Genomic DNA, 57,671 nt, shown 5'->3' on the forward strand with positions numbered 1-57,671 from the left:
ACACCGAGGTCGCGCCAATCAAGAAACAATCCTGAAACTCAGGAGGATCGAGCCATGACCAGCATCCTGGACAAATCGGCCGGGACGTCCGAAGCCCAGCCGCCGGTAACCGGAAACAAGGGTGCGGCCGAACGTGCCGGACACCCCCTGCTGAGCCTGCGTGACGAGATCGATCGCCTTTTCGACGATTTCTCGGCCGGCATGATGCGCAGTCCCTTCCGGACCCGCCTGATGGATTTCGAGCCTTTCCGCCGGTTCGAGACGGTGTTCTCGGGAGCGGTGCCCACCGCCGAGGTCGCCGAGAAGGAGAAGGAATACGTGGTCACGCTGGAACTCCCCGGCATCGACCAGAAGGACGTCGAGATCAGCGTCAGCGGCGGGATGCTGACCGTGAAGGGCGAGAAACGGGAGGAAAAGGAGAAAACCGAGAAGCAGCTCCACCTGTCCGAACGGCGCTACGGCTCGTTCCAGCGCTCCTTCCCCGTCCCGGAAACGGTCGATCAGGACAGGATCGCCGCCGCCATGAAGGACGGCGTGCTCACCGTCACGCTGCCCAAGACCGAGGAGGCCTCGCGGCCGGCGCGGAAGATCGAGGTTTCGGGCCCGTAGCCCGCTTCCCTCCAGTCCCGGCCATGAGCCAACCCTGAGGCGGATCAAATGCAGACACCACTCAAGATCACCTTCAAGAACCTGGATCCGTCGCCGGCGCTGGAAGCGCGCATCGGCGAGAAGGCCGCGAAGCTGGATCATTTCTGCGAGCATGTCGTTGGCTGCCACGTGGTCGTGGAGAGGCCCCACGGCAGCCGCCAGCAGGGTGATCTCTACCGGGTGACGGTCGACTTGACCGTTCCGGGCGGGGAACTGGTCGCCGACGGCGTCCACGAGGACGCCCACGCCGCGCTCCGCGCCGCCTTCGACGCGACGGTCCGGCGGCTGGAGGACCATGTCAGGCGCCGGCGGCTGGACGTGAAGCGGCACGATCCGATGCCCCATCCGACGGCGTGACGGGAGGCTCGCCCATGATCAGGAAGATCCTGGCGCCGCTGGACGGCCAGCCGTCCGACCGGACCTCGCTGGCGCTGGCGTTCGACATGGCCCGGCTGCTGGACGCCCATGTCGAGGGGGTCTTCCTGGCCACGGACCCGGCCGGGAGCATTCCGATCATGGGCGAGGCGGTTCCGCCCGAGTTCATCGACGAGATGATCCGGGAAAGGGAGGAAGCCGTGGCCGCCGCCGGACGCGAGGCCGAACGGTGCTTCGACCGGGTCCGGCAGGCGGCAGCCCTGCCGCTGGCCGAGGCGCCCGGCGCGGGCACCGGGGGGGCCAGCGCCTGGTTTCACATGAAACTTGGGAATGTCGAGCGGACCCTGGCGAGGATCGCCCGCTGCGCCGACCTGACCGTCCTGCCCCAGGGCGACCGTCCCTTCCCGGGGACCCTGGCCAGGGTCCGCGACGCGGTGCTGTTCGACGCGGGGCGACCGCTCCTGCTGGCTCCCGCCGTTCCGGTCGAGGGTTTGGGGCCGGTCGAAAACTTGGGAAAGGTCGTCGCGATCGCCTGGAACGACAGCGCGGAGGCGACGCACGCGATCATCGACGCGCTGCCGTTGCTGACCCGGGCATCCAAGGTCCTGATCCTGGTGCAGGAGGACTTCCGCCGCCAGATCGACGGCGCCGTGGACCTCGCCGCATATCTCGCGTGGCACGGCATCGACGCGGCCATAGACAGGTTGCCGAGGGTCGAGGAGGAGCCGATGGGACAGGTGCTGACCCAGCGCGCCCTCGACCTGGGCGCCGGCCTGCTGGTCATGGGCGCCTACGGACACAGCCGCTTCCGAGAGATGGTCCTGGGCGGCACGACCCGCCATGTGCTGGAAAACCCGGCCCGGATCCCCGTGCTGATGGCCCACTGACGGGACCGGGGCACCGGGACGCGCCAGACCGGCCGGGTTGACCCGTTCCAGACGGCCTGCCGTTCCATTTGACGCGATGCGTTGGGCCACGGCCCAACCTGCGGTTCGATGCAGGGCAAAGGTGATGCAAGCCGTCGATCGTAGGTTGGGCCGTGGCCCAACGCATCGGTCCGGTTGCCCCGGGCGGGTCAAAGCGATCGGGTACCGTTCTATCTTCTCACATGCTTGGGCTGGAAGCTTTTCACGTAGTTCTCGCTTTGCCGGACATGTTCGGAGTTGTTCGTCCAGAAGTCCGGGGCTTCCTGATCGATGACCTTCCAGAGCATCTTCAGGAGCCTGTAGTAGTTCTTCTGGTCCAGCAGCGGCTCGATTGCCTCGACGTCGAAACCGGCGGCGTGCCGGGGGCCTGCCTTCCGCAGATGCTCCTTCACGTTATGCCAGATTCTCAGGATGTCCCCGTGCTGTCCCTCCCGGGTGCTGCGGTGCTTGATGTAGGTTTCCTGGATCGCATAGTAGAACGTCTGGAGCGTGGTCAGCGCGCCCGGGTCCTTGATGGTCATCCGTTCCGGCAGGATATCGCACTGGTCGAGCAGCAATATCTCCGAACTGTCGACGAACTGCATCCGGACGCCTTCGATATACAGGACCTCACCTTTTTTGACGGAGTATCGAAGCGCCATTCTTCTTGCTCACTCGGTTCTGGAAACGGTGCGGATGGTCCGGCGGGCCCGGTGCCTCAGCCTGGTTTCCGGGCGACGAAGATCGTACCGAACACCGGCCGGCCGGCGTTGACGCGGAGCTGCTCGCGGGCGGCGGTCACCACCTCGAAGCCGGCGTCGGCCAGGGTTTTCTCGACATAGGACCGGCGGTGGGCGAAGCGGCCCGCCGTGGAAACCTCAAAGTCATCAAGGAAACACTCCTCGACCGAGAAGACGAACAGGCCGCCGGCTTCCAGGACGTCGGAGACCTTGGCGACGAACCCGTCGAGCCGGCCGATATAGCCGCACACGTCGGCGGCGACCGCGACCGAATAGGCGCGGTCGATCTCGCCCAGCGATTCCTGCAGGTTGACGGCCTCGATCTGGTCGTAGACGCGCTTCTCCAGCGCCTTGGCCAGCATGTTGCGGGAGATGTCGACGCCCTTCTGGAAGTCGGCGACGTCGCGCAGCATGAGGCCGGCCAGGCCGGTCCCGCAGCCGAGGTCGAGGACGGAAGCGAAGCGCGGCCGGCCGGGAGCGGCCTTCAGCAGGTAGCGGCGGACGAGGCCCGGCACGCGGTATCGCAGCTTCTCGATCAGGTCGGTTTCGAAGTGGCTGGCGTAATCGTCGAACAGCCCCGCCACGAACTCGGCCGGAACGGTGTCCATCGCCTCGTTCCGCAGCAATGCCAGCATGTGCCGCGACCGGGAGTTGGTCGGGTCCAGCTCGACGGCCCGCTCGAACGCCGCCGCGGCGTCGGCGCGGCGCCCGGGGCTGCGGTGCAGGGCATTGCCCATGTTGTGGTACAGCTCCGGCGCCTCGACGAAGGCCAGGGTACGCCGGCAGACCTCGATGCTGCGCCCGAAATCCTTCAGGTAATTCAGCGTGCTCGACAGGTTTACCGCCGCATCGACCATGTCGGGGTGGGCCGCCAGGACGGTTTCGAACAGCTCGACCGCGGCCTCGTGGTTGCCCTGCCCCCGCATCGCGAGGCCCAGGTTCACGTAGAGCTGGGGATGCTGTTCAGGTTCGGAATTGTTGATCGCCTTGACGTGGAAGACGACCGCCTCGTCGAACATTTGCAATTTCTGGAGATGGACGGCGAAGCCGTTGAGCAGTTCCCAGTCATGGGGCCTGGCCATCACGGCGGTCGCCAAGTCCTGGACCGCGTCGCCCAGCTCGCCCTGGCGGGCGCGGCAGGCTCCCCGCAACGCCAGCAGGTCGGCGTCTTCCGGCAGGGCGCCGAGCGCCGCATCCACCAGGGTCCGTGTCCCCTCCAGGTCGCCGCGCGCCAGAAGGATGGCTGCGCGCTGCTTCAACTCCGCCATGCCGGCGGGATCAAGCGGGTCTCGCAGGGTTATCTCGGCAAGCATCGATTCTCTCCAGTTCCAGGCCGAACCGTCCGGCGGCCATGGCGGCGCTCAGGCGAAAAGGTTGAGTTTCCACTGCTCCGGACCGGCCGACACGGACGTGTCGTCGGAAAGCATCAGGAAGCGCTTCGCCATCTTGTCGACGAATTTCGGATCGCCCAGGTCGGAGACCTTCAGGCGTTTCTCGATCGCGGCCGCCTGCGCCTCGACCGACTGGTTGGCGATTTCCAGGGGCAGGCCCAGCGCCGTGGTGACGACATGGCGCAGGCGCTGGTCGCCCAGGATGTCGTAGGCGTTCTTCACGCCGGCAGCATTGTCCTTCAGGTACAGGGCCAGGGGGACCGCCGAGTTCTGGGTGGACAGCCCGTCGTTGTACCTGCTCTTGACGTAGAGTTCGGCCAGGTCGTCCTTGGTGCTCTCCCGCTGGATCTGCCCCATCCCCTTCTCGCCGAACTGGAGCAGGCTGGCGGCGGCCTTGTAGCGCTTGTCGGTCAGCCTGTTCATCAGGGCGTCGGAATCCTCGGCCTTTTGGGTCAGGGCCTTCCTGATCAGACCCATCTTGTCCGTTTCCTTGCCGAGATCCACCGCATCCAGGACGAACTGCGTCAGGCGGCGGTCCTTGAACAGGTCCTCGACCGACTTGACGCCCTGGATCTTGTCGCGGAAGTAATCCACCTCGGCCTTGACGTCCTTCCGGGCGGCCATCTTCTCCAGCGCCGTGTCGCTCTGCTTGAGGGCGAGCTGATAGGCCGCCAGGGCCGGCATTTTGTAGAAGACGATGCTGTTGGACATGGCCGGGCCTCCCGAGGCGAGTGGAACGATCCCCTTACGCCCCGAGGCGCTGGTTCTGCGGAATGGTCGGCGCCGGAGTCACGGTCGCCTCGGGCAGGGCCGCGAGCCCCTCGATCATCTGCGTGTTGATATCGATCAGGAAATCGACGTCCAGCTTGCCGGTCGCGTTCTCGTCGATCTCGCGGATGACGGTCTGCCCGATGGAGATGATCTGGGCGCGGAGCGGTGCCGGCAGGCGGTTCTGGTCGTCCCGCAGCAGGCTGACGACGGTCTGCCAGAGCAGCCTGTTGTCCGACGCGGCCCTGACGAGACCCAGGCCATCCGGGTTCGCCTTGCCCTCGATCAGGCCGAAAGTGACGCGCTTGAAAAGGTTCGCTTCCTGCGAGCGATAATCCTTGTTCATCATCGCCGCCTGTTTATAGGCATTGAGCTTCGGGTTCATTGCCACTTCCGTTCAGCACCGCTTCCGGTGATGGTTTCGAGGAGTAGAGGAAAGTTCTTGAGTGCGCGGGGACTGGTTCGAAAGAGGCGCCCGCCCCCTCTCCTGACGGGGTTTCGGAGAAGGGGCGGGCATTGCCTTAACGGAACAGCCCCAGCAGGGACTGCGGCGACTGGTTGGCGATCGACAGCGCCTGGCTCGAAAGCTGCTGCTTTACCTGCAGGGACTGCAGGCGGGCACTTTCCTTGGCGAGGTCGGCGTCGACGATGGCGCCCAGGCCCGTGTTGGTCGCGTCCGCGATCGCGTTGTTGAACCCGATCTGGTTCGTGACCCGGCGGCTGTCCGCGGCCAGCTGGTTCATCGCCTTGCCCAGGTTGGACATGGCGTTGGCCATGCCGCCGGTCGTGGAGATGAGGGCAGCCGCCGCCGTCGCGTCGGCGGCCGCGCCGAGCTGGCTGTGGACCGTTTCCATGAAGTTTTCGGAGTTGACCGTGATGTTTCCACCGTCGACGTTCGAAATGATCTTCTGGTCGGTGGCGGTCGCACTGATCAGGCTGACGCCATTGTACTTGGCATCGGAGATGAAGTTTTCGATGTCCTTTTTGAGGGTGGCGTACTGCTCCGTATAGTTCGCGCGGTCGTCGCCGGTCAGCGCCTCGTCGGCGAGCTTGGTCAGGACGGCGCGGACATCCCCGAGCGACTTGGAGATGTTCTCGCCGGCCTTGACCGCGACGTCGATCATGCCCTTGCCCACCGCAAGACGCTCGTTCACCGCGCTGATCGCCTTGACGTCGCTGCGGATGCCTTCCGCCACGGCGTAGGAGGCGCCGTCGTCGTAGGCGTCCGCGACGTTCAAGCCGGTGCTGATGCGTTTCTGCGTCGCCGACAGCGAATCGCTGACGCTGTTCAGGTTCTTCAGGGCGACCATGGCCCCGATATTGGTATTGACTGAGTTGGCCATCCGAGCCTCGTGTTTTGGATTGAAACGGCTTTCTGCCGCCGAACTACATTGATCTCGACTCGTAAATAAAACGTGAATATCCGAGTATTATGACTTCTGTACTATAAAACAAATCACATATTTGGAGGCATTCACTATGCAGTTTTACTTAACCGCTCAAACAATGACGCTCCATTCTTGAGGCTTTTTCTCTTTTCAGGAGAGGTTTTTCAACACAGCGTACCTTCGAAAGAGGTGCGGGCCTCAGCCTGCAAGAAAGGAGTATGTTTCCTCGAGAAACAAGCCGGAATAGGACACTGTCAGAAGGAATTTTCTTTTTCAGGTTGTCATGCTCCGACCCGGATCCCTGCCGGGGCGCCGGTGACCTGCTTACAACCGGTTCCATGCCGGCATGCCGGGAACCGCCGCCGCATCGTAAGCCCGCGCAAGTTCCGCCACGCCGTCCCTGATATCCCGGGACAGGGGCTTGGCCGGGACGGGATCCCCGTCGAGCCGCATGGCGTCCATAGGATCGTCGCAGACGATGAAGGCAGGATCGATCACCTCGAGGACAGAGAGCAGGAAATCCCGGCTTCCTTCCCATGGTCCGGCAGGAATGGTGATGATGCACATGTCGGAGCGAGCCGCTCTCAACAGGCAAGCGATGCCGCCCAGAATCCTCAGCCCGAATCCTTCTCCCGAGCCGGTGCGGACAGGGTGGACCATGGCGGGGCCGTGCCTCGTCAGCGCCGGGGCGTGATATTCCAGCGTGATCGCCCCGGCGCCGCCATGATCCGGGTGCCGCACATCGGCATCGATCCGGCTGGCCGCCCTGCCGGACAAGGCCAACCGGGCGCAGATCGCTTTGCCGATCCTCGTCCCCGACAGCCTGTCGCCGCCGAGAACGGCGATCCGGCCGCCTTCAGGCGCCGCCGCCAGGAGTTCAAGCATCGGCCAGGGAGGCATGCACGGCCAGGATATCGGCGCGATCCTGCGACACGAAACACCTGAAGCCGTTGGCGTACAGTGTCGTCAGGCATTCCCGTTTCTCGTCCGCGGGAAGGTTGCAGATCTCTACGATCACCACCCGGGTTCCCAGGGCCTTGAAATCGACCTGACGCAGGATCGCCATATCCGATCCTTCGGTGTCGATGGCGACCAGATCGACCGTGTCGAACGAGTGCTTGGACAGGATTCGGGCAAGGGTGCTGCAGGCGACGGGCTCCGTGATCAGATGTTTCCTTATCGAAGCGAAGTCGTCGGCGGAAACCAGGTTGCCGCCTATCGCGTTCCTGTCGTCGTAGAGCGACGAGATGCCCATGGCCCAATGGGGAACCGACCCGTTCTCGACCGCCTCGACGGGAACGCGCCACATGTGGCGGGGCTGGTCATCCTGTGCGATCGCGCAATTCTCGAAGATCAGGCCGTCGCATCCCTCGTAGTTCCTCTTCAGCCTCCGGAACATATCCGGCAGGGGCTCGACGAGGATTCCATCCCATCCATACCCCTTGATGGCGTGATGAAGATGGTCGAACATCAATCCATCCATCGCGCCGACCTGGACGAAATTGACGAATCCAAGGGAGTTCAACTTCTTGAATGTGCTTTCCATGAATTTCTTCGTGAAAATCCCTTCGACCGCACAATCGTCTCCGATATCGAATTTCTCTGATCGTGACCCGCCTGCATTGCCATCGAATGTAAGATAGCTTTTCTTTAGAATTCCTGTCGTAGTCTCGACATAGAATGCATCTCTTTTCGTGTTATCAGCCAGCCCCATTATTCCTATTTCTTCATATGGAAGAAAGGGCTCGACGAATTTTCCTCTGGTTTCATCGAAGGCAGGCACCCGGCTGTTACACACCCAATGGCAATAGGCGGGGAGCAGATGCGTTCTCAACGGCGTGCCATGGACAAGAACATTCAGGGCGGTCTGCTCCACTTCCCTGAAGATGGCGGACCCCAGGCCCTTGGTGATCAGGAACTGCCATTGCGCCCAATGCGGCGCGGTGCTCCGGCCGCACAGCGCGCCCGCAGCCACCACCGGGAAACGATATAGTTTCTCGGCGATTTCCTCTCCGAATCCCTTTGAGTACCATTCACGCTGGAACTCCATCAGGTAGGAATCTCCGACCGCCGGCCCGTACGCCCTGTCCGCGGTCGGCACGACGGCAAAGCCGTCCTCCCGGGCACCCGCTTCGAACAAGTCCAAAACCTTCGCGTTCTGAAGCCAGCTATCGGCGTCAATCCAGAAAATGAACTCGAAGCCGGGAAAGTATCTTGGAAGGAACGGCCGGCAAACCATGGCCTTGAACCATTCGGGAAGGCCGGCGTTCTTCAATGGCTCCAAGGGCCACTCGGGCTGGACGATGATCGCGCCCTTCCTGTCCAGATAGGCTTTCTCAGACTCCGACAGACCAAGATCCAATATTCCCAAGGCACGGCTACGAAGCCCCTCGACCGCTTCAAGGGACTCTATCAGGCCGGCCAGCAAATCGAAATATGCCGAGTTGGCACCGGAAACAATCACTACGCTTGATCTTCCGGAATAATCCTGGAATAGCGCCACGATTTTTACTCCAAACTATATCGTGGTCGCAAAAATATTGGGATATGGTTAAATATATGTAAACCATGATATCCCGGTATTCGATCCATCATACGGGCGGGGCAAGACTCCGGAAGCTCCTCCCTTATCCAGTCCGGAAACTATCCCTCCGCCCGCCAACCCTGAAGCACGCGCATGTAGTTCGCCCGCTCGAAGGCCGCCGGGTCGGGGCAGCGCCGCAGGTTCATGCTGCCCTGCATCTGCTCCAGGGAAGCGTAGTCGCGCTCCTCCATCCAGCGGCGCAAGCCGTCTATCAACACGGTCAGATGCTCCGGGCCGTGGCGCAGCAGGGACGACACGGTCTGCACCGCGTGGGCTCCGGCCATCACCGCCTTGACCACGTCCTCCACCCGATGGACCCCGCCCGATGCCGCCAGCGCGGGCCTGATCCGGCCGGACAGGATCGCCAGCCAATGCAGGCGCAGCAGCAGTTCCGACGGGTCCGAAAGCTGGACCCGCGGCGTCACCTCCAGCGCCTCGATGTCGATGTCGGGCTGGTAGAAGCGGTTGAACAACACCACCCCGTCGATCCCGATATCCTCCAGCCGGCGGATGACCGCGGCGACGCTGGAGAAGAACGGCGACAGCTTCACCGCGACCGGGATCGAGACCGCGCGGCGGACGGCGACGGCGACGCCGACCAGCCGGTCCTCGACCACCTGCCCGGGTTCGTTGGGATCGGCCGCGACGGCATAGACGTTCAGTTCCAGCGCGTCGGAGCCGGCCTCCTCCATCAGCTTGGCGTAGCGGATCCAGCCCGACCGGCTGACGCCGTTCAGCGAGGCGATCACCGGCACGCCGACCGCGCCCTTGATGCGGCGGATCTGCTCCAGGTATCCGTCGGGACCGAGCGCGAAGCCGTCGAGCGGCGGCAGATAGCTCAGCGCCTCCGCGAAACTCTCGGCCGGACGCTCCGCGGCATGGACGGCCGCGAGCTGCTCGCCGGAGATCTGCTCCTCGAACAGGGAATGCATGACGATGGCGGAAGCCCCGGCATCCTCCAGCCGACGCACCATGTCCAGGTCGTCGACCAGGGGCGACGCACCCGGCATGATCGGATGGGGCAAGTCGAAACCGAGATAGCGCGTGCGCAGGTCCATGATCGCTCCCCTCCCCTCGATGAGTGGTCAGTCGGCCGCCGGCTCGACGAATCCCGCCATATGGCGGTAGAGGTCCAGGCGCAGCCTGTTCTCGGTCTCTGCCGCCTTGAGCAGCCGCCGGAACCGCTCGGGGTCGTCGCGCCGGACGACGCCGAAGCGGGTTTCGTTGGCCATGAAGTCGGCCAGCCGCGCCTTGGGCGGGCCGCTGTCCAGTTGGAGCGGCGGCTGCCCGGCCGCGAGCCGGCGCGGGTCGTAGCGGAACAGCGGCCAGTGTCCGCTGTCGACCGCCAGCTTCTGCTGGTCGAGCTGGTGGCACAGGTCGTAGCCGTGGGCGACGCAGGGGCTGTAGGCGATGACCAGCGACGGGCCGGGATAGGATTCGGCCTCCATGAAGGCCTTGACCGTCTGCGCGTCCTTGGCGCCGAACGCGACATGGGCGACATAGACGTGGCCGTAGGCCATCGCCAGCATGCCCAGGTCCTTCTTGCCGACCGCCCGGCCGGCCATGGCGAACTTGGCCGACGCGCCGAGCGGCGTCGCCTTCGACTGCTGGCCGCCGGTGTTGGAATAGACCTCCGTGTCCAGCACCAGCACGTTCACGTCCCGGTCGGAAGACAGCACGTGGTCCAGGCCGCCATAGCCGATGTCGTAGGCCCAGCCGTCGCCGCCGACGATCCAGACCGACTTGCGCGCGAGATAGTCGGCCAGAAGCTCCAGCCGCCGGGCGGCGGGGCCGGCGATCCCGGCCAGATGCCGGCGCAGTTCCAGGACAGCCTCCCGCCGGGCCTTGAGCGCGCCTTCCCCGGCGGGCCCTTCCGCCAGCAGGCCCTGCACGAGCCCCTCGGGAAGGTCAGGCCCCAGCCCGCGCAGCAGAGCCCTGGCCTGATCGGCCAGCTGGTCGATCCCGACCCGGATGCCGAAGCCGAACTCGGCATTGTCCTCGAACAGGGAGTTGGCCCAGGCCGGCCCGCGCCCGTCGGCGTTGGCCGCATAGGGCGTGGTCGGCAGGTTACCGCCGTAGATGGACGAGCAGCCGGTGGCGTTGGCGATGACGGCGCGGTCGCCGAAGAGCTGGGTCAGCAGCTTGACATAGGGCGTCTCGCCGCAGCCGGCGCAGGCGCCGGAGAACTCGAACAGCGGCTCGAACAGCTGCACCTGCTTGACGTTGTGGGGCACCCGCTCGCGTGGGGCTTCCGGCACCTGCCGGAAATAGTCCCAGAGCGGCCGGGCCGCCGGGCGCACCGCGTCGGCGGGCCGCATCTCCAGCGCCTTGCGGCGGGGATTGCCCTTGTCCTTGGCCGGGCAGACCTCGACGCACAGGGTGCAGCCGGTGCAGTCGTCGGGAGCCACCTGGAGCAGGTACTTCGCCCCCTGGAACTCGTCGCCGCGATAGTCGAGTATCACGAAACCTTCGGGAGCGTCCGCCAGGTCGGCGGGTGCGGCGGCCTTGACCCGGATCGCGGCGTGCGGGCAGACCATCGCGCACTTGTTGCACTGGATGCACAGCTCGGCGTTCCAGATCGGGATCTCGGTCGCGATCATGCGCTTCTCGTAGCGCGTGGTGCCCAGCGGCCAAGTCCCGTCCACCGGGAAGGCGCTGACCGGCAGCCGGTCGCCATGCCCGGCGAGCATCAGCGCCGTGACCCTTTGGACGAAGTCCGGCGCGTCGCCGGGAACCGCCGGCGGCCGGGGAAGGCCGGTGGGCCGGGCGGGAACCGGGACCGGCACCAGATGGGCCAGCGCCTCGTCCACGGCGGCATTGTTGCGCCGGACCATCTCCTCGCTGCGGCGGCCGTAGGTCTTTTCGATCGCGGCGCGGATCTCGGCGATCGCCTCGTCGCGCGGCATCACCTCGGACAGGGCGAAGAAGCAGGTCTGCATGATAGTGTTGATTCGGCGCCCCAGCCCGGCCTCCCGGGCGACCCGGCTGGCGTCGATCGCGTGGAGCCGCAAGGACCGTTCGATCGCCAGCTCCTGGACCTCGCGCGGCAGCCGGGCCCAGACTTCCTCCGGGGTGCCGGGAAGGTTCAGCAGCACCTGGGCGCCCGGAGCGGCCAGTTCCAGGACCTCCGCCCGCTCCAGCAGGGGAGCGTGGTGGCAGGCGACGAAGCCGGCCTTGCGGATCAGCCAGGGAGCGTTGACCGGGTGCCGGCCGAAACGCAGGTGGGAGACGGTGGTGGCGCCGGCCTTGCGGCTGTCATAGACGAAATAGCCCTGGGCATGGGCGCCGGTATGCTCCGCGATGATCTTCAGCGAATTCTTGTTGGCGCCGACCGTCCCGTCCGAGCCCAGGCCGAAGAACACCGCCCGCATGGTGTCGGGCGGCTCGATGTCGAGATCGGGGTCGAACGCCAGCGAGGAATGGCTCACGTCGTCGGTGATGCCGACGGTGAAGCGCCGTTTCGGCTGCGGCTTGGTCAGTTCCTCGAACACCGCCGCGGCCATGCCGGGCGTGAACTCCTTGGACGACAACCCGTAGCGCCCGCCGACCACCAGGGGACGGGCCGGGAACTCCTCCGGGGCGTCCGCCAGCGCCGCGACCACGTCGAGGAACAGGGGTTCGCCGACGGAGCCCGGCTCCTTGGTCCGGTCCAGCACCGCGATCGCCCGGACCGTCCTCGGCAGTGCCGCCAGGAAGCCGGCGGTGTCGAAGGGCCGGTAGAGCCGCACGGTCAGCGCGCCGACCTTGTGGCCGCGCGCCGCCAGCCAGAGCGCGGTTTCCCTCACCGTCCGGGCGCCCGACCCCATGGCGACCACGACCCGCTCGGCGTCCGGCGCGCCGTCATAGTCGAACGGGGCGTAGCGGCGGCCGGTCAGCGCCGCGAAGCGCTCCAGGACGCCGCGGACGATGCCGGGGCAGGCTTCGTAGTAAGGATTGCAGGCCTCGCGCGCCTGGAAGAAGACATCCGCGTTCTGTGCGGTGCCGCGGATCACGGGGTGGTCGGGGCTCAGCGCCCGCCGGCGCAGGGCGTCGATCCCCTCCCCGTCCAGCAGGCCCCGGATCTGGTCGTCGTCCAGCGGGGCCACCCGGTTCAGCTCGTGGGAGGTGCGGAACCCGTCGAAGAAATGGATGAAGGGGATACGGGACTCCAGGGTCGCGGCATGGGCGACCAGGGCCATGTCCTGCGCCTCCTGCACGGTGGAGGACGCCAGCATGGCGAAGCCGGTCTGGCGGCAGGCCATGACGTCGGAATGGTCGCCGAAGATCGACAGGGCATGGGTCGCCAGGGTGCGCGCCGCCACGTGGAGCACGAAGGGCGTCAGCTCGCCCGCGATCTTGTAGAGGTTGGGAATCATCAGCAGCAGGCCCTGGGACGCCGTGAAGCTGGTCGCCAGCGCGCCGGCCTGGAGCGCGCCGTGGATCGCCCCGGCGGCGCCGCCCTCCGACTGCATCTCGACCACCTTGGGAACCTGTCCCCACAGGTTGGGCCGCCCCTTGGCCGCCCACTCGTCCGCCAATTCGCCCATGGGCGAGGCGGGGGTTATGGGGTAGATCGCGATGACCTCGCTGGCCCGGTAGGCGACGGAGGCCGCGGCCTGGTTGCCGTCGATGATCTCGCCGGCCTGCGTCCGGCCCTCCCCAGAGCTGCGTGCGATGGCGACGGACCCGTCGTCGGGCATGGCATCCTCCCGCTATTTTCCGCCAGCATCGGCGGAAAGCGGGAGCGCCGCATTGATATCGGTCAAGAACAACATCGGTCAAGAAGGCAGGGGGATCGTCCTGGTAGGCTCCGGCCTGAGAAAGTCGAAGTCGCAGCCCTCGTCGGCCTGGAGCACGCTGTCCAGGTAAAGCTTGCGGTAGCCCCGCTCCGGCGGCGCATGGGGGATCGGCACGGGAGTGCGGGCGGCAAGCTCGGCCTCGTCCACCAGCAGGTCGATGCGGCGCGCCGGAACGTCCAGGCGGATGCGGTCGCCGGTGCGGACCAGGGCCAGCGGGCCGCCGGACGCGGATTCCGGCGTCACGTGCAGGACGATGGTGCCCGACGCGGTGCCGCTCATCCGCCCGTCGGAGATCCGCACCATGTCGGTGACGCCCTGGCGGGCCAGCTTGCGCGGGATCGGCAGGTACCCCGCTTCCGGCATGCCGGGGGCTCCCTTGGGGCCGATGTTCTGGAGCACCAGGATGTCGTCGGCGGTCACGTCCAGGTCGGGATCGTCGATCCGGGCGGCCAGGTCGGCGGCGCCGGCGAAGACGACGGCCCGCCCGGTGTGCCGCATCAGCCGGGGCGACGCCGCCGACTGCTTGACGATGGCTCCGCCCGGCGCCAGCGTGCCGCGCAGGAAGGCCATGCCGCCCTCGGGATGGATCGGGTTTTCCAGGGTGCGCACGACATCCTGCGGCCACGGGCCGGGCGCGGCGTCGATCGCCTCGCCCAGGGTCATGCCGGCGACCGTCGGGCAGTCCAGGTGAAGCAGCGGCCTCAGTTCCCGCAGGATCGCGGCGAGGCCGCCGGCATCGTGCAGGTCCTCCATGTAGTGGCGGCCAGACGGCTTGAGATCGACCAGGACCGGCGTCTCCCGGCCCATGCGGTCGAAGCCCTCCAGGTCGATGCGGATGCCCATGCGGCCGGCCATGGCGGTCAGGTGGATGATCCCGTTGGTCGATCCTCCCGTCGCCAGCAGCACCCGGAGCGCGTTCTCGAACGCCCGTTCCGTCATGATCCGGTCGGGTGTTATGCCGTCGCGGGCGAGGCGCACCGCGGCGGCGCCGGTCGCCTCGGCATGGCGCAGCCGTTCCGACAGGACCGCCGGGATCGCGGCGCCGCCGGGCAGCATCATGCCCAGCGCCTCGACCGCGAGCGCCATGGTGCTGGCCGTGCCCATGACCGAGCAGGTGCCGGCGCTGGGGGCCAGCCGGTCGTTGACCTCCGCGATCTCGGCGGCGTCGATCTCGTCCGCGCGGTAGCGCGCCCAGAAGCGGCGGCAGTCGGTGCAGGCGCCGACCCGCTCGCCCCGGTGGCTGCCGGTCAGCATCGGCCCGGTGACGAGCTGGATCGCCGGCACGCCGGCGCTGGCCGCGGCCATCAGCTGGGCCGGGACCGTCTTGTCGCAGCCGCCGATCAGCACCACGGCGTCCATCGGCTGCGCCCGGATCATCTCCTCCGTGTCCATGGCCATCAGGTTGCGGAGGAACATGCTGGTGGGATAGGCGAAGGATTCATGGAGCGACACGGTCGGGAAATCGACCGGCAGGGCGCCCGCCAGCATGACTCCGCGCTTCACCGCCTCGATCAGGTCGGGCACCGTGCGGTGGCAGGCGTTGTAGCCGCTGTAGGTGTTGACGACGCCGACGATCGGCCGTTCCAGCGCGTCGTCGGAATAGCCCATGGCCTTGATGAAGGCCTTGCGCAGGAACATGGAAAAGCCAGCGTCGCCGTAGCTGGTCAGCCCGCGCGCCATGCCGGTCTTCTTCGTCGTCATTCAGAGCCCCCTACCCTCCCGTGCGGTCCGGGGAGGCTAGGCAGATTGGACAGACCGGTCCAGCGTAATCACCATATAGGCCGCATCATCGCCGTAGGACGCCAGCTTGGCGGCCAGCGCCGCGTCGCCGGGATGATCCGAGAAGCCGCGCCGGCGCCAATAGGGCGCCGACCGGTTGACGGCGGTCAGGGCCAGCGCCGGCAGGCCCCGGCGCCGGGCGAGGTCGCGGAGGATATCGACCAGCGACTCCCCCAGTCCGAGTCCTCGTGCCTCCGGCAGCAGGGCCACGTCATGGAGGTAGAGGCAGTCGGCATCGGGGGGCAAACCGCCGAGCAGGCTGTCGAGCGCCGGCGGACGCCCCAGCGTGCCTGGATGGCTGACGGCGTAGCCGAGCACGCTGCCGTGTCCGTCCCGGGCGATCAGGCAGCCGGCGGGGAACAGGGCCAGACGCTCGGCCGGCACCTCGGGGGACTCCGGGTAACCGGGGTGGACGATCTCGGCGATCCGCTCGACCGTGGGAAGGTCCGCGGGACCCATGGGACGCCAGTGTGCCGACATGCTGGACCGATCCGCTCCCGGCCGGCGCCTCAGCCGGGCCGGAGATCGGGAAAGACGTCGGCGAGCGACCGGGCTTCCATCAGACGGTCCATATAGGCGTCGAGCTGGTCGATGGTCGCCGAGGCGATCAGGCGGTCCACATCGGCCGGCAGGTCGCCGAACCGGCGCTTGAGCTGGCGCGACAGCATCTCAGCCTTACCGGCGGCCATGCCCGCGGTCATACCCTCGGCCTTCAATTCGCGCTCCCAGATCTTGATCCGCTCCGACAGCATGTCCTGAACCTCCCCAAGTCCCGACGGGACCGCCACCGGCCCGTCCCCGCCAATCAGCGCCGCCATGGCCTGGGCCACCACCTCGCCGAAGGCCAGCTTCAGCGAGTCGTGATCCGATTGCCCCCGGAACCAGCCGATCACCTCGCCGACCAGTCCGGGCAGCTCGGCGGGCCGGGTGCAGGTCTCGATCCGGAAGAGCAGCGCCACCAGGCCGTCCCTCCGGGCGAGGTCCTCGGCGCCGAGCCTGCCCTCGTCGATGAGATGATAGCGGATGCCCGGCTGCCAAGGCCAGAGCGCCGCGTCCGGCGCCAGTCCCATCAGGCCGGCGGTGTCGAGCGGCGCGTTCCACGGGGCCTCGCCGTTGTAGAGCACCACCGGCAGCACCGGCGGCAGGGGCGAGCCGGGCGGCAGCTTCAGCTCCCGGATGAGCTGCTGCCACAGCAGGCCGACATAGACCATGACCCGGATCGCCATCCACCAGTCGGAGCGCGACTGGAACTCCAGCATCAGGTAGATATGGACGACCTCCCCCGACAGGGTCGGCACGCGCCAGATCAGGTCGCCCTCCCGCCGGCGGCCGTCGCGGGCATGGAACTTGGCGTTGACCCGCTCCATCCGGGTGAAGTCCAGCCCGGCGGCGACATCCTCCGGCACGAAGCCGCGGATCAGCTGCTCGACCATCAGCGGGTGGGAGAAGAGGCGGTGGTAGAGGCTGTCGGAGGCAGGCATCGGGGCGGGTATCCCGTGGGATGAAATCGCCCCTTCTCTGCATGCACCCGCAACCGTCGGCAAGCAGGGGACGCCGCCCGCGACCCTATGACCTATCCCCATCAGCGACTCCTCAGCCGCCGACCCTCACCACGGTACGGCCGCGGACCTGGCCCTTGAGGATATCCTCCGCCAGCCGGGGCAGGTCCTCCAGCGCGACCTCGGTGGTGACCGCGTCCAGCGTCTCCGGCGGCAGTTCGCGGGCGATGCGGGTCCAGGCCTCCTGGCGCCGCGGCTTCGGGCAATTGACCGAATCGATGCCGAGCAGCGACACGCCGCGCAGGATGAAGGGCATCACCGTGGTCGGCAGGTCGGCGCCCCCGGCCAGGCCGCAGGCGGCGGCGGCACCGCCATAGGCGACTCCCGCCAGAACGCTGGCGAGCGTGGTTCCGCCGACGGTATCGACGGCGCCGCCCCAGCGCTCGGAAGTCAGCGGCTTGGACGGCTGCGCCAGCTCGTTGCGATCCACGATCACCGAAGCGCCGAGGGACTTCAGATAGTCGGCCTGCTCCGGCCGGCCGGTCGAGGCCGCGACCGTGTAGCCGTTGGCGGCGAGCAGCCGGACGGCGACGCTGCCGACGCCGCCTGCCGCTCCCGTCACCAGGATCTCGCGGTTCCTGTCCAGGCCGTGCCGCTCCAGCGCCATCACGGCCAGCATCGCGGTGAACCCCGCCGTGCCGACCGCCATGGCGTGGCGGGCGGTCATGCCATCCGGCAAGGGGACCAGCCATTCCGGCTTGACCCGCGCCCGCTCGGCGAAGCCGCCGGACCAGGACTCGCCGACGCCCCAGCCGGTCAGGACCACCGCGTCGCCGGGCTTGCAGTCAGGCGAGTCGGACCGGATCACCGTGCCGGCGAAGTCGATGCCGGGCACCATGGGGAACTTGCGCAGGATGCGCCCCTTGCCGGTCAGCGCCAGCCCGTCCTTGTAGTTGAAGCTTGACCACGCGACGGCGACGGTGACCTCGGCCTCCGGCAGGTCGGCGTCCGTCCATCGCGTCAGGCCGACCCGCAGCTTGCCGTCGACCTGGTCGGCGACGAGCGCCTTGAAGGAGGCTTGGGAAGCGTTCTCGGTCATGGGCTGTTTCTCCCCTTGGTTGGTCATCGGGACGGGTGTCCCGGCCGGCATCTGGCCGTGAAGATCATGGCAGGCATTCGGGGCGGGATCGGAAGCCGCTTGCTTATCTGATTGACAAATATTGGCGTGTCAACCGAGCCTGAAGCCGACCAACGGCAGCGGACAGAACCGGCATGAGCAATCCCGGCGCCCGAGTCACAAGAAAAAGCATCGCCATCCGTCCCGCAGGGCGGACCCTCTCCCTCGCCCTGCTGCTGGTGGCCGAGGTGGCCGCCATGTCGGTCTGGTTCGCGACGACGGCCTCGCTCGCCGGGATCAAGGCGGAATGGGACCTGGGACCGTTCCGCGAGGCTCTGCTGACCAGCAGCGTCCAGGCCGGGTTCGTCGCCGGCACGCTCGGCAGCGCCCTGCTCAGCCTGGCCGACCGGATGGATCTGCGGCACCTGTTCCGCGCGTCGGCGCTGGTCGCCGCGGCCGCCAACGCCGCGATCCTCGCCCTCGACCCGACCGACGCGCTGCTGCCGGTGCTGCGGTTCGTGACCGGCATGTGCATGGCGGGCGTCTATCCCGTCGGAATGAAGCTCGCCACCACCTGGGCGAAGCAGGACCTGGGGCTGCTGATCGGGCTGCTGATCGCGGCGCTCACCCTGGGCTCCGCATCGCCCCATCTGCTGGCGGCGTTCGGCGGAGTGGACTGGCGGGTGCCCTACGTCGCGGCCTCCGCCGCGGCCCTGCTGGCGGGGGTGCTGATCACGTTCGTCCAGGTCGGGCCGAATGTCGCCAAGGCTCCGCCGCTGCGGCTCGGCAACGCGCTGGAGGCGTGGCGCGACCGGCCGCTGCGGCTGGCCAACCTGGGTTATCTGGGCCACATGTGGGAGCTTTACGCCATGTGGGCCTGGTTCGGCGCCTTTGTCCATGCCAGCTTCGCGCTGACGCTGGGCGAGGACTCCTCGACGTCGGCCAAGCTGGCGACCTTCGCCGTCGTCGGCTCCGGGGCTTTGGGAGCGCTGGCCGGCGGCTGGCTGGCCGACCGCTGGGGGCGCACCCTGGTCACCTCGGTCTCCATGGCGGTCAGCGGAACCTGCGCGCTCACCGTCGGCCTGCTGTTCGACGGCCCGCCGGCCCTGCTCGTCGCGGTCGGCATCGTCTGGGGCATCAGCATCATCGCCGACAGCGGCCAGTTCTCGGCGACCGTGGCCGAACTGAGCGACCGGTCGCTGGTCGGCACCATGCTGACGATCCAGACCTGCGCCGGCTTCCTGCTGACCCTCGCCAGCATCCACCTGCTGCCGTATGTGGTGGATGCGGTCGGGTGGACTTATGCCTTCGCGGTGCTCGCCGTCGGCCCGTTCCTCGGGATCGTGGCGATGCTGCACCTGCGGGCCGATCCCGCCGCCCGGAAGATCGCGGGGGGCAGGCGCTGATCCGTTTCAACAAACGCCGATTTGGGTCGAATATCTAAGTATTATTCAGCATTTTGTGACAAATGGGGCACGAACCGGCCGCGCGCTTGAAAAATCGATGTAGGTAATACAAATTCGCGAATAATAAGATCGATGGCAACAGCGAACTTGGCGCGAGGCTATTCATGGCGACACTTCCAGGCGGGTCCTACGACACACAGTACGGCACCGGCGATTCCGATTTTCTCATGGGTGGCGGCCGCCACGACCTTCTGATCGGCGGCGCCGGCGACGACATGCTGTTCGGCAATTGGGGCGAGGACGTGCTCGACGGCGGGTCCGGCGACGATTACCTGAGCGGCGGCGCGCGGTCCGACCTCCTGCTCGGCGGCAGCGGCGCCGACACCCTGCTGGGCGGCACCTCCGACGACATCATGGTCGGCGGCGCGGGCGACGACCTGATGAGCGGCGAGCACGGGCATGACCGGCTCGACGGCGGCAGCGGCAACGACATCCTGGACGGCGGCAGCGGCAAGGACGTGCTGAACGGCGGCGCCGGCGACGACACCATGCTGGGCGGCGGCCATGACGACGTCCTGAACGGCGGCTCCGGCAACGACTACATGCGGGGCGACAACGGCAACGACGTCATGCATGGCGGCAGCGGCGACGACGTGCTGGCCGGCGGCAACGGCGACGACGTCATGTTCGGCGACGCCGGCGACGACGTGCTGCGCGGCGGTTTCGGCAACGACGTCCTGACCGGCGGCGCCGGCACCGACACCTTCGCCTTCCGCGGCGGCGGCGGCCAGGACGTGGTGATGGACTTCCAGCAGGGCGTCGACATCCTGCTCGTCTCGCGCAACATCAATGGCCTCAGCGTGTCGAGCGCCGGCGACCTCGCGGCCCGCGTGACCGACGTCGGCGGCAACGCCGTGGTCGACCTGGGCAACGGCGACACCATCACCCTGATGAACGTGTCGGCGGACGACATCCAGCAGAACCCCAACGCCTTCTTCGCCATCGGCTAATGGAGAGGGGCTGAAGGCGAGGGGCGCCGCTCAGGTGCCGGAAGGGGCGATACCCGGCGGGTACCGCCCCTTCCGGCCCTCCTATTCCAGGCCCTGGAGATACGCCACCAGCGCGTCCCGGTCGGCCTTGTCGGCGATGCCGTCGAAGGGCATGCGGTTGCCCTTCACCTTGCCCTGCGGGTCGGCAAGGAACTCCGAGAGCGCGGCGGCGTCCCAGGTGATGCCGCTCCGCTTCATCGCCGGGGAATAGCGGAACCCGTCGGCGGACGCGGCCTTGCGACCGACGACGCCGGCCAGCGCCGGACCGCTGTCGGTCCCGACGCCCTTGTCGCCGTGGCAGGCGGCGCAGCTCTCGTAGACTTCCGCGCCGCGTGACTCATTCGCAACCGGGGCGGCCGCCGCCGGAGCGGCGGCCAGGAGGCAGGCCGCCGCGATCAGAACAGCTCTCATGTCCTCACGCCTTCATCAGGTGGGTGGGGTTCTTCAGGTATTTGCCGACCACGGCGTCGGCCGCCCAGTAGGCCAGCGCGCCGACCGCGCCGGTCGGGTTGTAGCCGGCGTTCTGCGGGAAGACCGAGGCGCCGAGGACGAACAGGTTGTGGGCATCCCAGGACTGGAGGTACCGGTTGACCGCGCTGGTCGAGGGATCGGTGCCCATCGGCGTGCCGCCGGTGTTGTGGCTGGACTGGTAGGGCACCACGTCGAAGTCGCCCTTGCGCGGGTTGGCCGCGATGTGGGTGGCGCCCATCGCCTTGGCGATGCCGGCGCCCTTCTCCGTCAGGAAGGCCGACATCTTCCGGTCGTTGTCGGTCAGGTTGTAGGTCATCCGGATCAGCGGCCGGCCCAGGACGTCCCTGTAGGTCGGGTCCAGGTCCAGGTAGTTGCCCCGGCTGGCATAGTTGGAGCCCTGGCAGTTCATGCTGGCGGCGCGCCGGTACCACTGCGCGGTCGCCTGCTTCCACTCCGATCCCCAGCGCGGCGTGCCCGGCGGCACCGGCCGGTTCAGGATCGGGCGGCCGTTGGTCGAGTTCAGCGCGATGTAGCCGCCGCCCAGGAAGTCCAGGTCCTTGTGGTCGAAATTGTCGCCGTTGAAGTCGTCGATCACCATGCCGAGCGAGCCGGCGCCCATGAAGGGGTTCAGCTCCTTGTCCTGGAAGAAGACGCCGACCGCGGACTGGATCTGGTGGCAGTAGTTGCGCCCGACCACGCCCTTGCCGGTACGGGGGTCGTAGGGCCGGCCGATGCCGGAATGCAGCATCATGTGGGTATTGCCGAACACCCAGGCCGACAGCACGACGATGCCGGCCGGCTGCTCGATCTCCTCGCCGGTGCGCAGGTCGACATAGACGACCGCGGTCACCTTCTTGCCCGACTTGTCGTAGACCAGACGGCTGGCGTAGCAGCGGTCGCGGATCTCGACCTTGGGCTCCTTGGCGAGCACGGGCAGCAGGGTGGTGTTGGGGCTCGACTTGGCGTTGGCCTCGCAGCCGAACCGCTCGCAGTGGCCGCAATACTGGCAGGCGCCGAGCCGGACGCCTTCCGGGTTCACGTAGGGCGCGCTCATGTTGCCGGCGGGCGCCGGGAACGGGTGGTAGCCCAGGCCGGACGCCGCCTCGCCGAACATCACGCCGGCCAGCGAGGGCTTGAGCGGCTTGTTGGGATATTCGGCGCTGCGCCAGCCCTCGTAGGGGTTGCCGCCGGGATGGATCTTGCCCCGGATGTTGCCGGCCTTGCCCGACAGGCCGCAAAGCTTCTCGAACCGGTCGTAATGGCCTTCCAGCTCGTCATAGGTGACGCCCCAGTCGGCGATCAGCATGTCGTCGGGGATCTTCTTCCTGCCGTAGCGCTCGGTCAGGTGGCTGCGCAGGGTGTGGTCGCTGGGCAGGAACCGGTAGGTCTGCGCGTTCCAGTGCGTGCCCATGCCGCCGACGCCGTCGCCCGGCAGGAAGGCGCCGAACCGGCGCATCGGCAGCGCCGCCTTGTCCGCGGAGTGCCGGAAAGTGACGGTTTCCTGCGCCGGATCCTGCATCAGCTCCTGGCGGACCGAGAAGCGCAGCTCGTCGCGGATGTTGGGCAGGGTGAAATCGTCGCCGGGAACGCGGTTGGCGCCGCGTTCGAGCGCCACGACGCTCAGCCCGGCCTTGCTCAATTCCCGGGCCATGATGCTCCCGGTCCAGCCCATGCCGACCAGGACGGCATCGACTTCCTTCAGTTTCTTGACCATGTCTTTTGTCTCTACCCTTGATTTACTTCGAGATCGCCGGCGCGTCTTACGAGAAGTCCGCGATCGACTGCGGCTCGGCCTCGTAGCGCTTGCCGCGATAGGTCTCGATCTTGTCGGCGTAGGTCGCGGGCAGGCCCGGGTAGCCGATCATCCGCCACGACGCCATGCCGCGATTGCCGCCGTACATCGGGTCGGAGAAGAAGCCCTCCATCACCATCTGGAGCAGCGCGTTGAAGAACGGCTTGGAGCCGATCGCGGCGAACTCGGCCTTGCCGGCGTCCATCGCCTTCAGCGCTTCCGCGACCTGGGGTCCGTCCAGGCCGTCGAGCTCCTTGCCGTAGGTCGTCTTGACCCAGGCGTTGGCGGCGGCGATGCCGGCCCGGAAGAACTCCAGCGGGACCAGGGGCGACTGGTTGCCGGTTCCCGGCTGCGGGGTGCTGAACGGGCCGGACCGGTACAGGCGGGCGCCGGCGCCGTAGGCCCCGGCGAGCTGCCGGTCGATATAGGTCACGACGCCGCACTCCGACCCCGACGGCGACAGGTCGTCGGCCGGGATGATGGCGTCGGCGGCGGCCCCGATGAAGGCCGCCTCGGCCGCGGTCAGGACCTGCATCGGCTCCGGGACGTATTCCGGAGCGGATGCCGCCGCCGGGGAGGCCGGGGCGGGAGCCTGGGGAGCGGCTTGCGGGGCGGCTTCGGGGGCCGCGATGGCCAGGTCGGAGGCCGCGAAGGCCCCCGCGGTGGTCACGGCGGCGGTTCCCGCCGCGGCGCCGATCAGGAACCGGCGGCGGGGTAGTGATTCGGTCATGTCTCTGCTGGTCCTCGATAGTGTACGCGTGACTGTCCCGGCGGGGCTCACGCGGCCCGGATGGTCGCCAGGAACTGGCTGGCCTCGGCGCTGAGCCGGGCGGACTGGGTGGCAAGCTCGTCGGCCGACGCGACGACTTTGGTGGCGGCGCTGCCGGTCTCGTTGGCGGCCGCTGTCACCGATCCGATGGTGGAGGAGACCTCCTGGGTGCCCTGGGCCGCCTGCTGGACGTTGCGGGCGATCTCCTGGGTGGCGGCGCCCTGCTCCTCGACGGCGCTGGAGACCGAGGCGGTGATGCCGCTCAGTTCCTGGATGCGGGCGGCGATGCCGCGGACCGCGGCGGCGGCCTTTTCCGTCTCGGACTGGATCTCCCCGACCTGGGCCTGGATGTCCTCGGTCGCCTTGGAGGTCTGGGTGGCAAGCTGCTTGACCTCCGACGCCACGACCGCGAAGCCCTTGCCGGCCTCCCCCGCCCGCGCCGCCTCGATGGTCGCGTTCAGCGCCAGCAGGTTGGTCTGGGAGGCGATCTGCTGGATCATCTGGACGATCTCGCCGATCCGCTGGGCGGAGCCGGTGAGGCCCGACACGATGGCGTCGGTCACCCGGCCCTCCTCGCTGGCCTTGAGCGCCACCTGGGAGGCGCTGGAGGTCTGCCGGGCGATCTCCCCGATCGAGGAGGACAGCTCCTCCGCCGCGGTGGCGACGGTCTGCACGTTGGCCGAGGTCTGCTCGGACGCGGAGCCGACCGCCATCGTCTGGCGCTGGGTCTCCTCCGCCGTGGCCGACATGGACTGTGCGGCGGCGCGCATGTCGCTGGCGGCGCCGGAGACGGCGTCGATGACGTGCCGGATGCTTTCCTCGAAGCTGTCGGCCAGCCGGTTCATGGCGCGCCGGCGCTCCTCCTCGGCGGCGGCGCGATCGGCTTCCTGGCGCCCGCGCAGGGTCTCGGCCTCGATCATGGAGTTCTTGAACACCTCGACCGCCTCGGCCATGGTGCCCAGCTCGTCGCGCCGGTCGCGGCCGGGGATCTCGGCGGCGGTGTCGCCCGCGGACAGGCGCCGCATCGCCTGGCGCAGACGCTCGATCGGACGGGTCAGGCCGCGGCCGACCATCAGCGCCACCAGGACGGCGGCGAGCAGCACGGCGCCGGTGGCGGTGCCGAGATACCAGCGGGTGCCGGTCTCGATCGCGACGAAGCCGGAGATGTTCTGGACCAGCTCGACGACGGCGACCGGCTCGCCCGCGAAATTCTTCAGCTGGCCGAGATAGAGCGCCACCGGATGGCCGTCCAGCCCGGTCCGGCGCAGCACGTCCGCGCCGTCGAGCGCCGCGGCCAGTTCCTCCGGGGTCGCCAGGGTCTTCCCGGCCAGGCTGCTGCCCAGCGTGGCGAAGGCGTCGCCCTGCTTGCGGTGGACCGCGAAATCGACGCCGAACCGGGACTTGATCCCCTCGACGAAGGCCGGGCCGAAGGTGATGCCGATGTCGATCGCGCCGACGAACCGGCCGTCGCGGGTGACGGGGCCGACGCTGTAGACGCCCAGATTGTCGCGGCCGGGCTCGATCCCGGTCACGCCGCGCCCGGTCCGGTTGACCAGTGCCACCGTGCGCCGGCGCTGCGAGACGTCGTCGCCGAAGCTCTTGGGATCGTGGACCCGGTAGGTCGTGATGCCCGGCGGCTTGGTGAAGGACCAGGGACCCACGCCGAGGGTCTTGGACGCCTTCTGCGCCTGGGCCAGCGCGGCGCCCAGGGCATCACGGTCGTCCGCGTCGAGGGCCGCCTGGACCTCGGGAAGGTTGCCGACCACGGCGGCCACAGCCGCGGCGGTGCGGCCCTCGTACTCGAAGGCGGCGACGACGCTCTCGTACTGAAGCCGCATCTCGCGTTCCAGGGCGAGGCTGGTGACCTCGGTCTGCTTCATCGTCGCGAAAACGCAAAGGACGCCGGAGGCGACGGCGGCGGTCGCCGAAATGGCGACGACCAGCCTCATGGCAATGGAGCGGATTTTAAACATGATCAATACTTCCGGATCGGGCACTGCACTGGACGGCCGGGAGGCGGCGGCGCAGTGGAACCAGCCGCGCGCCGCCCGTTTCGGAGTTCGTCAGGCCGGATCTTCAGCACGGATTTCTTGCTGAAATAATAATGATGCAAGTAATTTTATTATTAATTGCGAGTTCTTATTATTACCTAAGCGATACTTGCGGCTGGGATCTTCAATACCGGAGTGCCTGTCGACGGTATTTTCGTCCCTGCGAGCGGATCGAAAAAGAGGTTGGATGCACAGGAATTATGCATGAGGCATCCCATGTCGCCTCACGTTCAACGAATCCCTCGCCTGAAAGTCAGAGGCTCTCTTCAATGAATATTCCCGTAGGATTCTGGCGCAGCTTTACTTTCTGTTTACCTTAATATCTCAAATAAAGGGCAAGTTCAAGATTGACACCCGCGCCACCGTCCATCTAATCCGTTCGAAGGAAATCCAGAGAAGCTTTTCATTAGAAGGGTTCTGTCGCCGACCATGCCAAGCGTCTTCATCAGCTACGCGCGGGTCGACGACACCCTGCCTCCGAAGGGGGCGGACGGGGTCGGATGGATTTCCCATTTCCACGAGGCGCTGAGCTATGGTCTCAAGGCCTGGGGCCGCAGCGACCTGAAGATCTGGCGCGACGCGTACGAGATCGACGGTTCCCAGGACTTCAAGAAACGCATCGAGGAGGGAGTGGACGGCTGCGACATCTTCCTGGCGGTCCATTCCACGGACTATTACGGCCGCGATTGGTGCCGGATGGAGCTGGAGCGCTTCCATGCCCGGACCGACAACCCGCCGCCCAGCCGGGAATGCCTGATCAGGATCGGGATCCATGACGTTCCCAGGGACCGGTGGCCCGCCGAGTTCGGCGGGCGGGCCGGTTTCGACTTCTTCAGCGGGAACCTGCGATCCGGCGACTACCAGCCTTTCTACTGGTTCGGCAGAATATCCACGAACCACTATCTGGAGCGTATCCGGGAACTGGTCACCGCAATCAACCGGCTGGTGCCCCGGGCGCCTGCCATCGGGGAAACGGTGGGTGGGGAAACGGCGGGCGGGACCCCGACGAAAGCCACGAAGGCCGGCGGTCCCGTCGTCTTCGTGGCCTGGACGGCCGCCGACATGGCCGAGGCCCGGGCGCGGGTCGTGACCGAGCTGACGGCCCGGGGCTTCACGCCCCTGCCGCTGGAGCCGGAACCCCTGTCCGACCCCGCGGCGGCGAAGCTGCTGGCGCAGCAGACCATCGACCAGGCCGAAGCGCTGGTCCACCTGATCGGTGAGCAGAAACATATCGACGGCAGGGACGGCACGGTCCACAGGGACTTGGTCCGCCGCCAGCTGGAATGGTCGGGCTCCCGGGTCGACGAGGCGGCCCCGCCCGGGGCGCCCAGCCGGTTCCTCTGGCTGCCCGCCTTCCCGGGGCTGCGCGACGCCGAAGGGAAGCCGGTCCACCGCCCGGACGCGCTGGTGCTGCTGGAACGGTTCTGCGCGCCGAGGGACAGCGACGTGCCGGAGAACGGCGATCTGCTGACCTTCATCCAGGTCCTGACGGCGCGGCTGCGCCCGGCCGGCACGCCCGAACCGGGCACCGGCGGGGAAGAGGAGGACGAGCCCGGGCTGCTCGCCGTGTGGGCCGATCCGGCGGACGCGGCGGACGCGGTCGCGGTCGCCCGCAGCCTGAAGGCGGAGGGCCTGAAGCCCAGGATCCCCGATTTCGACGCCGCGGACCCTATGGACGTCCAGCTGGCCGGGATCCTGCCGCTGGTTTCGTCCGTCGTCATCTGCTGGCGCGACGGTCCCGCCGAGACGGTCCGCGCGCTGCTCAAGACCCTGCGCCGCCCGCGCCCGCCGGGAGCGAGGAGGCGCCCCGCCCCCGCGCTGTGGCTGGTGAAGATTCCCGGAAGCCCCGATGCCGAGGCGGCCAAGGCCCGGTTCTTCGACGGCGACCTGGAGGAGGCCGAGATCGACGATCCGCGCCGGGCGGCCGAAGCGCTGCGTCCCCTGGTGCGGCAGGTACGCGAAGGAGCGGCCCGATGAGCGGCCCCGGCCCCTGGTGCTCGGCGGAGCGCCCGTTTCCCGGCCTGCGGCCGTTCCAGAAGCAGGACGCCGACTGGTTCTTCGGCCGGGACGCCCAGAGCACGGCCTTGTACCGGCTGGTCCGCGAGTCCCGGTTCGTCGCCGTGGTCGGCGCGTCGGGAAGCGGCAAGTCGTCGCTGGTCAAGGCGGGCCTGCTGCCGCGGCTGGAGCGCGCCTCGTCCCTCTCCGGTTCACCCTGGCACCTGTTCGAGACCCGCCCCGGCAATGCCCCGATCCGCCGGCTGGCGGAGGTCCTGGCCGGCCTGGATCCGGAGGTCCGCGGCGCCCCGGCGGAGCCCGCCGGAGAGATCGACGCCCGGCGCATCGCCCGCTTCGCCGACCGGCAGGAGCGGCTGGGGCTTGCGCGCTGGGGAATCGCGCCGCTGCTGAACGGCATGTCGGACGGCCTCGCCCGGGCGGTGGACCTCGCCCCGGACGCGGCGGCGGCCGACCGCGTCCTGTTGGTGGTCGACCAGTTCGAGGAGCTGTTCCGGTTCGGCGAGGAAGCGGAGGGGGAGGAGCGCGCCGCCCGGCGCGAGGAGGCCCGCGCCTTCGTCGAGCTTCTGCTGCGCGGGGCGGGCGATCCCTCCGGCCGGCTGACGGTGCTGGTCACCATGCGCTCGGACTTCTTCGGCGACTGCGGCCGGTTCCATGGTCTGGCCGAGGCGGTCAGCGCATCCCAGTACCTGGTGCCCCAGCTCGACCGCGAATCGCTGGTCCCGATCATCCGCCGGCCGGTGGAGCAGGCGGGCGCCGGGATCGATCCGCTGCTGGTCCAGACCCTGCTGCTGGACCGGGAGGAGAGCGATCGCCTGCCGGTCCTCCAGCACGTCCTGATGCGGCTGTGGTCGATCGCCGGGGAGCGTCCGGGGGTCCGCCACCTCGCCCTGGAGGACTACCGCCGGATCGGCGGGCTGGAGGAGGCGCTGTCGCGCCACGCCGAGGAGGTCCGCAAGGAAATCGAGGATTGGACCGACGGCATTCCCGCCGGGGCGCTGGTCGAGCGCCTGTTCAAGGAACTGACCGACACCGACCGGCAGAACCGGGCGATCCGGCGCCGGCGCACCGTCGCCGAACTGGAGGCGGTCGCCGCCGCCGGCCCCGACGGCCGGATCGATCCGGCGCGGGCGGTCGCTCTGCACCGCGTCATCGACCGGTTCCGGGAGCCGGACTGCTCCTTCCTGGTGCCGTCGCCCGTCGAGGTCCCGGAGCTTACCGCCGAGCACCAGATCGATATCGGGCACGAGGCGCTGATCCGCCGCTGGCGGGCGATCGCCGGCGAGGCACCGAACGCGAACGACGGCGAGGCGGAGCAGTGGCGCCGGCTGGGCTGGCTGGAGCAGGAGCGCCGCGACGGCGACAGCTGGCGGCTGCTGCTCTCGGCGGCGCAGGAGTGGGACAGGACCCCGGCGGCGGGCAAGCCCGGCAAGCTTCTCCCGGAAACGGCGGAGAGGAAACGCTGGCGCGCCCGGGTCAGCGCGACGGCGGCCTGGGCGGACCGCCATGGCGGCGGGCTGGCGCTGGTGGACGCCTTCCTGGCGGCCTGCGAGAAGGCGCGGCTGCGCCGGCGGACCTGGGCCCGGCTCATGGCCGGCGCGCTGGTCGCGACGGTCTGCGTCATCGTGGCGGCGGGCTTCATGGCCTTCGAAAGGGTGTCGGAGGAGCGCAACCACGCGATGGAGCTGGCACTCCGCTATTCCGACCGGCTGGCCGACGACGCGCTCCGCGAATTGGGCACCGGGGAGACCGGGGCGGCGGCGAACCTGATCGCCGAGGCCTTTCCCGACTGGGTGGACGATCCGCTCCCCTGGCGGGACACCCTGCCCCACCGGGCGCTGGAGCAGATCCTCGCCAGTCGGCCGGCGGCGCGGGGGGAATGGCTCATCGAGACGGGCTACAACAACGCTGTCTTCGCGCTGTCGCCCGATGGGCGCCATGTGGCGGCCGGATCGCTGGATGGGGATTCGATTACGGTATGGGACACCGGGAACCGCGAACGCGTCTGGAAGACACCGCCGTCCGCCGAGGGGCGGTTCCAGTACCAGGGGCTTTCGTCCCCCGTGTTCAGTCCGGACGGCCGGCGGCTGGTAGCACGCTGGAGCGAAGGAAAAGTCAGGGTCTTCGATGCCGCGACCGGCGCCCTGGTCGCGGAGTTCGAGGGGCATGACGAGGATCTGAACGCGGTGGCGATGAACCCGGCGGGGGACCGGATCGCCAGCGTGGGGGACGACCGCACCCTCCGTCTGTGGCGGATCGGCTCCGCGGGCGCCGAGGCGGTGGTCCGGCACAATGCGCGGGTGACGGCGGTGGTGTGGTCACCCGACGGAAGCCGCCTCGCGACCGCGACCGAATACGGGCTCGTCACCCTTTTCGACGTGACGGGGGCGGAGCCGAGGGCCCTGGAGAAGTCCGCGCCCCGCTTGCGTTACATCACCGCCCTCCGGTTCTCGCCCGACGGCGGAACGCTCGCGGCCGGCGACGCCGCCGGACAGGTTCTCTTGGCGAGCTTCGGACCGGCCGGCACGATCGCGAAAACCATTACCATCGAGGCGCACACGCGGGTGGTCCGGGACCTCCTGTTCACGAACGACGGCAAGCTGCTGCTGACCGGCGGATGGACCGACGGGGTCGCCGCCTGGGACTCCGTCACCGGACAGGCGGTCGGAACCCTTCAAGCCGTCCCGGGTATAGACGTGATGGTCCAGCCGGCGGGAACCGGCGATCTCGCCATGGTCATGGACGACGGCACCATGGCGGTGAGGAAGCTGGACACCCTGGCTCCCCCGAAGAGCCGCTTTCGGATACCGGAATTGAGTGCTGTGGCGATCGCCGCGGGAAACTCGGGACCCGTTTCGCTCTGGTGGGACGGCCATTCCGGCCTGGAACAGCGGGTCGATTCCGCCGCCGGAATCACGCTGACCAAATTGCCGACCGGCGGCCGCATGCCAGCCCGCACGGCGCTGAGCGCCTCCGGCGAGGTCATGGCGCTCCAGTTCGCGGAAACGATCGAGGTCGGCACTCCCGAGGCGGAGCCCTGGGTCATCGACGTAGCCGACTGGGCACCCGACGGGATCCTCGTCAGCGACGACGGCCGGCGGGTCGTCGGGTGGGACCCGGAGCGGATCCGTGTCTGGGAGGCCGGATCGGGAGAAGCATCCGACGTCGCCCTTTCCGTGACCGGGATCGCGGCAGTCGCCATGGACGCGCCGGGGAGCAATCTGGCTTTCGGCACGGAGGCGGGGCTGGCCGGTCTCGTCGATCTCGACGCAAGGCGGGAACTCTGGTCTTACAATGTGTTCGAGGCGGAAGTCTCCGCCATCGCACTCTCCCCCGCGGACGGCCTGATCGCGGTCAGCACATACGGAGAGGTGCCGGAGCGGAACGCGACGGCGATCCTCGACCCGCGTCCCGGCCGCCCGCCGGTCACGATGGTCGGCGGCTTCGGCGACTTCGGCGGCATGAACACGCTGGCTTTCGTGAACGGTGGAGAAACCCTGGTCGGGTCCGATGGAAACACCGTCCTGGCGGCGCGGACATATGACGGCGTCATGGTCGCCAGGGGCGGCGGCTATGGCAGCCCGGATGTCGCGAGGCTCGTGAATGTCAGCGGGGAGGGTCCGATTCCGGCGCTGGGCAGTGACGGGGAAATTCTGATCCTCGACCCGAGGACATTTGAACCATTGGTGTCGGTCTCCGAAGAGAATCTGGACTTGCGGGATGCGTGGGCATCCGGCGACGCTTCCACCGTCAGCGCGATCACGACCGCAGGGCACGCGCATCATTGGAAAGGCGGCTCTCCCTGGCCGGCGGTATCCCGGAATTTCGCGCCCGGAGCCACGCTGATCCCTCTGCCGTCCGGATCTCTCCTGGTCACCCTTCCGCAGGGTGTCGGGATCTGGGACCCCGACCGGGATTCCGTGGAGCCCGTGCCGCGGACCGGGCCGGCGATGCCGCGCGCAGTGGCCCTGGCTCCGGACGCCGGAAGCATCGTCATGGTCCGGAGCGACGGGGCGGTGGACCACCTCTCGCTTCCCGACGGCCGCCTGCTGAGATCCCTGGGCCACGCCGGCGAGGAACCCGCGATGGTGCTGACCGACGGTACGACGGCGGTCCTCCACCAGTCCGACAGGATGCGGGGATGGCGTTTCTCGGACGGCACCGAGATCGCCTTCATCAGGCCGGAGCAGGGTCTCGCCCGGATGGGCATTTCAGTGCGCTTCAGGAGGCCGCGTCCCGTCATGGGTGGATCCGGGAACAGCCGCGTCCTCGTTGCGAACCGGACCGGCGCCCTTGAGGTCTGGATGCCCGGTCCGGACGCCGGATGGCAGTCGGAATGGTGGCGGGCCGCCCGGGCGGAGGACGTCATCCCGCTGCAATCCGGAAGCGCCCCCGATACGATCGTGAGTTCGAGCGCCACCCGCAACAGAAGCCGCTTCGGTGGAGACACGCGCGACAACGCCGTCAACCTGCTCCGCCTCTGGTCGCCGGGTCTGGACCGGGTGCTGGCCCATGCGGCGGTGGACGGCCAGCCGGTCTCCCTGCGGATCGGCGACGGCCGATGGCATGTCCTGGTCCAGCGCGCCGGCGCCCTCCGCGTGGAGACGGTGACGCCCCGCGATTCCGACCTCGCGTCCCTGCTGGGCGAGTTGCGCGCCCTGCGGGCCGAGGGGCTGCCGGAGTTCACGCCGGAGGAGCGCGCGCGGTACCGGGTCGATCCCTTGACTCCGCAGGCCCAACCGGACCGGCAGGAACAGGCCGCGCCGCCGCGGCCCGCGAACAGGGGCGGTCCCGCGGCGCAGTGACGCCGCCTCCTTCCCTCGACCCCGGCCCACGAGGCACCCCGATCGATCGGACAGGCAATTCCCGACCCGTTCCCCGAAAGCGTCGCCGCGGCTATCCGGTTATGGAAACCATTCCAATACTAGTTAGCCTGCTATCGAACCAGTGGTCCGGATCCGCAAACCCGCATGTTCCATATAATACATTTTTTCAGAACTTCCCTATACAGTTGAATATATTCACCGTAAAATTTTATTTGTGCCTTGACACCCGATGACCAAGTCTATGAATTTCGCAAATGAAACTAACAACAACGCAAGTAGCCGCTCACTAATCTGTCATCTATTCATCCTCTTTTTGGTCACAACCTGATCACAACTGTACCTGGAGCGAAGTAATTCTTCGTGCCGGCCAGCATGCCCGGATTTCCATCCGAGGCTAAGGAGACTTCCATGGCTTACTCTCCCCTGACATTCAGTTCCCTGGCCAGATCGGCCGTTCCCGACGTCGCCAAGGCCAAGCCGACCAACCTGCTGTGGGTCGACGACAACGCCTCGGGCGGCGGCAACGGCTCGTCGTCATCACCGTTCAAGACCATCCAGGCGGCGGTCGACAAGGCGACCCCCGGCACCGCCGTCATGGTCAAGTCCGGCACCTACCGGGAAAGCGTCTCGCTGGATGATGCGAGCGGCACCAAGGGCAAGCCGGTCTGGCTGGTCTCAGCCGACGGCGAGGGAGCGGCGAAGATCATCGCGTCCTCCGGCAAGCCGGGCATCTCCGCCTACGGCGAGGACTATATCGCGATCAAGGGCTTCACGATCCAGGGCGGGACCGAGGGCATCAAGCTGACCCAGAGCGGCAGCCACCTGAAGAACCTGACGACCAACATCGTGATCGAGGACAACCATATCAGCGGTTCCAGCATCGACGGCATCAAGCTGGCCCAGGCCCGATACGTCGCGGTGACCGGCAACACCGTCGAGAATTTCGGCCGGGAGGAGGGAATCGACAACGTCTATGTCCGGGACGCCGTGATCGCCTACAACGACATCAGCGACGGCAGCAAGAGCGGTAACCGGTCGGGCATCACCGTCAAGGCCGGCTCGGAAGACATCGAGATCCTCTACAACGACATCAGCGACGTGCTCGACGGCGTCCTCGTCGGCGGCTGGAGTTCCAAGCCCGGCGTGGTCTATCCCGGCGACATCGACTACCAGGCCAAGGACATCACGGTCCTGGGCAACCACATCTACGACCTCGCGAAACGCGCGGTCAACGTCCTGGGCGGCAACGACAGCGTCATATCGGACAACAAGTTCGACCCGAACAACAGCTATCTCTCGGTGGTCAACGTCGCCTCCGACAACCAGGGCAACCGGTCGGAGGACATCCGCCTCCTCGACAACATCGTGGATAAGTCGAAGTGGCTGACGGTCCAGTCCGGCAGCTCGTCGGGACTGGTCAATGACGGGAACACCCCGGGCGGGAGCTTCGACGGCGGCGGCGGGCTGACCCTGCTCGGCATCGGAGCGGACGGGCTGAACTATTAAAGGGAATTCGCGACGGGCGGGCCGGGGAAAATCCATCATCCCTGCCCGATTCGCATACCGAGGGAACTCCAACGGGCAGACCGTTCAGCGGGTCGTGAAGAACAAGGAACTGAGGATGACCCGCCTCTCCCTGGAACAGCCTCACGCGTCGTTGCTACACCCAGGACGGCGACGACGGGAAGCTCAGGCGGCTGCCGATGCTGGTCAGGGGCGAGGAGATGGCGGAATGACGCTTTCGGCCGACCACCATCCGACGGCTTGGCCGGCCGGGTGGGCGGCGGTGGTCAGAACAGGTCCGTCACCTTCTTCGCTTCGAGCAGCTTGGCGAGCGTCGTGTAGCGCGGGCCTTGCATGAATCCCTGGGGAGCATCCGCGAAGGGAATGGGCGTGATCGTCTGGGCCGGTCCGGCGAAGATCAACTGGTACTTGCCCTCCTCGCCATAGGGCTCGATGCTCTCGATCGGCGCGTAGTGGGTCACGGCGGACACCGGCCTCGTCTGGTACGCCGCGATATACTTGATCCGTTGCAGCTTGCCGCCCGCGATGCGTATGGCGCGCCAGCGGCTCTCCCCCAGGAAGACCTGCTTGAAGCCTTCCTCCTGGGCGGGAACCACCACCACGACCTCCGGCTCCGACTTGGCCGCGCCTTCCGGTTTTGGCGCGCTCGAAACCTGCGGAGTGGCGACCGGCTTCGGCTCCTCGAAGGCGCGCAATCCCATGATGGGAAGGGCTTGCAGGATCTCGCGCAGGAAAGCGCGGCTGTCGGCGCGCTCGGCTTCGCTCAAGGGGGGTTCCGACGGCATGGTCCCGTTGTCGAGATGGCTGCGGCCGGCCTTGGCGGCCTGCTGGATCAGCGCCTGCTCAAGCCAGCGGACATGGGCCTTGTTGAGCCCGCTGTTCGACGTGACGAAGGCGTAACCCTGCGTCCAGAAATCCTTCTTCTGGAAGTGGCTTTCGATGCGGTCCCGGACGACGTCGCCCTCGCCCACATAGAGGGTGGGCAGGTCCTCGTCACCTTCCTGGTAGCCGACCAGCACATAGACGCCGGTGCGCGCGAGTTCGATCCGCTGGCGCGCGGCGGGCCAGCGCTCCCTCGGGAACACGACGCCGACGCCTGTCCAGTTCATCCGGTCCACCAGACGTATCCCCTCGGGATCGCCGTCCGCGACAAAGATGCGGATGGTGAAAGGTTCTGCAGTAGTCATCACTGTTCCGGGCTCCGGGAAAGCGCTCTTCGGGAGTGGACCGCGATGGCGAGCGGACGCGGTCCCACGGTGTCGTCAATCGGTCGAGGCGCCCGCTGCACGGAAAAGAACGTCGGAATGAACGGCTTCGGCGTAAACGCGGCTTTCGATGCCCGTCCTGCGCGTGGCGGGCGAGGCGCAGGATACATGCTTCATTCAGGACCGTTTATCAAGGAGATCAAGGCGCCGAAGGCCGGTTCGCGACGAGGCGGCGGGCAGCGCTTTCAATCGACCGCCTTCTGACTTTCAATCGGTCGGTCGTTGACTTTCAATTGGTCGGGGCCGTACTTTCAATCGGTCGGAATTCTCCCTCGGCTCGGACGGTCATCAGGCATGTACCCGCGCTTCGTTCAGAACCGTGTCGAGGAAGCGTTGTCCGATACCCGCGTCGTGCTGCTGGCCGGTCCCCGCCAGTCCGGCAAGACCACCCTGGCCCGGAAGCTGGCGCGTGATGACAGGGCTTTCCTGACACTGGACAATGTAACGACGCTCGACGCGGCGCGGCAGGATCCGGCCGGGTTCGTACGAGGGCTCGACAAGGCCGTCATCGATGAGATCCAGCGCGCGCCGGAACTGCTGCTGGCGATCAAGGAGAGCGTGGACGCCGATCGAAGGCCCGGCCGGTTCCTCCTCACGGGGTCGGCGAACCTGATGACCCTGCCGCGCGTCACGGATTCGCTTGCCGGGCGCATGCAGATCGTTCGCCTGCTCCCCCTGGCGCGGAGCGAGATCCGGGGTGCGGCATCCGGCTTCCTCGATCAGGTCTTCAAGGGAGAGGTCCCGGCGGTCGGCGATCCGATCATGGGAGACGAATTGGTCGAAGCCGTGCTTGGGGGCGGCTATCCCGAGGCGTTGGGGCGGCGGTCATGGGCGCGCCGGCAGGACTGGTATCTTGATTACGTCGAGGCCATCGTCCAGCGCGACGTGCGCGATATCGCCCAGATCGAGCAGATCCGCCAGATGCCGCGCCTGCTGCGGGTCCTGGCGCAGTATTCGGGACAGCTTGTCAATTATTCCGGCATCGGTGGGCCGCTCGGCATGAACCATGTGACCACGCAGAAATATGCGGGCATCTTCGAAAGCCTGTTCCTGATCCGGACGCTGTCTCCGTGGTATACCAACGATTTGAAGCGGCTTACCAAGACTCCGAAGCTTCACTTCCTCGACTCCGGCCTGCTCGCCGCCCTTCGCGATATCTCGCCCGACCGCCTGGTCTCCGACCGAGGGCCGTTCGGGGCGCTGCTGAAGACATTCGTCCTTGCCGAACTCCTCAAACTTGCGAGCTGGGCGGATGACCGCCTGGAGTTCTCGCATTTCCGCGACAAGGACCAGAACGAAGTGGACATCGTCATCGAAAACCGGCGCGGCCATGTCGTCGGGGTGGAGGTGAAGGCTTCGGCGACCGTCACCGGCGCGGACTTCGGCGGGTTGCGGCGGCTGGCCGGGGCGTGCGGCGATCGCTTCGCCCTCGGTCTCGTCCTGTATGACCACGACAAGGTCGTGCCTTTCGGCGAACGCCTGTTCGCCGTGCCGATCTCAACGCTTTGGCGGTGAGGTGCCGGGTGCCCGCTTCGGTCGCTTGGGGGGAAGGATGGTGCCGGTTGTCAGATTTGAACTGACGACCTACCGCTTACGAAGCGGGTGCTCTACCACTGAGCTAAACCGGCGTCCGTGCCTTGAGCCCCGGTTCCTACCCGGTTCCGCCGCGGGGATCAAGCGTTTTTCGGCAAGAAGCGCATTCCGGGCGGCCTTAACATCTTCCTTACATCCCTTGATCTTGCGCTTACCATCGGCCCGGAAAACCGCATGGAGAATTAACGCGGGTCCTCGCTAGCCTGGTCTCCTGTTTATTCAGGGAGACTTGCAGACATGCTCGACCTCGTGTTCCTGGCCCTGGCGCTGGCGTTCTTCGCGGCGTCGGACCGGCTGGCCGGCGCGCTGGAACGGTTGTGAGCGCCGCCGTGTCGATCGACCTCATCCTCGGCGGCATCGTCGCGGCCGGGCTGCTGGCGTATCTGGGCTATGCCCTGCTGCGCCCGGAACGGTTCTGAGCGGAGGAACCGGACATGGACTCCGCCGGACTTCTCCAGATCGCCCTTTATCTCGTCATCCTCACCGCCGCGACGCCCATCCTGGGCGGCTACATGGCCCGCGTGTTCGGCGACGGCCCCGCCCCGTTCGACCGGGCGCTGGGTCCCGTCGAGCGGGGCTTGTACTGCCTGTGCGGCGTCGATCCCCGGGCGGAGCAGCACTGGACCGGCTATGCCGCGTCGCTGCTGGCGTTCAACCTGCTGGGGCTGCTGCTGCTCTACGCGCTGCTGCGCCTCCAGGACTGGCTGCCGCTGAACCCGCAGGGCATGGCCGGCATGGACCCGGACCTCGCCTTCAACACGGCGGTCAGCTTCACCACCAACACCAACTGGCAGGCCTATGGCGGCGAGGCGGCGCTCGGCTATCTCGCCCAAATGGCGGGGCTGACCGTGCAGAACTTCGTCTCCGCCGCGACCGGCATCGCCGTGCTGATGGCGCTGATCCGGGGATTTGCCCGGCGCGGCAGCCGGACGGTCGGCAATTTCTGGGCGGATCTGGTGCGCGGGACTCTGTACCTGCTGCTGCCCCTTTCCTTTGCCACGGCGCTGTTCCTGGTCTGGCAGGGCGTGCCGCAGAACCTGGACGCCTATGTCTCCGCCGAGACCCTGGAAGGCGGCCGCCAGCTGATCGCCCAGGGGCCGGCGGCGTCCCAGGTCGCGATCAAGCAGATCGGCTCCAACGGCGGCGGCTTCTTCGGCGTCAACTCGGCGCACCCTTACGAGAACCCGACGCCCGGCTCCAACCTCGTGCAGATGCTGTTCCTGCTGCTGGTCGCGGCCGGGCTGACCGACACCTTCGGCCGGATGGTCGGCGACCGCCGCCAGGGCCGGGCGATCTTCGCCGCCATGGCGATCATGCTGGTGGCCGGCATCGCCGTCGCCGCATGGTCCGAAGCGGGCAACATGGAAGGCAAGGAGGTCCGCTTCGGCATCGCCAACTCCGCCCTGTGGGCGGTCGCCACCACCGCCGCGTCCAACGGCTCGGTCAACGCCATGCATGACAGCTTCATGCCGCTGGGCGGCATGGTGCCGATGGTCAACATGATGCTGGGCGAGGTGGTGTTCGGCGGCGTCGGCGCCGGCCTGTACGGCATGATGATCTTCGTGCTGCTGGCGGTCTTCATCGCCGGGCTGATGGTCGGCCGCACGCCGGAATATCTCGGCAAGAAGATCGAGGCGCGGGAGATCAAGCTGGCCATGATCGGGGCGCTGGCCGTGCCGTTCGGGGTGCTGGGACTGTCGGCCCTGTCGCTGGTCGTGCCCGGTGCCGCCGCCTCGATCCAGGAGCCGGGGCCGCACGGCCTGTCGGAACTGCTCTACGCCTATGCGTCGGGCACCGGCAACAACGGCTCGGCCTTCGGCGGCTTCGGCGCCGACACCCTCTTCCACAACACGGCGATCGGGTTCGCCATGCTGTTCGGCCGCTTCCTGGTGATCCTGCCGGTGCTGGCGATCGCCGGGAGCCTGGCCGCCAAGAAGACGCTGCCGGCATCGGCCGGCACCTTCCCGACCCACGGGCCGCTGTTCGTCGGGCTGCTGGTCGGCACCGTCCTGATCATCGGCGGCCTGACCTTCTTCCCGGCGCTGTCGCTGGGGCCGGTCGCCGAACATCTGGCGCTCCCCCCGGGCGCCCCCTTCGCGGACATGAACCGATGAGCCACCGCACTTCCGAGATTTCCCTGTTCGACGCCGGCATCGCGGCGCAGGCGGCCGGTGCTGCCGTGCGCAAGCTCGACCCGCGCGAACTGGCCCGCAACCCCGTCCTGTTCGTGACCGCCGTGGTGGCGGTGCTGACCACCGTCCTGTTCGTCCGCGACCTCGTCATCGGCGGCGGGGGCGGCGGCGAGGGCGCCGCCGGCCTCGCCGTGGCCGGCCAGATCACGGCTTGGCTGTGGGTCACCGTGCTGTTCGCCAACTTCGCCGAGGCCGTCGCCGAGGGCCGGGGCAAGGCCCAGGCGGCCAGCCTGCGCCGCACCAAGACGGAGACCACCGCCCGCAGGCTGGCCGACCCGGCCGCGGCGGAGTGGCAGTCGGTCCCCGCCGCCAGCCTGCGGGCCGGCGACTTCGTGGTGGTGGAGGCGGGCGAGGTGATCCCCGGCGACGGCGACGTGGTCGCCGGCATCGCGACGGTGGACGAATCCGCCATCACCGGCGAGTCCGCCGCCGTCATCCGCGAGAGCGGCGGCGACCGCTCGGCGGTGACCGGCGGCACCCGCGTGGTGTCGGACCGGATCGTGGTCCGGATCACCGTAAATCCGGGCGAGAGCTTCCTGGACCGCATGATCACGCTGGTCGAGGGCGCCAAGCGCCAGAAGACCCCCAACGAGATCGCGCTGAACATCCTGCTGGCCGGCATGACCATCATCTTCCTGGTGGTCGTGGTGACGCTGGAAGCCTTCGCCCGCTACTCCGGAATCACCCTGCCCGTGGTGTTCCTGGTGGCCCTGCTGGTCACGCTGATCCCGACCACCATCGGCGGACTGCTGTCGGCGATCGGCATCGCCGGCATGGACCGGCTGGTGCGCTTCAACGTCATCGCCAAATCCGGCCGCGCGGTCGAGGCGGCGGGCGACATCGACACGCTGCTGCTGGACAAGACCGGGACCATCACCCTGGGCGCCCGGCAGGCGGCGGAGTTCGCCCCCGTCTCCGGCGTGGACGAGCGCGACCTGGCGGAGGCCGCCTTCCTCGCCTCGCTGGCCGACGACACGCCCGAGGGCAAGTCGATCGTGGCGCTGGCCGGGCGCAGGTTCGGCTTCCAGCGGGTGGAGACGGCGGACTTCGCCTTCGTCCCCTTCACCGCGCAGACCCGGATGAGCGGCGTGGACATGCCGTCCGGGTTCGGCGCCGAACCGGTCCGCATCCGTAAGGGCGCCGCCGACGCAGTCGCCCGCCATGTCGGGGAGGGCGGCGTGCCGCGCGACCTGCGCCAGGCGGTCGAGCGGATCGCCAAGGCCGGCGGCACGCCGCTGGTGGTGGCGAAGGGCGGCCGGGTGCTGGGCGCCATCCACCTGAAGGACATCGTCAAGCCGGCGATCCGGGAGCGTTTCGCGACGCTGCGCCGGATGGGCATCCGGACCGTCATGATCACCGGCGACAACCCGCTGACCGCCGCCGCGATCGCCGCCGAGGCCGGGGTGGACGATTTCCTGGCGGAGGCCACGCCCGAGCGCAAGCTGGAGCTGATCCGGCAGGAGCAGGCCGAGGGCAAGCTGGTCGCCATGTGCGGCGACGGTTCCAACGACGCGCCGGCGCTGGCCCAGGCCGACGTGGGCGTCGCCATGAACACAGGCACCCAGGCGGCCCGCGAGGCCGGCAACATGGTGGACCTGGAGAGCGACCCGACCAAGCTGATCGAGATCGTGATGATCGGCAAGCAGCTGCTGATGAGCCGCGGCGCGCTGACCACCTTCTCCATCGCCAACGACGTGGCGAAATACTTCGCCATCGTCCCGGCGCTGTTCGTGGCGGCCTATCCCCAGCTGGAGGCGCTGAACGTGATGGGCCTGGGCAACGCCTCCAGCGCGATCCTGTCGGCGATCATCTTCAACGCGCTGGTCATCGTCGCGCTGATCCCGCTGGCCCTGAAGGGCGTCCGCTACCAGCCGGCGGGAGCCGCCAGCCTGCTGCGGCGGAACCTGCTGGTCTATGGCCTGGGCGGCCTCGTCGTGCCGTTCATCGGCATCAAGCTGATCGACCTGGGCGTCAACGCCCTGGGCCTGGTCTAGGGAAAGAGAGAATGTTCAAGGAACTCAAGCCGGCGCTGAAGATGCTGGCCGTGCTGACCCTCATCACCGGCGTGCTCTACCCGGTGGCCGTCACCGGGGTCGCCGGCGTGCTGTTTCCGGTCCAGGCGCACGGCAGCCTGGTGCAGCGCGACGGCAAGATCATCGGCTCCGCGCTGATCGCCCAGCCCTTCGCCCGGCCGGAGCATTTCCAGCCCCGGCCCTCGGCGGTCGGGTACGAGGCCGCGGCCTCCGGCGCCTCCAACCTGGGGCCGTCCAGCGGGAAGCTGGCCGAAGAGGTCCGGGTCCGGACCGCCGCGCTGATCGCCGCCAACCCGGATGCCACCGCGCGCGGGCCGGTTCCGGTCGAACTGGTGGCGGCGTCGGCCAGCGGGCTCGACCCGCATCTTTCGCCGGAAGCAGCACTGTGGCAGGTACCGCGCATCGCGAAGGCGCGCGGAGTCCCCGAGGCCGACCTGCGGGCGCTGGTCGCCCGCCTGACGGAGGGCAGGACACTGGGCGTTTTCGGCGAGCCGCGCGTTAACGTGCTGATGCTCAACCTCGCTCTCGACGGGACCTGATGGCCGAAACCGACCGACCCTCGCCCGAAGCGCTGCTCGCGGAAGCCAACCGCGAGCGGCGTGGCCGCCTCAAGGTCTTCCTGGGCGCGGCACCCGGCGTGGGCAAGACCTACGCCATGCTGGAAGCGGCGCGCGACCAGCGGCTCGACGGGGTGGACGTGGTCGCCGGGATCGTCGAGACCCATGGAAGGCGCGACACCGAGGCCCTGCTCGCCGGGCTGGAGGCGGTGCCGCCCCGGCCGGTCGAATACCGCGACCTGACATTCCGCGAGATGGACCTGGACGCCATCCTGAAGCGCCGGCCGAGGCTGGTGCTAGTGGACGAGCTGGCGCACACCAACATCCCCGGCAGCCGGCACCTGAAGCGCTACCAGGACGTCGAGGAGATCCTGGCCGCCGGGATCGACGTCTATTCGACCCTCAACATCCAGCACCTGGAAAGCCTGAACGACGTCGTCGAGCGCATCGCCGGCATCCGGGTGCGCGAGACGGTGCCCGACGGCGTGCTCCAGACCGCCGACGAGATCGAGCTGATCGACCTGCCGCCCCAGACGCTGATCAAGCGGCTGGCGGAGGGCAAGGTCTATGTCCCCGACCAGGCGCGCCGCGCGGTCGACCATTTCTTCTCCGCCGGCACCCTGACCGCGCTGCGCGAGATGGCGCTGCGCGCCGCCGCCGAGCGGGTCGACGCGCAGATGGTCAACTATATGCGCGCCCACGCGATCCCGGGGCCGTGGCCGACCCGCGAGCGCATCCTGGCCTGCATCGGCGACGGCAGGGCGGTGATGCGGCTGGTCCGCACCGCCAAGCGGACGGCGGACCGCCGGCAGGCGCCGTGGATGGCGGTCCATGTGGAGACCTGGCGCCATGCCGGGTTGCCGGAGGAGGCCAAGAACCGCATCTCCGATGCCCTGCGGCTGGCCGGGCAGCTGGGCGCCGAGACCAGGGTGGTCCAGGGCGAGTCGGTGGCGGCCGAACTGCTGGACTTCGCCCGCGCCCGCAACGTCAGCCAGATCATCGCCGGCAGGCCGCGCCGCGGCAGGCTGCCGTTCCTGCGCCGGCGCAGCGTCACGGCGGAGCTGCTGTCCCGGGCCGACAGCTTCGACGTGACGGTGGTCGGCGGCGAGGACGAGGGGGAGGCCAAGCCGCCGCCGCCCGCCGCCCGCAGGAAGCGCCTGGACTGGACCGGCTACGCCGTCGCGGCCGTGGCGACCGCGGCGGCCTCGGCCTGCGGCTACGGCCTCAGCCTGTTCCTGGACCTGCCCAACATCTCGCTGATATACCTGATGGCGGTGCTGCTGGTCGCGATCCGCCACGGGCTGGGGCCGTCGATCGCCGTGTCGGTCGCCAGCTTCATGGCGTACAACTTCTTCTTCACCGACCCGCTGTTCACCTTCGACATCGCCGATACGCGGAACATCCTGACGGTGGTGTTCTTCCTGGTCACCGCCTTCATCACCAGCAACCTGGCGGCCCGTGTCCGGGCGCAGGTGGAGGCGACCCGGCTGAGCGCCCGGCGGACCGCCAACCTTTACGACTTCAGCAGTCGGATCGCGGCGGCGGCCGACCAGGACGACGTGCTGTGGGCGGTGGTCCACCACGTGGCCTCCACGCTGCGCGGCCGCTCGCTGGTGCTGCTGCCGGAGGACGGCCGGCTCGCCGTCCGGGCCGGCTTCCCGCCGGAAGACAGGTTGGACGACAAGGCGCGGGCGGCGGCCGACTGGGCGTGGGCCAACGCCCAGCCGGCCGGCCGGGGCTCCGCCACGCTGCCGACCTCGGACTGGCTATTCCTGCCGCTCAAGACCGGGCGCGGGCCGGTAGGCGTGCTGGGCGTCCAGATCGAGGCCGCAGGCCGCCTGCTCTCGCCTGAGGAAAGCCGCCTGCTCGACACCCTGGCCGACCAGGCCGCCCTGGCGATCGAGCGCACCAACCTGGTCGCCGACATCGAGCACGCGCGGCTGGCGACCGAGACCGAGCGCCTGCGCTCCGCCCTGCTCTCCTCCCTGTCGCACGACCTGCGCACGCCGCTGGTCTCGATCCTGGGGGCCGCCTCCAGCCTGGTCTCCTACGAGGGGACGCTGAACCCCGCCGACCGGCAGGAGCTGGCCCAGACCATCCAAGAGGAGGCCGAGCGGCTGAACCGCTTCGTGCAGAACCTGCTGGACATGACGCGGCTGGGGTCGGGCCAGCTCCGGCCGCGTACCGACTGGGTGGACCTGCACGACATCGTGGCGTCGGCCATCGAGCGGGCGAAGAAGCTTCTGCGCCGCCGCACGGTCAAGGTCGAGATCGACCCCTTGGTGCCGCTGCTGCGCCTGGACCCGATGCTGATGGAGCAGGTGGTCTTCAACCTGATCGACAATGCCTGCAAATACTCGCCGCCGGGAACGCCGGTCACCGTCTGGGCGGTCGCGCGCGGGGATCAGGCCATCGTCGAGGTGTGCGATCAGGGGCCGGGGATAGCCCCGGAGGACCGCGAACGGATCTTCGACATGTTATACCGGGTCGAGGACGGCGACAGCCGGACCGCCGGGACCGGCCTCGGCCTGGCGATCTGCCGCGGCATCGTCGAGGCCCACGGCGGCCGCATCTCCGCTCAGCCGGGCCTGAACGGCGCCGGCACCTGCATCGTCATGCGCCTGCCGACGGCGCCGCCGCCGGAGGTGGTCGAATGAGTTCGATTTTCTATTGTTGTCCACAGATGAACCCAGAGAGCGCCGGGAGACCGGCAAGGAGTAGCGGGTGAAAGTCCTGTACGGTGAAGGAGTAGCGCCCCACACCGGCCCCGAGTCATGCGGCGGCGGTCGTGAGGCTGTCGGCGAAGCGTTGACAGGGGAGCGCATAGGCCAGCCATTGAGCCGCGTAAGAATCTCGATCCCGGATGCCGACAGGGTTCTGTGCCTGGAAGGCGATACGGCGGGGTGCGTCATGCGAGCACCCCGGCGGTCCGGCGTGGTCAGAGACCCTGGCATGTGCGGACGCTCCTTGCGCGGGAACCGGGAGATCTTCGGCGTGACCAGAGGCCGATGGCCGTCTGGTCCGCACCGGGAAGGCGAGGAGCCGTAGCCGGTGACGCACGCGCCGAAGAGGTCAGACCCATCCATAGTACCTGTGAAGTCGGCGAACGCGGACGCGGAGCCGGTGGAGGGAAGGGGTGGGGCCGAGGGGAATGCGTCTCCGCCGCACACGGGCCGGGCTCAGGACCGGGCACCCGTGCTCTCGGGGCTGGAGCGCATACGTCAAGCGGCACGGGAGCGAAAGGAGGAGCGGTTCACCACCCTTCTGACGCACGTGGATACCGACCTGCTGCGCTTTGCCTATCGGGCATTGAAGCGGGACGCGGCTCCGGGTGTGGACGGAATGACGTGGCGGGAGTACGCGGAGGGGCTGGAGGAACGGCTGGCGGACCTGAAGGACCGCGTGCATTCCGGCCGCTACCGGGCGCACCCGTCACGCCGGCATTTCATTCCCAAGCCGGACGGCCGGATGCGGCCGCTCGGGATCGCGGCACTGGAGGACAAGATCGTCCAGCGGGCGCTGGTGGAGGTGCTGAACGCCATCTACGAGGAAGACTTCCTCGGCTTCTCCTACGGCTTCCGGCCGGGACGGGGGCAGCACGACGCGCTCGACGCGTTGGCGGTGGCGATCGGCGAGTGCCGGGTGAACTGGATCCTGGATGCGGACATCCGGGCGTTCTTCGACAGCATCGACCACATGTGGATCATGCGGTTCCTGGAACACCGGATCGGCGATGCCCGCGTCCTGCGGCTGATCCGCAAGTGGCTGACGGTAGGCGTGGTGGACGAGACGGGGAAACGGCAGCCGGCGACGGCCGGCAGCCCGCAAGGGGCGGTGGCATCGCCACTGCTGGCCAACGTCTATCTCCACTATGTCTACGACCTGTGGACCCGGCAGTGGCGCCATCGCCACGCGACCGGGACCATGGTCATGGTGCGCTACGCCGACGACACCGTCGTCGGGTTCGAGCACCGGTCGGACGCCGAGCGGTTCCTCGCGGACCTGCGGGAGCGCCTGGCGCGGTTCGCCCTGGAACTGAACGCCGACAAGACCCGCCTGATCGAGTTCGGCCGGCAGGCAACTGCCGACCGGGCCAAGCGCGGCGCGGGCAAACCGGAGACCTTCGACTTCCTGGGCTTCACCCACATCTGTGGGCGGTCCCGGCGTGGCGGCTTCCTGCTGCGACGCCAGACCCGGCGCCAGCGCAAGCAGGCCAAGCTCAAGGAAATCAAGGAGGAACTCCGGCGGCGCTGGCACCAGGGCATCCCGGAGCAAGGCCGGTGGTTGGGACAGGTGATGCGCGGCTTCTACGCCTACTTCGCCGTCCCGACCAACTACCGGGCCCTTGCCAACCTGCGCTACCATGTCGGCGTCCTGTGGATGAGGGCGCTGCGTCGGCGCAGCCAGAAGGACAAGACACCGTGGGACAAACTCACGCGCCTTGCCGACTGCTGGCTACCACGGCCGCGCATCATCCATCCCTGGCCCGGAAACCGCTTCCGCGTCAAACACCCAAGGTGGGAGCCGGATGCCTTAATCGGGCACGTCCGGTTCTGTGCGGGGGGCGCCCGGTAACGGGCGTCCCTACCGCGATTGGACACAGATAAGAGGACCGCCGAGGGATTCGCTCCTGCCTCAGGCAGGGAGTGCATCTCAAGGATATCCGTATTCATTGGCACGGCTGTCCGGCACAGTTGCTGCCTAATGCTCAAAAAGCTGAACCATGGGCAGAAACGCCCCCTTTTCGTCATACCCGGACTTGATCCGGGTATCTCCCCGCACGGCGGCGCTGATGGAGTCTGCAAGCGATGACCGGGTCAAGCCCGGTCATGACGGTGAAGGGAGGAATGCTATACCAGGAAAGCCCTCTCTGGTTGAAACAACAATCACTGTACCGGACAGATGTGAATCATTACGTGCATCTGTGGATGACTAGAAACGGGCCGTGCGCATGCTGACGATCCTGGTGATCGACGACGAACCGCAGATCCGCAGGTTCCTGCGGATCAGCCTGACCGCGTCGGGCTATCGCGTGGTTGAGGCGGAGACCGGCGCCGCGGGGATCGAGGTCGCCGCGGCGGAGCGGCCCGACCTGGTGATCCTGGACCTGGGCCTGCCGGACATCGACGGGCAGGAGGTGATCACGGCGATCCGCGAGGGCGGCCCCGTCCCGATCATCGTGCTGTCGGTGCGGTCCGACGAGACGGACAAGGTCGAGGCGCTGGACCGCGGCGCCGACGACTATATGGTCAAGCCGTTCGGGATCGGCGAGCTGATGGCCCGCATCCGGGCGGCATCACGCCCGCGCGGCGGCGCCGAGGCCGATCCGGACAGGCTGGTGGTCGGCGGGCTGACGATCGACCTGGCCCGGCGCCTCGCCGTCCGCGACGGAACCGAACAGCGCCTGTCGCCCAAGGAGCACGCGCTGCTCAGCCTGCTGGTCCGCAACCGCGACAAGATCCTCACCCACGGCCAGATCCTGAAGGAGGTCTGGGGACCCGCCCATGCCCACGACACCGTCTATCTCCGCGTCTATGTCAACCAGCTCCGCCAGAAGCTGGAAGCCGACCCCGGCCGGCCGGCGCTGATCATCACCGAGCCGGGCGTCGGCTACCGGCTCAGGACGGGCAGTCCCACGGGTTGACCGACAAGCACTGGCCTCAATGCCGCGAGATGCCGCCGGAAACCAGGTTGCGGGCCTTGCCGGTGTCCCTGACCACGGTGGTGGTGATGCGGCTGTAGGTCATCATGGATGTCCGCATGTCCCGGATAATCGCGGACATGCCCATGTCGATGTCCTCGAAATAGATGATGGTCGTGGGATGGAGGTTCAGGTTGCAGCAGCCGTGGATGAACTTCTCCTGCTTCAGCCTGAACAGGAACAGTCCGGTCACCTCGCAGGGGACGCCGAACAGGCTTTCGCCGACCAGCCTCAGCGTCGTCTTGAGCAGCGGGCTCTTTTCCTTCTTGCCCAGCGCCATGAAGCTGCGATGGCACGCGACCTCGTCGAAGAAGATCCGGTAGACGCGGCCGAAATCCTCGTCGGTCACCAGGACCTTCTTCATTTCCTCGAGCTTGAGCTTATGGTCCGCCATGTCCGTCTCCCCCCGGCCGACTATTGGATCGTGCCGGGGCCGGAGGCGACGGGGCCGGGTTCCAACCCCTCCCGTCCCTCCAGCAGCGAGATGCGGGCATAGGTCATGGCGCCGGTGCTGAAGTCGGTTGAGACCGCGATCAGGCCCACGTCCACGTCCTCGAAATAGAGGACCGTGGCCAGGCAGCCGTCCATCATGCAGCCGCCATGGACGAACTTGTCAGCCTCCATCCTGAACAGGGCGAACCCCTGGACGGTGCAATTCGGGCCGAGCACCCGGCGGCCGACCTGCTCGAACGCGGCCTTCAGCAGGGGGACATCGACGGCCTGGCCCGCGGCGACGAAGTCGGGACTCATGCCCAGGTCGTCGAAGAACTTTTCCTGCACCCGGGCGAAGCTGTCCGCCGTCAGGAGGGTGTTCTTCAGGTCTTCGAGCTTGCTGGCGTAATCGGCCATGGCGGCATCCGATGCGAAGGTGACGGCCGGCCCCGGCTTTGTCCGGTCCGGCACGCCATCGTACACATGCCGGAGGGGACCGAAACGCGCGTTTGGCCGCACCCCGCGGGGCGACGCTAACTATGCTGGCGGACCACGTCCAGGAAGGCGTCGCCGTAGCGCTCCAGCTTGCTGGCGCCGATGCCGGCGATCCGTCCCATGCTCCCGGCGTCGCGCGGCTTCTGGCGGACGATCTCCAGCAGGGTGCTGTCGTGGAAGATGACGTAGGGCGGCACGCCCTGGGCGCGCGCCAGTTCCAGCCGGCAAGCCTTGAGCTTGTGCCACAGGTCGTCGTCGGCCGGGCCGAGCACGGCGGGGGCGCTGCTGCCGCCGCGGCTGCCGCGCTGGGCGCGGAGCGACTTCTTGACCGCCGCCTGGTTGTCGCGGCGCAGCCGGATGCCCTGCTGTCCCTTCAGCACCGGGGCCGCCGACCGGGTCAGGTGGAGCGCGCCGTAGCCCTCGTGGTCGACCTTGAGGTAGCCGGCGGCGACCAGCTGGCGGTAGACCGAGCCCCACTCCTGCTTGCTCATATCGGCGCCCACGCCGAAGGTCTTGATCCGGTCGTGGCCGAACTTGGCGACCTTCTCCGTCACGGTGCCGCGCAGCACGTCGATCAGGTGGCCGGTGCCGAACATCTGGCCGGTCCGGTAGACGGCGGCCAGCGCCTTCTGCGCCGCGATGCTGCCGTCGAAGGTCTCGACCGGCTCCAGGCAGGTGTCGCAGTTGCCGCAGGGCTTCGGCAGCACCTCGCCGAAATAGTTCAGCAGCACCTGCCGGCGGCAGGCGGCGGTCTCGCAGAAGCCAATCAGGGCTTCGAGCTTGTGGCGCTCGATCCGCTTGATCTCGACCGGGGCCTCGCTGGATTCCAGCATCTGGCGCATCGCGACCACGTCGGACAGCCCGTAGGCCATCCAGGCGTCGGCCGGCAGCCCGTCGCGGCCGGCGCGCCCGGTCTCCTGGTAATAGGCCTCCATGCTCTTGGGCAGGTCCAGGTGGGCGACGAAGCGCACGTTGGGCTTGTCGATGCCCATGCCGAAGGCGACCGTGGCGACCACGATCACGCCCTCGCCCTTGATGAAGCGGTCCTGGTTGGCCTCCCGCGTCTGGGCGTCCAGGCCGGCATGGTAGGGCACCACCTCGCGGCCCTGGGCCGCCAGCCAGGCCGCCGTCTCGTCCACCTTGGCGCGGCTGAGGCAATAGACGATGCCGGCGTCCTCGGCATGATGGGTCTGGATGAAGGACCAGAGCTGGCGCCTCGGCTCCTGCTTGGGCACCACGCGGTAGGTGATGTTGGGCCGGTCGAAGCTGTCGATGAAGACCTTGGCGTCGCCCAGGTTGAGGCGCGCCTGGATGTCCGCCCGGGTCTGCTCGTCGGCGGTCGCGGTCAACGCCACGCGCGGCACCGTGGGGAACCGCTCGTGCAGGATCGACAGCTGAAGGTATTCCGGCCGGAAATCGTGCCCCCACTGGGACACGCAGTGCGCCTCGTCCAGCGCGAACAGGCAGACCCGGCTGCGCTCCAGCAGGTCGAGGAAGCGGGGCGTGACCAGCCGCTCCGGCGCCACGTAGATCAGGTCCAGCTCGCCCTGCGCCACCTGCCGCTCGACCTCCGCGGCGTCGCGCCAGTCGAGCGAGGAGTTGAGGTAGGCGGCGTTGACGCCAACCTGCCGCAGGGCGTCCACCTGGTCGCGCATCAAGGCGATCAGCGGCGAGACGACGACCGCGATGCCGGGACGCACCAGGGCCGGGATCTGGAAGCACAAAGACTTTCCGCCGCCGGTCGGCATCAGCACCAGGGCGTCGCCGCCGGCGATCACATGGTCGATGATCCGCGCCTGCTGGCCGCGGAAGGCGTCATAGCCGTAGACCCGCTGAAGCGTTTCCAGCGCCGCGTCCCGGCCTGGGGCGGGCCGGCCAGGGGTCGGGCGGCCACCGGCGGGCCCACCATTGATCGATAGGGCTTGGCTCAAAATCTTGAGAGGTTTCCGGGTTCGGTACGCAAGCCCTATGCATTGCACAGAAGGACCCCCGATGTGAACCGGATAATATTCCGGCTCACTCGTCGGGGTAAACCGTTCGGTACATCTCCAGGTAGCGCCGGGCGGAGGCCGCCCAGGAGAAGTCCTTGCGCATCGCGGCCCGCTGGACCGAACGCCAGCGCGCCGGGTCGCGGTACAGGGCGATGGCCCGGCGGCAGGCCCATGCCAGGTCCTCCACCGTGGCGTGGTCGAACACGAAGCCGGTCGCCTCGCCCCGGTCGATCGCCCAGTCCTGGGCGTCGGCCACGGTGTCGGCCAGGCCCCCGACCCGGCGGACCAGCGGCAGCGTGCCGTAGCGCAGGCCGTAGAGCTGGATCAGCCCGCACGGCTCCGACCGGGACGGCAGCATGATCACATCAGCCCCCGCCTGGACCCGGTGCGACAGCGGCTCGTCGTAGCCGACATGGACGCCGACCTGTCCGCGGTGCCGTTCCGCCAGGTCGCGGAAGCCGTCCTCCAGCCAGCCCTCGCCGCTGCCCAGCACGGCGAACTGGGCGCCTTCCGCCACCAGCGCCGGGATCGCGGACAGCAGCAGGTCGAAGCCCTTCATGGGCGTCAGCCGGCTGACCACGCCGAACAGCGGCGCGCCGTCGCGCTGCTCCAGCCCGAACTCCTCCCTCAGCGCCGTCTTGCTGGCCGCCTTGTCGTCCAGGCTGTCCACGTCGTAGGGCCGGACCAGGGCCGGGTCGACCGCGGGCGACCAGACGCCGTAATCGACACCGTTCAGGATGCCCCACAGGTCGCCCGCCCGCGCCGCCAGCAGGCCGTGCAGGCCCCAGCCGCCGTCCGGCGACTGGATCTCCTCCGCGTAGGTCGGGCTGACGGTGCTGATCCGGTCGGCATAGTACAGCCCCGCCTTCAGGAAGCCGATCTGGCCGTAATATTCCAGCCCGTCCACCGTGAAGCTCTCGGCGGGCAGCTGGAGTTCGCCCAGCAGGCCCGCGGGGAACAGGCCCTGGTAGGCGATGTTGTGGATGGTCAGGACCGTGGCCGGGCGCGGGCCGGCCCGCTGCTCCCGGCCCAGCTCCAGGTAGGCAGGGGCCAGGCCGGACTGCCAGTCATGGCCGTGGACCACGTCCGGCCGCCAGCGCAGCCCGCCCTCCGGGCCGCCGAGCCAGGCCGCGACCCAGCCGAGCAGGGCGAAGCGCCGGTGGTTGTCGGGCCAGTCGCGGTTGTCCGGCCCCAGGTAGGGATTGCCCGGCCTGCCATACATCTCGGGCGCGTCCACCACGTAGCAGGGCACGCCGTCGGGCGTGCGGCCCAGCATCAGGACCGAACCGCCCCGGGTCCAGGGATCGGCCAGGGTGCGGACCGGCCTGAGGTCGGCCAGTTTCGCCAGGACGGCGGGATAGCCCGGCACCAGCAGCCGCGCGTCGATCCCGATCTCGATCTGGGCGGCCGGCAGGGCCGCGGCGACGTCGGCAAGGCCCCCCGTCTTGATCAGCGGATAGACTTCGGAAGCGACATGGAGAACGCGCATTTTCGGGACGTCTCCTCAGGCGCCCAGCCGGGCGAGCATGTCGCGGGTGATCAGCGTCACCCCCGACTCGGTGCGGTGGAAGCGCCGGGCGTCCTCGTCCGGGTTCTCCCCCACCACCAGATGGTCGGGAATGCGGCAGCCGCGGTCGACCACCACTTTGGTCAGCCGGGCATGCCGGCCGATGTCGCACTGGGGCAGCACGACCGCCTGGTTCAGGCTGGAATAGGAGTTGGCCCGGACCGAGCTGAACAGCAGCGACCCGGTGATCCTGGCGCCCGAGATGATGCAGCCGCCCGATACCAGGCTGTCCACCGCCATGCCGCGCCGGTCGTCGTTGTCGAACACGAACTTGGCCGGCGGCAGCTGTTCCTGGTAGGTGAAGATCGGCCACTGCCTGTCGTAGAGGTTCAGGTCCGGCGTCACCTTGGTCAGGTCCAGGTTGGCCTCCCAGTAGGCGTCGATGGTGCCGACGTCGCGCCAGTACGGCTCGGCCTCGGGCTGGCTGTAGATGCAGCTGTCCTGGAACCGGTGGGCCATCACCTTGGCGCGCGGCACCAAGTAGGGGATCAGGTCCTTGCCGAAGTCGCGGCTGGAGGTCGGGTCGGCGGCGTCGCGCCGGAGCTGGTCGTACAGGAACTTGGCGTTGAAGACGTAGATCCCCATGCTGGCCAGCGCCTTGTCCGGCTTGCCGGGGATCGCCGGCGGGTCGGCCGGCTTCTCCAGGAAGCTGACGACCTGGTCGTGGTCGTCCACATGCATGACGCCGAAGCCCGTCGCGTCCATCCGGGGCACCTCGACGCACGGGACGGTCACGTCGGCGCCCCGGCTGATGTGCCACGCCAGCATGGCGGCGTAGTCCATCTTGTAGATGTGGTCGCCGGCCAGGATCAGCACGTGCTCGGCGCCGTGGCCCTGCAGGATGTCCAGGTTCTGGTACACGGCGTCGGCGGTGCCCTGGTACCAGGAGGTCTCGTCGATCCGCTGCTGGGCCGGCAGGAAGTCGACGAACTCGTTGATCTCGCCGCGCAGGAAGCCCCAGCCGCGCTGCAGATGGACCAGGAGGCTGTGGGATTTGTACTGGGTGATGACGCTGATCCGGCGGAACCCGGAATTGATGCAGTTGGACAGCGCGAAATCGATGATGCGGAACTTGCCGCCGAAATGGACCGCCGGCTTGGCCCGCCGGTCGGTGAGCTGCTTCAGGCGGCTGCCCCGCCCCCCGGCGAGCACCAGCGCGATGGCGCGTCGCGGCGCGATCCGCAGTTCACGTTCGATAGCCACTGTGGGTTTCTCCTTGACCCTGTTTGAGGGACCCTGTGTGAGGACCCTTGCCGGGAGACCTTCTCGTTGGACGCGGTTCCGGACCGGGCCTGGGGCGGGCGGCTGCTCGGGCGCATCCTTGCCGCCACCCTGCCACATTTCGGCGCCGGGAGCCAACTCAACGAGGAAGCGCACAGGGCGGTTCCCGAAGCACCTGCGGGTGAAACGGAATGTCCGGGACCTGAACTGCCTGTTTTTTGGGCGCCTTTCCGAAACGGTCGCGTTCGCGAAGAATTATGACAAAGTCATGGCACGTTTCGCCCTTTGTTTCCGCTTTCTTGGCCCCGGCTGGACCATCGGTATATCGCCTGTTTTTTGAGCAAATGACAGGCCCCGATCCTGTCCCCTGCCCGGCGAGTGCGCGGCGATCTGCGCGGCAACCGCCGGAATTGCTCATTTTTCGAGCGGCACGGATCTTGAAACGGTGGCCGGGCCTTTGGGCCTCGGCCGGTTTCGCCGATGCCCGCCGCCCGAACCCGTCAAAGGATCAGGCTCCGGACCGCACCGCCGGTCCGGGTCCCAAGATCGAGCGGGCCGTGTCGAACTGATCGAGAGGATGAGTCTAGAATGAGCCGTCTGTTTGCCTTCGCTGTTCCGCTGCTTGCGGCGATACTGGGAGCGGTCGCCTTGCCGGCCGGCGCGCTGGCCCAGACCGAAGCCCCCACCATCGACACGGGCGATACCGCCTGGATGCTGACCTCGACCGCGCTGGTCCTGATGATGACCATCCCGGGCCTGGCCCTGTTCTACGGCGGCATGGTCCGCAAGATGAACCTGCTGGCCACCGTGATGCAGAGCTTCGCGATCTGCTGCCTCGTCGCCGTGCTGTGGGTGCTGGTCGGGTACAGCATCGCGTTCGGCAACGGGAACGCCTATTTCGGCGACTTCTCCAAGGTGCTGATGGCCGGCATGGACATGTCCGCGCCGTTCAACCTGGGCGCCGGACTGGAGACCCCGGTCGCCTTCACGATCCCCGAATCGGTGTTCGTGATGTTCCAGATGACCTTCGCGATCATCACCCCGGCGCTGATCACCGGCGCCTTCGCCGACCGCATGAAATTCTCGGCCATGCTGCTGTTCACCGGCTTCTGGTCGCTCCTGGTCTACGCCCCGGTCGCCCACTGGGTCTGGCACCCGAACGGCTTCCTGTTCGCCGACGGCGTGCTGGACTTCGCCGGCGGCACCGTGGTCCACATCAATGCCGGCATCGCCGGGCTGGTCGCGGCCATCGTCGTCGGCAAGCGCCGCGGCTACCCGACCGAGCATTTCGTCCCCAACAACCTGGTGCTCAGCCTGATCGGCGCCTCGCTTCTGTGGGTGGGCTGGTTCGGCTTCAACGCCGGCTCGGCCGGTGCCGCCAACGGCCGCGCCGGCATGGCGATGCTGGTCACCATGGTCGCCGCCGCGGCCGCCGCCCTGGCCTGGATGTTCGCGGAGTGGATCGCCAAGGGCAAGCCGAGCGTGCTCGGCATCATCTCGGGCGCCATCGGCGGCCTGGTCGCCATCACCCCGGCGTCCGGCTTCGTCGACGCGGGCGGCGCCCTGGTCATCGGCATCGTCTCGGGCGTGATCTGCTTCTGGGGCGCCACCAGCCTGAAATACATGCTGGGCTATGACGACAGCCTGGACGCCTTCGGGGTCCACGGCGTCGGCGGCATCGTCGGCGCGGTCCTGACCGGCGTCTTCGCCAAGGAAGCGATCGGCGGCTATCCAGGATTGCTGGAAGGCAACGGCGCCCAGGTCGTCACCCAGCTCTGGGGCATCGCCGCCACCATCGTGTGGAGCGCCGTCGCCTCCTTCGTCCTGCTGAAGGTGATCGACGTGGTCGTCGGCCTGCGGGTCAGCGAGGACATCGAGCGCGAAGGCCTCGACCTCGCCCTGCACGGCGAAGCGGTCCACTGACCGCGGCTGTCCGCTTCAAGCGCAAGCAAGTCCAAGCCGCCGCCGGGGCTCCCCCCGGCGGCGGTTTCTTTTTGCGGCCATATGTCATCCGACAGCACCGTTCGCCGGCAGGCCGGAGTTGCCATTGATACCGGCTTCGACAGCAGCGATCCCGAGCTACCGGGCTTCCCGGCGGAGTGGCGGCGTCTCGCCGCCCAAGGTGCGCGGGACGCGCACCCTCCAGAAGGTATCATTTGTGCCGGTGGCGACCCTATCGTCGAACCTGAACCGGCATATCCGTCCCCTTCCTGAAGTTCCATCGCAAGCCCGGCCGATAATGCCGTGAAATTGCCGCCTTGATCAGGCATCGTGTCGGCGTGGACAGGCAACCTCCGAACGATCACCTTGAGCAAATCTCCAGAACGGCCGACAGACCGAGCGTCCCGCAAGGCGCCCGCCGACCGCGGCGCCGGCAAGCAGCGGGCCCGTGACCGCAAGGCTTCCGGCGCCCCCGCCGTGCGCCGGTCGATCCTCCGCGTGCTGGGAAGCTGGGTCGTGGTCGGCGCGATCTGGGCCGGCGTGGCCGGAGCATCCGTGGTCGCGTATTTCGCCTACGACCTGCCCGACGTGTCCCAGGTGGCCCAGGCCGAGCGCCGGCCCGCCGTCACCGTGCTGGCCGCCGACGGCAGCAGGATCGAGCGCTACGGCGACATCCACGGCACCACGATCAACGCGGCAGACCTGCCGCCGCACCTGATCCATGCCGTGCTGGCGACCGAGGACAGGCGCTTCTTCAGCCATTTCGGGATCGACCCGATCGGCTTGGCGCGCGCGGCCTTCGTCAATTTCCAGGCCGGAAGGGTCGTGCAGGGCGGCTCCACCATCACCCAGCAGCTCGCCAAGAACCTGTTCCTGACGCCCGACCGCACCATGGGCCGCAAGATCCAGGAGGCGATCCTGGCGATCTGGCTGGAGCGGACCTATTCCAAGAACCAGATCCTGACCGCCTACCTGAACCGGGTCTATCTGGGCGCCGGCACCTATGGCGTCGATGCCGCGGCGCAGACCTATTTCAACAAGCCGGCGACCGAGGTCAACCTGCGCGAGGCGGCCATCCTGGCGGGGCTGCTGAAGGCGCCGTCGCGCTATTCGCCGGCGGCCAACCCCGACCGCGCGGCCGAGCGGGCCGAGGTGGTGATCGGCGCCATGCTCGACGCCGGCTACATCACGGAAGCCGACATCCAGGCGATGCGGGCGGCCCCGCCGATGCCCCGGCGCAAGCCGGAAGGCGACGGCGACCGCTATTTCGCCGACTGGGTGGCCGACCAGATCGTCGGCTTCATCGGCAAGGAGCATGACGACATCACCGTCCACACCACCATGGACCGGCGGCTCCAGCAGGCGGCGGAACGGCGGCTGGACGCGTCCCTGTCGGGGGCCGGCCTCGCCGCCCGCGCCGGGCAGGGAGCCCTGGTGGCGCTCAGCCCGGACGGCGCGGTCCGGGCGCTGATCGGCGGGTCGAATTATGGCGAGAGCCAATTCAACCGGGCGACCCAGGCTCTGCGCCAGCCCGGCTCGGCGTTCAAGCCGCTGGTCTTCCTGGCGGCGCTGGAGAACGGCATGACGGCGGACACGCCGGTGGACGACGCCCCGATCCGCATCGACGGCTGGCAGCCGGCCAATTTCGAGAAGGGTTTCCAAGGCCCCATGCCGCTGCGCGACGCGCTGGCCCATTCGGTCAACACGGCGGCGATCCGGGTGCTGGACCGCACCGGCGTGGAGCCGGTCGCCACCCTGGCCCGCCGGCTCGGCATCACCTCGCCCATGGGCAAGGACCTGAGCCTGGCGCTCGGCACCAGCGAGGTGACCCTGCTGGAGCTGGCCGGCGCCTACACGGCCTTCGCCAACGGCGGCCGGGCGGTCTGGCCCTACGCCGTCACCCGGATCGAGGACCGCGCCGGCCGGGTGCTCTACCAGCGCCGCGGCTCCGCCGGCGCCACCCCGGTGATCGACCCGGCGTACCTCGCGGAGCTGAACCGCATGCTGATGGCGGTGATCGAGTACGGCACCGGCAAGTCGGCCAAGCTGGACCGCATGGCCGCGGGCAAGACCGGCACCAGCCAGGAGTACCGGGACGCCTGGTTCGTCGGCTTCACCGCCGACTATGTCGCGGGGGTCTGGCTCGGCAACGACGACAACCAGCCCATGAAGCGGGTCACCGGCGGCGGGCTGCCGGCCCGCATCTGGCGCGATTTCATGATGGATGCCCACCGGGGCTTGCCGCCGCGCATGATCCCCGGCCTCGACCATGCCCCGCCGCAGGCCGGCGCGCCGATGCTGGTGGCCGAGGACGGGAGTCCCGGATCGGCGGCCCCCCCTTCCGGCCCGCTGTCCGACGTGCCGCTGCTGGGCCAGTTCCAGCGGCTGATCCGGAACCTGACCGGCGGCACGCAGTAGAGTTGGGCGGCGGGGAAACTCGCCGCCCGTCCGGAAGGTCAGTCGCCCGACGCGATCCGCTCCACCAGCTGCTTCACGGTCGGAATGAAGCCGTTCGCGTAGAACGGATCGTCGGAGAACCGGTAGGCGTTGTGGCCGGCGAACATCAGCTGAGTCTCGCAATCGTCCGAGTGGCTGATCTCCTGCAGGGTCTTCTGGATACAGAAGGAGCGCGGGTCGGCCTTCTTGCCGGTCGAGCCTTCCTCGTTCTGCGCCCAGTTGGAGAACATGCAGGCCGACAGGCAGCCCATGCAGTTGATCTGGTCGGTCAGGATCTCGTTGGACTTCTCCGGCGTCACGAAGATCAGCGTGCCGTCGGGAGTCTTCAGCGCCTCCTTGAACCCGGCCTCGAC

General features: G+C 68.1%; 43 protein-coding genes and 1 tRNA gene (1 of these 44 running past the window's edge). 19 read left to right on the forward strand and 25 right to left on the reverse strand.

What is annotated here, in order from left to right:
• Nucleotides 1-54 precede the first annotated feature (54 nt).
• From JL100_RS27985 to JL100_RS27995, 3 genes are read left to right on the forward strand one after another with little or no spacing between them, the layout of a single operon-like run.
• A complete protein-coding gene (locus JL100_RS27985; RefSeq protein ID WP_202684909.1) occupies nt 55-609 on the forward strand; it encodes an Hsp20/alpha crystallin family protein in 555 nt (184 codons plus the stop codon).
• Nucleotides 610-657: 48 nt separating this feature from the next.
• Nucleotides 658-1,005 carry an HPF/RaiA family ribosome-associated protein gene (locus JL100_RS27990; protein WP_202684910.1) on the forward strand — a complete coding sequence of 116 codons (348 nt, stop codon included), beginning with the start codon at nt 658-660 and terminating at the stop codon, nt 1,003-1,005.
• A gap of 14 nt (nt 1,006-1,019) precedes the next feature.
• Nucleotides 1,020-1,910 (forward strand): universal stress protein, encoded by an 891-nt coding sequence (locus JL100_RS27995; protein WP_202684911.1) that lies wholly within the window; start codon nt 1,020-1,022, stop codon nt 1,908-1,910.
• Nucleotides 1,911-2,119: 209 nt separating this feature from the next.
• Here JL100_RS27995 and JL100_RS28000 read toward each other — a convergent pair whose 3' ends face one another.
• From JL100_RS28000 to acuI, 13 genes are all read right to left on the reverse strand, one after another.
• Nucleotides 2,120-2,533: a flagellar biosynthesis repressor FlbT gene (locus tag JL100_RS28000; RefSeq protein WP_407696923.1), complete on the reverse strand. Its 414-nt coding sequence runs from the start codon at nt 2,531-2,533 to the stop codon at nt 2,120-2,122.
• 113 nt (nt 2,534-2,646) lie between these two features.
• Entirely contained in the window at nt 2,647-3,981 is a 1,335-nt protein-coding gene (locus tag JL100_RS28005) for a tetratricopeptide repeat protein (RefSeq protein ID WP_202684913.1), read from the reverse strand.
• 48 nt (nt 3,982-4,029) lie between these two features.
• Entirely contained in the window at nt 4,030-4,770 is a 741-nt protein-coding gene (locus JL100_RS28010) for a DUF1217 domain-containing protein (protein ID WP_202684914.1), read from the reverse strand.
• A gap of 34 nt (nt 4,771-4,804) precedes the next feature.
• Nucleotides 4,805-5,212, reverse strand: coding sequence for a flagellar biosynthesis regulator FlaF (locus JL100_RS28015; RefSeq protein ID WP_202684915.1), 408 nt, complete (start codon nt 5,210-5,212; stop codon nt 4,805-4,807).
• Between the two features lie 136 nt (nt 5,213-5,348).
• A complete protein-coding gene (locus JL100_RS28020; RefSeq protein ID WP_202684916.1) occupies nt 5,349-6,170 on the reverse strand; it encodes a flagellin in 822 nt (273 codons plus the stop codon).
• A 369-nt stretch (nt 6,171-6,539) separates the two neighbouring features.
• Nucleotides 6,540-7,100 (reverse strand): hypothetical protein, encoded by a 561-nt coding sequence (locus tag JL100_RS28025; RefSeq protein WP_202684917.1) that lies wholly within the window; start codon nt 7,098-7,100, stop codon nt 6,540-6,542.
• Entirely contained in the window at nt 7,093-8,718 is a 1,626-nt protein-coding gene (locus JL100_RS28030; RefSeq protein ID WP_202684918.1) for an FkbM family methyltransferase, read from the reverse strand. Before JL100_RS28030 ends, JL100_RS28025 begins: the two co-directional genes overlap by 8 nt.
• A gap of 140 nt (nt 8,719-8,858) precedes the next feature.
• Nucleotides 8,859-9,857: a dihydroorotate dehydrogenase-like protein gene (locus JL100_RS28035; protein WP_202684919.1), complete on the reverse strand. Its 999-nt coding sequence runs from the start codon at nt 9,855-9,857 to the stop codon at nt 8,859-8,861.
• Nucleotides 9,858-9,884: 27 nt separating this feature from the next.
• A complete protein-coding gene (gene nifJ / locus JL100_RS28040) occupies nt 9,885-13,478 on the reverse strand; it encodes a pyruvate:ferredoxin (flavodoxin) oxidoreductase (protein ID WP_202684920.1) in 3,594 nt (1,197 codons plus the stop codon).
• A 78-nt stretch (nt 13,479-13,556) separates the two neighbouring features.
• The gene (locus tag JL100_RS28045) at nt 13,557-15,278 is read right to left on the reverse strand and encodes an IlvD/Edd family dehydratase (RefSeq protein WP_202684921.1); all 1,722 of its coding nucleotides are present in this window, start codon (nt 15,276-15,278) and stop codon (nt 13,557-13,559) included.
• 36 nt (nt 15,279-15,314) lie between these two features.
• Nucleotides 15,315-15,836 (reverse strand): GNAT family N-acetyltransferase, encoded by a 522-nt coding sequence (locus JL100_RS28050; RefSeq protein WP_202684922.1) that lies wholly within the window; start codon nt 15,834-15,836, stop codon nt 15,315-15,317.
• A gap of 29 nt (nt 15,837-15,865) precedes the next feature.
• Nucleotides 15,866-16,837, reverse strand: a complete 972-nt coding sequence (locus JL100_RS28055; protein WP_202684923.1) for an Rpn family recombination-promoting nuclease/putative transposase — start codon at nt 16,835-16,837, stop codon at nt 15,866-15,868.
• Nucleotides 16,838-16,949: 112 nt separating this feature from the next.
• Entirely contained in the window at nt 16,950-17,954 is a 1,005-nt protein-coding gene (gene acuI / locus JL100_RS28060) for an acrylyl-CoA reductase (NADPH) (protein WP_202684924.1), read from the reverse strand.
• A gap of 173 nt (nt 17,955-18,127) precedes the next feature.
• Here acuI and JL100_RS28065 point away from each other — a divergent pair, with 173 nt between their 5' ends.
• Both JL100_RS28065 and JL100_RS28070 read left to right on the forward strand, forming a co-directional pair.
• A complete protein-coding gene (locus tag JL100_RS28065) occupies nt 18,128-19,378 on the forward strand; it encodes an MFS transporter (RefSeq protein ID WP_202684925.1) in 1,251 nt (416 codons plus the stop codon).
• Nucleotides 19,379-19,542: 164 nt separating this feature from the next.
• On the forward strand, nt 19,543-20,388 hold the full coding sequence (locus tag JL100_RS28070) for a calcium-binding protein (RefSeq protein WP_202684926.1): 846 nt from the start codon (nt 19,543-19,545) through the stop codon (nt 20,386-20,388).
• A gap of 81 nt (nt 20,389-20,469) precedes the next feature.
• Here the strand turns inward: JL100_RS28070 and JL100_RS28075 are convergent, their stop codons facing one another.
• Genes JL100_RS28075 through JL100_RS28090 form a run of 4 tightly spaced genes read right to left on the reverse strand, consistent with a single transcriptional unit; the run spans nt 20,470 to nt 25,432 of the window.
• Nucleotides 20,470-20,838 carry a c-type cytochrome gene (locus tag JL100_RS28075; protein WP_202684927.1) on the reverse strand — a complete coding sequence of 123 codons (369 nt, stop codon included), beginning with the start codon at nt 20,836-20,838 and terminating at the stop codon, nt 20,470-20,472.
• 4 nt (nt 20,839-20,842) lie between these two features.
• Nucleotides 20,843-22,612, reverse strand: coding sequence for a GMC family oxidoreductase (locus JL100_RS28080; RefSeq protein WP_202684928.1), 1,770 nt, complete (start codon nt 22,610-22,612; stop codon nt 20,843-20,845).
• 46 nt (nt 22,613-22,658) lie between these two features.
• Nucleotides 22,659-23,420 (reverse strand): gluconate 2-dehydrogenase subunit 3 family protein, encoded by a 762-nt coding sequence (locus JL100_RS28085; RefSeq protein ID WP_202684929.1) that lies wholly within the window; start codon nt 23,418-23,420, stop codon nt 22,659-22,661.
• A 47-nt stretch (nt 23,421-23,467) separates the two neighbouring features.
• On the reverse strand, nt 23,468-25,432 hold the full coding sequence (locus JL100_RS28090) for a methyl-accepting chemotaxis protein (protein ID WP_202684930.1): 1,965 nt from the start codon (nt 25,430-25,432) through the stop codon (nt 23,468-23,470).
• Between the two features lie 507 nt (nt 25,433-25,939).
• Between JL100_RS28090 and JL100_RS28095 the strand changes: the two genes are divergently transcribed.
• The 3 genes from JL100_RS28095 to JL100_RS28105 all read left to right on the forward strand — a co-directional run bounded on the left by JL100_RS28095 (nt 25,940) and on the right by JL100_RS28105 (nt 33,855).
• Nucleotides 25,940-27,487, forward strand: coding sequence for a toll/interleukin-1 receptor domain-containing protein (locus JL100_RS28095; protein ID WP_202684931.1), 1,548 nt, complete (start codon nt 25,940-25,942; stop codon nt 27,485-27,487).
• Nucleotides 27,484-32,328, forward strand: a complete 4,845-nt coding sequence (locus tag JL100_RS28100; protein WP_202684932.1) for a WD40 repeat domain-containing protein — start codon at nt 27,484-27,486, stop codon at nt 32,326-32,328. The genes JL100_RS28095 and JL100_RS28100 overlap by 4 nt, the downstream gene beginning before the upstream one ends.
• A gap of 429 nt (nt 32,329-32,757) precedes the next feature.
• Nucleotides 32,758-33,855 (forward strand): right-handed parallel beta-helix repeat-containing protein, encoded by a 1,098-nt coding sequence (locus JL100_RS28105; RefSeq protein WP_202684933.1) that lies wholly within the window; start codon nt 32,758-32,760, stop codon nt 33,853-33,855.
• Nucleotides 33,856-34,139: 284 nt separating this feature from the next.
• Here JL100_RS28105 and JL100_RS28110 read toward each other — a convergent pair whose 3' ends face one another.
• Nucleotides 34,140-35,060 (reverse strand): GIY-YIG nuclease family protein, encoded by a 921-nt coding sequence (locus JL100_RS28110; protein WP_202684934.1) that lies wholly within the window; start codon nt 35,058-35,060, stop codon nt 34,140-34,142.
• Between the two features lie 117 nt (nt 35,061-35,177).
• On the opposite strand from JL100_RS28110, the gene JL100_RS28115 reads away from it, so the two are divergent.
• Together JL100_RS28115 and JL100_RS28120 are read left to right on the forward strand one after the other, a co-directional pair.
• Nucleotides 35,178-35,342, forward strand: a complete 165-nt coding sequence (locus JL100_RS28115; protein WP_228420947.1) for a hypothetical protein — start codon at nt 35,178-35,180, stop codon at nt 35,340-35,342.
• Nucleotides 35,343-35,432: 90 nt separating this feature from the next.
• Nucleotides 35,433-36,653 carry an ATP-binding protein gene (locus JL100_RS28120; protein ID WP_202684935.1) on the forward strand — a complete coding sequence of 407 codons (1,221 nt, stop codon included), beginning with the start codon at nt 35,433-35,435 and terminating at the stop codon, nt 36,651-36,653.
• A gap of 38 nt (nt 36,654-36,691) precedes the next feature.
• Here the strand turns inward: JL100_RS28120 and JL100_RS28125 are convergent.
• Nucleotides 36,692-36,766, reverse strand: a tRNA-Thr gene (locus JL100_RS28125).
• Nucleotides 36,767-37,048: 282 nt separating this feature from the next.
• Between JL100_RS28125 and kdpF the strand changes: the two genes are divergently transcribed.
• The 7 genes from kdpF (at nt 37,049) to JL100_RS28160 (ending at nt 47,157) form a co-directional block, all read left to right on the forward strand.
• Entirely contained in the window at nt 37,049-37,150 is a 102-nt protein-coding gene (kdpF, locus tag JL100_RS28130) for a K(+)-transporting ATPase subunit F (protein ID WP_202684936.1), read from the forward strand.
• A 15-nt stretch (nt 37,151-37,165) separates the two neighbouring features.
• A complete protein-coding gene (gene kdpA, locus JL100_RS28135; protein WP_202684937.1) occupies nt 37,166-38,845 on the forward strand; it encodes a potassium-transporting ATPase subunit KdpA in 1,680 nt (559 codons plus the stop codon).
• Nucleotides 38,842-40,917, forward strand: a complete 2,076-nt coding sequence (gene kdpB / locus JL100_RS28140) for a potassium-transporting ATPase subunit KdpB (RefSeq protein ID WP_202684938.1) — start codon at nt 38,842-38,844, stop codon at nt 40,915-40,917. The genes kdpA and kdpB overlap by 4 nt, the downstream gene beginning before the upstream one ends.
• An 11-nt stretch (nt 40,918-40,928) precedes the next feature.
• On the forward strand, nt 40,929-41,495 hold the full coding sequence (gene kdpC / locus JL100_RS28145; protein WP_202684939.1) for a potassium-transporting ATPase subunit KdpC: 567 nt from the start codon (nt 40,929-40,931) through the stop codon (nt 41,493-41,495).
• A complete protein-coding gene (locus JL100_RS28150; RefSeq protein WP_202684940.1) occupies nt 41,495-44,170 on the forward strand; it encodes a sensor histidine kinase in 2,676 nt (891 codons plus the stop codon). The genes kdpC and JL100_RS28150 overlap by 1 nt, the downstream gene beginning before the upstream one ends.
• A 538-nt stretch (nt 44,171-44,708) precedes the next feature.
• Nucleotides 44,709-46,088: a group II intron reverse transcriptase/maturase gene (gene ltrA / locus JL100_RS28155; protein ID WP_407696907.1), complete on the forward strand. Its 1,380-nt coding sequence runs from the start codon at nt 44,709-44,711 to the stop codon at nt 46,086-46,088.
• Between the two features lie 376 nt (nt 46,089-46,464).
• Complete coding sequence (locus JL100_RS28160) at nt 46,465-47,157, forward strand: response regulator (RefSeq protein ID WP_202684516.1); 693 nt, start codon at nt 46,465-46,467, stop codon at nt 47,155-47,157.
• Between the two features lie 16 nt (nt 47,158-47,173).
• On the opposite strand, the gene JL100_RS28165 is transcribed toward JL100_RS28160, so the two are convergent.
• The 5 genes from JL100_RS28165 to glgC form a co-directional block, all read right to left on the reverse strand.
• A complete protein-coding gene (locus tag JL100_RS28165; protein ID WP_202684447.1) occupies nt 47,174-47,608 on the reverse strand; it encodes a hypothetical protein in 435 nt (144 codons plus the stop codon).
• Between the two features lie 20 nt (nt 47,609-47,628).
• Complete coding sequence (locus tag JL100_RS28170; RefSeq protein WP_202684448.1) at nt 47,629-48,063, reverse strand: hypothetical protein; 435 nt, start codon at nt 48,061-48,063, stop codon at nt 47,629-47,631.
• A gap of 116 nt (nt 48,064-48,179) precedes the next feature.
• Entirely contained in the window at nt 48,180-50,072 is a 1,893-nt protein-coding gene (gene recQ, locus JL100_RS28175) for a DNA helicase RecQ (protein WP_211113193.1), read from the reverse strand.
• Nucleotides 50,073-50,157: 85 nt separating this feature from the next.
• Nucleotides 50,158-51,621 (reverse strand): glycogen synthase GlgA, encoded by a 1,464-nt coding sequence (glgA, locus tag JL100_RS28180; RefSeq protein WP_202684449.1) that lies wholly within the window; start codon nt 51,619-51,621, stop codon nt 50,158-50,160.
• A 15-nt stretch (nt 51,622-51,636) separates the two neighbouring features.
• The gene (gene glgC, locus JL100_RS28185) at nt 51,637-52,902 is read right to left on the reverse strand and encodes a glucose-1-phosphate adenylyltransferase (RefSeq protein ID WP_228420948.1); all 1,266 of its coding nucleotides are present in this window, start codon (nt 52,900-52,902) and stop codon (nt 51,637-51,639) included.
• A gap of 606 nt (nt 52,903-53,508) precedes the next feature.
• Between glgC and JL100_RS28190 the strand changes: the two genes are divergently transcribed.
• Both JL100_RS28190 and JL100_RS28195 read left to right on the forward strand, forming a co-directional pair.
• Nucleotides 53,509-54,843 (forward strand): ammonium transporter, encoded by a 1,335-nt coding sequence (locus JL100_RS28190; RefSeq protein ID WP_202684450.1) that lies wholly within the window; start codon nt 53,509-53,511, stop codon nt 54,841-54,843.
• Nucleotides 54,844-55,227: 384 nt separating this feature from the next.
• Nucleotides 55,228-57,279, forward strand: coding sequence for a transglycosylase domain-containing protein (locus JL100_RS28195; RefSeq protein WP_211113194.1), 2,052 nt, complete (start codon nt 55,228-55,230; stop codon nt 57,277-57,279).
• A gap of 38 nt (nt 57,280-57,317) precedes the next feature.
• On the opposite strand, the gene JL100_RS28200 is transcribed toward JL100_RS28195, so the two are convergent.
• Nucleotides 57,318-57,671, reverse strand: partial view of an NAD(P)H-dependent flavin oxidoreductase gene (locus JL100_RS28200; protein ID WP_202684451.1) — the 3' portion only. 1,044 nt of this gene lie beyond the right edge of the window; 354 of the gene's 1,398 nt are visible here — the last part of the coding sequence; the start codon falls outside the window, past its right edge — the gene reads right to left on this strand; it ends in the stop codon at nt 57,318-57,320.

The sequence above is a fragment of the Skermanella mucosa genome (assembly GCF_016765655.2).
In the GTDB taxonomy this organism is placed as follows: Bacteria; Pseudomonadota; Alphaproteobacteria; order Azospirillales; family Azospirillaceae; genus Skermanella; species Skermanella mucosa.

What these genes read in the sequence shown, in the direction of transcription:
- nifJ (WP_202684920.1), bottom strand. Translation starts at nt 13,478, where the DNA reads ATGCCCGACGACGGGTCCGTCGCCATCGCACGCAGCTCTGGGGAGGGC.
- JL100_RS28015 (WP_202684915.1), bottom strand. Translation starts at nt 5,212, where the DNA reads ATGAACCCGAAGCTCAATGCCTATAAACAGGCGGCGATGATGAACAAG.
- JL100_RS28020 (WP_202684916.1), bottom strand. Translation starts at nt 6,170, where the DNA reads ATGGCCAACTCAGTCAATACCAATATCGGGGCCATGGTCGCCCTGAAG.
- JL100_RS28075 (WP_202684927.1), bottom strand. Translation starts at nt 20,838, where the DNA reads ATGAGAGCTGTTCTGATCGCGGCGGCCTGCCTCCTGGCCGCCGCTCCG.
- glgA (WP_202684449.1), bottom strand. Translation starts at nt 51,621, where the DNA reads ATGCGCGTTCTCCATGTCGCTTCCGAAGTCTATCCGCTGATCAAGACG.
- JL100_RS28035 (WP_202684919.1), bottom strand. Translation starts at nt 9,857, where the DNA reads ATGGACCTGCGCACGCGCTATCTCGGTTTCGACTTGCCCCATCCGATC.
- kdpA (WP_202684937.1), top strand. Translation starts at nt 37,166, where the DNA reads ATGGACTCCGCCGGACTTCTCCAGATCGCCCTTTATCTCGTCATCCTC.
- JL100_RS28100 (WP_202684932.1), top strand. Translation starts at nt 27,484, where the DNA reads ATGAGCGGCCCCGGCCCCTGGTGCTCGGCGGAGCGCCCGTTTCCCGGC.
- kdpC (WP_202684939.1), top strand. Translation starts at nt 40,929, where the DNA reads ATGTTCAAGGAACTCAAGCCGGCGCTGAAGATGCTGGCCGTGCTGACC.
- JL100_RS28005 (WP_202684913.1), bottom strand. Translation starts at nt 3,981, where the DNA reads ATGCTTGCCGAGATAACCCTGCGAGACCCGCTTGATCCCGCCGGCATG.
- JL100_RS28055 (WP_202684923.1), bottom strand. Translation starts at nt 16,837, where the DNA reads ATGCCTGCCTCCGACAGCCTCTACCACCGCCTCTTCTCCCACCCGCTG.
- JL100_RS28045 (WP_202684921.1), bottom strand. Translation starts at nt 15,278, where the DNA reads ATGACGACGAAGAAGACCGGCATGGCGCGCGGGCTGACCAGCTACGGC.
- JL100_RS28110 (WP_202684934.1), bottom strand. Translation starts at nt 35,060, where the DNA reads ATGACTACTGCAGAACCTTTCACCATCCGCATCTTTGTCGCGGACGGC.
- JL100_RS28190 (WP_202684450.1), top strand. Translation starts at nt 53,509, where the DNA reads ATGAGCCGTCTGTTTGCCTTCGCTGTTCCGCTGCTTGCGGCGATACTG.
- JL100_RS27985 (WP_202684909.1), top strand. Translation starts at nt 55, where the DNA reads ATGACCAGCATCCTGGACAAATCGGCCGGGACGTCCGAAGCCCAGCCG.
- JL100_RS28025 (WP_202684917.1), bottom strand. Translation starts at nt 7,100, where the DNA reads ATGCTTGAACTCCTGGCGGCGGCGCCTGAAGGCGGCCGGATCGCCGTT.
- JL100_RS28010 (WP_202684914.1), bottom strand. Translation starts at nt 4,770, where the DNA reads ATGTCCAACAGCATCGTCTTCTACAAAATGCCGGCCCTGGCGGCCTAT.
- JL100_RS28080 (WP_202684928.1), bottom strand. Translation starts at nt 22,612, where the DNA reads ATGGTCAAGAAACTGAAGGAAGTCGATGCCGTCCTGGTCGGCATGGGC.
- JL100_RS28095 (WP_202684931.1), top strand. Translation starts at nt 25,940, where the DNA reads ATGCCAAGCGTCTTCATCAGCTACGCGCGGGTCGACGACACCCTGCCT.
- JL100_RS28000 (WP_407696923.1), bottom strand. Translation starts at nt 2,533, where the DNA reads ATGCAGTTCGTCGACAGTTCGGAGATATTGCTGCTCGACCAGTGCGAT.
- JL100_RS28170 (WP_202684448.1), bottom strand. Translation starts at nt 48,063, where the DNA reads ATGGCCGATTACGCCAGCAAGCTCGAAGACCTGAAGAACACCCTCCTG.
- JL100_RS28085 (WP_202684929.1), bottom strand. Translation starts at nt 23,420, where the DNA reads ATGACCGAATCACTACCCCGCCGCCGGTTCCTGATCGGCGCCGCGGCG.
- JL100_RS28090 (WP_202684930.1), bottom strand. Translation starts at nt 25,432, where the DNA reads ATGTTTAAAATCCGCTCCATTGCCATGAGGCTGGTCGTCGCCATTTCG.
- JL100_RS28150 (WP_202684940.1), top strand. Translation starts at nt 41,495, where the DNA reads ATGGCCGAAACCGACCGACCCTCGCCCGAAGCGCTGCTCGCGGAAGCC.
- JL100_RS27990 (WP_202684910.1), top strand. Translation starts at nt 658, where the DNA reads ATGCAGACACCACTCAAGATCACCTTCAAGAACCTGGATCCGTCGCCG.
- JL100_RS28120 (WP_202684935.1), top strand. Translation starts at nt 35,433, where the DNA reads ATGTACCCGCGCTTCGTTCAGAACCGTGTCGAGGAAGCGTTGTCCGAT.
- JL100_RS28050 (WP_202684922.1), bottom strand. Translation starts at nt 15,836, where the DNA reads ATGTCGGCACACTGGCGTCCCATGGGTCCCGCGGACCTTCCCACGGTC.
- JL100_RS28115 (WP_228420947.1), top strand. Translation starts at nt 35,178, where the DNA reads ATGAACGGCTTCGGCGTAAACGCGGCTTTCGATGCCCGTCCTGCGCGT.
- JL100_RS28165 (WP_202684447.1), bottom strand. Translation starts at nt 47,608, where the DNA reads ATGGCGGACCATAAGCTCAAGCTCGAGGAAATGAAGAAGGTCCTGGTG.
- JL100_RS28105 (WP_202684933.1), top strand. Translation starts at nt 32,758, where the DNA reads ATGGCTTACTCTCCCCTGACATTCAGTTCCCTGGCCAGATCGGCCGTT.
- JL100_RS28065 (WP_202684925.1), top strand. Translation starts at nt 18,128, where the DNA reads ATGAGCAATCCCGGCGCCCGAGTCACAAGAAAAAGCATCGCCATCCGT.
- JL100_RS27995 (WP_202684911.1), top strand. Translation starts at nt 1,020, where the DNA reads ATGATCAGGAAGATCCTGGCGCCGCTGGACGGCCAGCCGTCCGACCGG.
- acuI (WP_202684924.1), bottom strand. Translation starts at nt 17,954, where the DNA reads ATGACCGAGAACGCTTCCCAAGCCTCCTTCAAGGCGCTCGTCGCCGAC.
- kdpB (WP_202684938.1), top strand. Translation starts at nt 38,842, where the DNA reads ATGAGCCACCGCACTTCCGAGATTTCCCTGTTCGACGCCGGCATCGCG.
- JL100_RS28160 (WP_202684516.1), top strand. Translation starts at nt 46,465, where the DNA reads ATGCTGACGATCCTGGTGATCGACGACGAACCGCAGATCCGCAGGTTC.
- JL100_RS28070 (WP_202684926.1), top strand. Translation starts at nt 19,543, where the DNA reads ATGGCGACACTTCCAGGCGGGTCCTACGACACACAGTACGGCACCGGC.